Annotated in this window: 60 protein-coding genes (1 of these 60 only partly in view); 36 read left to right on the top strand and 24 right to left on the bottom strand. The window is 40.7% G+C overall.

Annotated features, from left to right (window positions below):
• Nucleotides 1-668: the 3' portion of an NADH:flavin oxidoreductase gene (locus tag A923_RS0115870; protein ID WP_017222672.1), read on the top strand. The gene continues 334 nt to the left of window position 1, outside the view; only the last 668 of its 1002 coding nucleotides appear in the window; the start codon falls outside the window, past its left edge; the stop codon is at nt 666-668.
• Nucleotides 669-771: 103 nt separating this feature from the next.
• Here A923_RS0115870 and A923_RS0115865 read toward each other — a convergent pair whose 3' ends face one another.
• From A923_RS0115865 to A923_RS0115855, 3 genes are all read right to left on the bottom strand, one after another.
• Nucleotides 772-1335, bottom strand: coding sequence for a YceI family protein (locus tag A923_RS0115865; protein WP_017222671.1), 564 nt, complete (start codon nt 1333-1335; stop codon nt 772-774).
• Nucleotides 1336-1420: 85 nt separating this feature from the next.
• The gene (locus A923_RS0115860; RefSeq protein ID WP_017222670.1) at nt 1421-2041 is read right to left on the bottom strand and encodes a peptide-methionine (S)-S-oxide reductase; all 621 of its coding nucleotides are present in this window, start codon (nt 2039-2041) and stop codon (nt 1421-1423) included.
• Between the two features lie 126 nt (nt 2042-2167).
• Complete coding sequence (locus tag A923_RS0115855; protein ID WP_017222669.1) at nt 2168-2989, bottom strand: 2OG-Fe(II) oxygenase; 822 nt, start codon at nt 2987-2989, stop codon at nt 2168-2170.
• Nucleotides 2990-3191: 202 nt separating this feature from the next.
• Here A923_RS0115855 and A923_RS0115850 point away from each other — a divergent pair, with 202 nt between their 5' ends.
• Both A923_RS0115850 and A923_RS0115845 read left to right on the top strand, forming a co-directional pair.
• Nucleotides 3192-4133, top strand: coding sequence for a LysR family transcriptional regulator (locus tag A923_RS0115850; RefSeq protein ID WP_017222668.1), 942 nt, complete (start codon nt 3192-3194; stop codon nt 4131-4133).
• Nucleotides 4134-4253: 120 nt separating this feature from the next.
• Entirely contained in the window at nt 4254-4862 is a 609-nt protein-coding gene (locus A923_RS0115845) for a LysE family translocator (protein WP_017222667.1), read from the top strand.
• A 165-nt stretch (nt 4863-5027) separates the two neighbouring features.
• Here the strand turns inward: A923_RS0115845 and A923_RS0115840 are convergent, their stop codons facing one another.
• Nucleotides 5028-6248: an MFS transporter gene (locus tag A923_RS0115840; RefSeq protein ID WP_017222666.1), complete on the bottom strand. Its 1221-nt coding sequence runs from the start codon at nt 6246-6248 to the stop codon at nt 5028-5030.
• Nucleotides 6249-6434: 186 nt separating this feature from the next.
• Here A923_RS0115840 and A923_RS0115835 point away from each other — a divergent pair, with 186 nt between their 5' ends.
• From A923_RS0115835 to A923_RS0115815, 5 genes are all read left to right on the top strand, one after another.
• Nucleotides 6435-7313, top strand: coding sequence for a LysR family transcriptional regulator (locus A923_RS0115835; protein ID WP_017222665.1), 879 nt, complete (start codon nt 6435-6437; stop codon nt 7311-7313).
• Nucleotides 7314-7396: 83 nt separating this feature from the next.
• Nucleotides 7397-8242, top strand: a complete 846-nt coding sequence (locus A923_RS0115830; protein WP_017222664.1) for an AraC family transcriptional regulator — start codon at nt 7397-7399, stop codon at nt 8240-8242.
• Between the two features lie 44 nt (nt 8243-8286).
• On the top strand, nt 8287-9015 hold the full coding sequence (locus tag A923_RS0115825) for an AzlC family ABC transporter permease (RefSeq protein WP_017222663.1): 729 nt from the start codon (nt 8287-8289) through the stop codon (nt 9013-9015).
• On the top strand, nt 9008-9328 hold the full coding sequence (locus tag A923_RS0115820) for an AzlD domain-containing protein (RefSeq protein WP_017222662.1): 321 nt from the start codon (nt 9008-9010) through the stop codon (nt 9326-9328). The genes A923_RS0115825 and A923_RS0115820 overlap by 8 nt, the downstream gene beginning before the upstream one ends.
• A gap of 323 nt (nt 9329-9651) precedes the next feature.
• The gene (locus A923_RS0115815; protein WP_017222661.1) at nt 9652-10167 is read left to right on the top strand and encodes a GNAT family N-acetyltransferase; all 516 of its coding nucleotides are present in this window, start codon (nt 9652-9654) and stop codon (nt 10165-10167) included.
• 28 nt (nt 10168-10195) lie between these two features.
• Here A923_RS0115815 and A923_RS22300 read toward each other — a convergent pair whose 3' ends face one another.
• From A923_RS22300 to A923_RS0115795, 4 genes are all read right to left on the bottom strand, one after another.
• On the bottom strand, nt 10196-11182 hold the full coding sequence (locus tag A923_RS22300; protein ID WP_017222660.1) for a VirK/YbjX family protein: 987 nt from the start codon (nt 11180-11182) through the stop codon (nt 10196-10198).
• 130 nt (nt 11183-11312) lie between these two features.
• On the bottom strand, nt 11313-11639 hold the full coding sequence (locus A923_RS0115805) for a hypothetical protein (RefSeq protein WP_017222659.1): 327 nt from the start codon (nt 11637-11639) through the stop codon (nt 11313-11315).
• Nucleotides 11636-11950 (bottom strand): hypothetical protein, encoded by a 315-nt coding sequence (locus A923_RS0115800; RefSeq protein ID WP_017222658.1) that lies wholly within the window; start codon nt 11948-11950, stop codon nt 11636-11638. The genes A923_RS0115805 and A923_RS0115800 overlap by 4 nt, the downstream gene beginning before the upstream one ends.
• A 10-nt stretch (nt 11951-11960) precedes the next feature.
• A complete protein-coding gene (locus A923_RS0115795) occupies nt 11961-12377 on the bottom strand; it encodes a hypothetical protein (RefSeq protein ID WP_017222657.1) in 417 nt (138 codons plus the stop codon).
• A gap of 305 nt (nt 12378-12682) precedes the next feature.
• On the opposite strand from A923_RS0115795, the gene A923_RS0115790 reads away from it, so the two are divergent.
• The 6 genes from A923_RS0115790 (at nt 12683) to A923_RS0115765 (ending at nt 17711) form a co-directional block, all read left to right on the top strand.
• Nucleotides 12683-13120 (top strand): PACE efflux transporter, encoded by a 438-nt coding sequence (locus tag A923_RS0115790; protein WP_026006275.1) that lies wholly within the window; start codon nt 12683-12685, stop codon nt 13118-13120.
• 182 nt (nt 13121-13302) lie between these two features.
• Complete coding sequence (gene metB, locus A923_RS0115785; RefSeq protein WP_017222655.1) at nt 13303-14469, top strand: cystathionine gamma-synthase; 1167 nt, start codon at nt 13303-13305, stop codon at nt 14467-14469.
• Nucleotides 14470-14650: 181 nt separating this feature from the next.
• Nucleotides 14651-14974, top strand: coding sequence for a N(4)-acetylcytidine aminohydrolase (gene yqfB / locus A923_RS0115780; RefSeq protein WP_017222654.1), 324 nt, complete (start codon nt 14651-14653; stop codon nt 14972-14974).
• The gene (locus tag A923_RS0115775) at nt 14975-15685 is read left to right on the top strand and encodes a pseudouridine synthase (RefSeq protein WP_017222653.1); all 711 of its coding nucleotides are present in this window, start codon (nt 14975-14977) and stop codon (nt 15683-15685) included. It abuts the gene before it with no gap.
• Nucleotides 15682-16554: a LysR family transcriptional regulator gene (locus tag A923_RS0115770; RefSeq protein ID WP_017222652.1), complete on the top strand. Its 873-nt coding sequence runs from the start codon at nt 15682-15684 to the stop codon at nt 16552-16554. The genes A923_RS0115775 and A923_RS0115770 overlap by 4 nt, the downstream gene beginning before the upstream one ends.
• A 122-nt stretch (nt 16555-16676) precedes the next feature.
• A complete protein-coding gene (locus tag A923_RS0115765; RefSeq protein WP_017222651.1) occupies nt 16677-17711 on the top strand; it encodes a ChaN family lipoprotein in 1035 nt (344 codons plus the stop codon).
• A gap of 41 nt (nt 17712-17752) precedes the next feature.
• Here A923_RS0115765 and A923_RS0115760 read toward each other — a convergent pair whose 3' ends face one another.
• The gene (locus A923_RS0115760; protein WP_017222650.1) at nt 17753-18694 is read right to left on the bottom strand and encodes a membrane protein; all 942 of its coding nucleotides are present in this window, start codon (nt 18692-18694) and stop codon (nt 17753-17755) included.
• A 131-nt stretch (nt 18695-18825) separates the two neighbouring features.
• Here A923_RS0115760 and A923_RS0115755 point away from each other — a divergent pair, with 131 nt between their 5' ends.
• Nucleotides 18826-19290, top strand: coding sequence for an Lrp/AsnC family transcriptional regulator (locus A923_RS0115755; protein ID WP_017222649.1), 465 nt, complete (start codon nt 18826-18828; stop codon nt 19288-19290).
• A 4-nt stretch (nt 19291-19294) separates the two neighbouring features.
• Here the strand turns inward: A923_RS0115755 and A923_RS0115750 are convergent, their stop codons facing one another.
• Nucleotides 19295-19951 (bottom strand): alpha/beta family hydrolase, encoded by a 657-nt coding sequence (locus tag A923_RS0115750; protein ID WP_017222648.1) that lies wholly within the window; start codon nt 19949-19951, stop codon nt 19295-19297.
• A gap of 200 nt (nt 19952-20151) precedes the next feature.
• On the opposite strand from A923_RS0115750, the gene A923_RS0115745 reads away from it, so the two are divergent.
• Both A923_RS0115745 and A923_RS0115740 read left to right on the top strand, forming a co-directional pair.
• Entirely contained in the window at nt 20152-20529 is a 378-nt protein-coding gene (locus A923_RS0115745) for a DUF2237 family protein (RefSeq protein WP_017222647.1), read from the top strand.
• 101 nt (nt 20530-20630) lie between these two features.
• Nucleotides 20631-20948 carry an ArsR/SmtB family transcription factor gene (locus A923_RS0115740; protein ID WP_017222646.1) on the top strand — a complete coding sequence of 106 codons (318 nt, stop codon included), beginning with the start codon at nt 20631-20633 and terminating at the stop codon, nt 20946-20948.
• A gap of 93 nt (nt 20949-21041) precedes the next feature.
• Here the strand turns inward: A923_RS0115740 and A923_RS0115735 are convergent, their stop codons facing one another.
• Both A923_RS0115735 and A923_RS0115730 read right to left on the bottom strand, forming a co-directional pair.
• Nucleotides 21042-21560, bottom strand: coding sequence for a cytochrome b (locus A923_RS0115735; protein WP_017222645.1), 519 nt, complete (start codon nt 21558-21560; stop codon nt 21042-21044).
• Between the two features lie 112 nt (nt 21561-21672).
• Nucleotides 21673-23094, bottom strand: coding sequence for a lytic polysaccharide monooxygenase (locus A923_RS0115730; RefSeq protein ID WP_017222644.1), 1422 nt, complete (start codon nt 23092-23094; stop codon nt 21673-21675).
• A 345-nt stretch (nt 23095-23439) separates the two neighbouring features.
• Here A923_RS0115730 and A923_RS0115725 point away from each other — a divergent pair, with 345 nt between their 5' ends.
• The 6 genes from A923_RS0115725 (at nt 23440) to A923_RS0115700 (ending at nt 29021) form a co-directional block, all read left to right on the top strand.
• Nucleotides 23440-24390 carry a helix-turn-helix domain-containing protein gene (locus A923_RS0115725; RefSeq protein ID WP_017222643.1) on the top strand — a complete coding sequence of 317 codons (951 nt, stop codon included), beginning with the start codon at nt 23440-23442 and terminating at the stop codon, nt 24388-24390.
• 10 nt (nt 24391-24400) lie between these two features.
• Nucleotides 24401-25603 carry an EAL domain-containing response regulator gene (locus A923_RS0115720; RefSeq protein WP_017222642.1) on the top strand — a complete coding sequence of 401 codons (1203 nt, stop codon included), beginning with the start codon at nt 24401-24403 and terminating at the stop codon, nt 25601-25603.
• Nucleotides 25593-25886 carry a hypothetical protein gene (locus A923_RS0115715; protein ID WP_017222641.1) on the top strand — a complete coding sequence of 98 codons (294 nt, stop codon included), beginning with the start codon at nt 25593-25595 and terminating at the stop codon, nt 25884-25886. Before A923_RS0115720 ends, A923_RS0115715 begins: the two co-directional genes overlap by 11 nt.
• On the top strand, nt 25876-27867 hold the full coding sequence (locus A923_RS0115710; protein WP_017222640.1) for an ATP-binding response regulator: 1992 nt from the start codon (nt 25876-25878) through the stop codon (nt 27865-27867). The genes A923_RS0115715 and A923_RS0115710 overlap by 11 nt, the downstream gene beginning before the upstream one ends.
• An 80-nt stretch (nt 27868-27947) precedes the next feature.
• Nucleotides 27948-28343: a DUF3859 domain-containing protein gene (locus A923_RS0115705; protein WP_017222639.1), complete on the top strand. Its 396-nt coding sequence runs from the start codon at nt 27948-27950 to the stop codon at nt 28341-28343.
• 39 nt (nt 28344-28382) lie between these two features.
• Nucleotides 28383-29021, top strand: coding sequence for a hypothetical protein (locus tag A923_RS0115700; RefSeq protein ID WP_026006273.1), 639 nt, complete (start codon nt 28383-28385; stop codon nt 29019-29021).
• 119 nt (nt 29022-29140) lie between these two features.
• Here A923_RS0115700 and A923_RS0115695 read toward each other — a convergent pair whose 3' ends face one another.
• A complete protein-coding gene (locus A923_RS0115695) occupies nt 29141-29896 on the bottom strand; it encodes an ureidoglycolate lyase (protein ID WP_033197637.1) in 756 nt (251 codons plus the stop codon).
• A gap of 238 nt (nt 29897-30134) precedes the next feature.
• On the opposite strand from A923_RS0115695, the gene A923_RS0115690 reads away from it, so the two are divergent.
• The 4 genes from A923_RS0115690 to A923_RS0115675 all read left to right on the top strand — a co-directional run bounded on the left by A923_RS0115690 (nt 30135) and on the right by A923_RS0115675 (nt 34960).
• On the top strand, nt 30135-32021 hold the full coding sequence (locus A923_RS0115690; RefSeq protein ID WP_017222635.1) for a methyl-accepting chemotaxis protein: 1887 nt from the start codon (nt 30135-30137) through the stop codon (nt 32019-32021).
• Nucleotides 32022-32169: 148 nt separating this feature from the next.
• Complete coding sequence (locus tag A923_RS0115685; protein ID WP_017222634.1) at nt 32170-33180, top strand: putative 2-aminoethylphosphonate ABC transporter substrate-binding protein; 1011 nt, start codon at nt 32170-32172, stop codon at nt 33178-33180.
• 98 nt (nt 33181-33278) lie between these two features.
• Nucleotides 33279-34385 (top strand): TauD/TfdA family dioxygenase, encoded by a 1107-nt coding sequence (locus A923_RS0115680; RefSeq protein WP_017222633.1) that lies wholly within the window; start codon nt 33279-33281, stop codon nt 34383-34385.
• A complete protein-coding gene (locus A923_RS0115675) occupies nt 34385-34960 on the top strand; it encodes an HD domain-containing protein (RefSeq protein WP_017222632.1) in 576 nt (191 codons plus the stop codon). Before A923_RS0115680 ends, A923_RS0115675 begins: the two co-directional genes overlap by 1 nt.
• 29 nt (nt 34961-34989) lie before the next feature.
• Here A923_RS0115675 and A923_RS0115670 read toward each other — a convergent pair whose 3' ends face one another.
• The 3 genes from A923_RS0115670 to A923_RS0115660 form a co-directional block, all read right to left on the bottom strand.
• The gene (locus A923_RS0115670) at nt 34990-36099 is read right to left on the bottom strand and encodes an aminotransferase class V-fold PLP-dependent enzyme (RefSeq protein WP_017222631.1); all 1110 of its coding nucleotides are present in this window, start codon (nt 36097-36099) and stop codon (nt 34990-34992) included.
• Between the two features lie 87 nt (nt 36100-36186).
• Nucleotides 36187-37365 carry a PrnB family protein gene (locus tag A923_RS0115665; protein WP_017222630.1) on the bottom strand — a complete coding sequence of 393 codons (1179 nt, stop codon included), beginning with the start codon at nt 37363-37365 and terminating at the stop codon, nt 36187-36189.
• A 100-nt stretch (nt 37366-37465) separates the two neighbouring features.
• Nucleotides 37466-38368: a LysR family transcriptional regulator gene (locus tag A923_RS0115660; RefSeq protein WP_017222629.1), complete on the bottom strand. Its 903-nt coding sequence runs from the start codon at nt 38366-38368 to the stop codon at nt 37466-37468.
• A 197-nt stretch (nt 38369-38565) separates the two neighbouring features.
• On the opposite strand from A923_RS0115660, the gene A923_RS0115655 reads away from it, so the two are divergent.
• The 3 genes from A923_RS0115655 to A923_RS0115645 all read left to right on the top strand — a co-directional run bounded on the left by A923_RS0115655 (nt 38566) and on the right by A923_RS0115645 (nt 44177).
• Nucleotides 38566-39642 carry a linear amide C-N hydrolase gene (locus tag A923_RS0115655; RefSeq protein ID WP_017222628.1) on the top strand — a complete coding sequence of 359 codons (1077 nt, stop codon included), beginning with the start codon at nt 38566-38568 and terminating at the stop codon, nt 39640-39642.
• Between the two features lie 303 nt (nt 39643-39945).
• Nucleotides 39946-41010, top strand: a complete 1065-nt coding sequence (locus A923_RS0115650; RefSeq protein WP_017222627.1) for an efflux RND transporter periplasmic adaptor subunit — start codon at nt 39946-39948, stop codon at nt 41008-41010.
• A complete protein-coding gene (locus A923_RS0115645) occupies nt 41010-44177 on the top strand; it encodes a multidrug efflux RND transporter permease subunit (protein WP_017222626.1) in 3168 nt (1055 codons plus the stop codon). Before A923_RS0115650 ends, A923_RS0115645 begins: the two co-directional genes overlap by 1 nt.
• 78 nt (nt 44178-44255) lie before the next feature.
• Here the strand turns inward: A923_RS0115645 and A923_RS0115640 are convergent, their stop codons facing one another.
• Complete coding sequence (locus A923_RS0115640; protein WP_017222625.1) at nt 44256-44912, bottom strand: glutathione S-transferase; 657 nt, start codon at nt 44910-44912, stop codon at nt 44256-44258.
• Between the two features lie 346 nt (nt 44913-45258).
• On the opposite strand from A923_RS0115640, the gene A923_RS23130 reads away from it, so the two are divergent.
• Both A923_RS23130 and A923_RS23125 read left to right on the top strand, forming a co-directional pair.
• Nucleotides 45259-45408, top strand: a complete 150-nt coding sequence (locus A923_RS23130; protein WP_017222624.1) for a hypothetical protein — start codon at nt 45259-45261, stop codon at nt 45406-45408.
• A 269-nt stretch (nt 45409-45677) separates the two neighbouring features.
• A complete protein-coding gene (locus tag A923_RS23125) occupies nt 45678-45827 on the top strand; it encodes a hypothetical protein (protein WP_017222623.1) in 150 nt (49 codons plus the stop codon).
• A gap of 65 nt (nt 45828-45892) precedes the next feature.
• On the opposite strand, the gene A923_RS0115625 is transcribed toward A923_RS23125, so the two are convergent.
• A complete protein-coding gene (locus A923_RS0115625) occupies nt 45893-46156 on the bottom strand; it encodes an HP1242/YdcH family protein (protein ID WP_017222622.1) in 264 nt (87 codons plus the stop codon).
• A 483-nt stretch (nt 46157-46639) separates the two neighbouring features.
• Here A923_RS0115625 and A923_RS0115620 point away from each other — a divergent pair, with 483 nt between their 5' ends.
• The 3 genes from A923_RS0115620 to A923_RS0115605 all read left to right on the top strand — a co-directional run bounded on the left by A923_RS0115620 (nt 46640) and on the right by A923_RS0115605 (nt 50078).
• Entirely contained in the window at nt 46640-47761 is a 1122-nt protein-coding gene (locus tag A923_RS0115620; protein WP_017222621.1) for an HD domain-containing phosphohydrolase, read from the top strand.
• 121 nt (nt 47762-47882) lie between these two features.
• Nucleotides 47883-48830, top strand: coding sequence for a YeiH family protein (locus tag A923_RS0115615; protein WP_017222620.1), 948 nt, complete (start codon nt 47883-47885; stop codon nt 48828-48830).
• A gap of 414 nt (nt 48831-49244) precedes the next feature.
• Nucleotides 49245-50078 (top strand): ferredoxin--NADP reductase, encoded by an 834-nt coding sequence (locus A923_RS0115605; protein ID WP_017222618.1) that lies wholly within the window; start codon nt 49245-49247, stop codon nt 50076-50078.
• Nucleotides 50079-50093: 15 nt separating this feature from the next.
• On the opposite strand, the gene A923_RS0115600 is transcribed toward A923_RS0115605, so the two are convergent.
• Nucleotides 50094-51038, bottom strand: coding sequence for a LysR family transcriptional regulator (locus A923_RS0115600; protein WP_017222617.1), 945 nt, complete (start codon nt 51036-51038; stop codon nt 50094-50096).
• Between the two features lie 124 nt (nt 51039-51162).
• Here A923_RS0115600 and A923_RS0115595 point away from each other — a divergent pair, with 124 nt between their 5' ends.
• Nucleotides 51163-52431, top strand: a complete 1269-nt coding sequence (locus A923_RS0115595) for a D-amino acid dehydrogenase (protein WP_017222616.1) — start codon at nt 51163-51165, stop codon at nt 52429-52431.
• Nucleotides 52432-52461: 30 nt separating this feature from the next.
• On the opposite strand, the gene A923_RS0115590 is transcribed toward A923_RS0115595, so the two are convergent.
• From A923_RS0115590 to A923_RS0115570, 5 genes are all read right to left on the bottom strand, one after another.
• Nucleotides 52462-53385: a patatin-like phospholipase family protein gene (locus A923_RS0115590; protein ID WP_017222615.1), complete on the bottom strand. Its 924-nt coding sequence runs from the start codon at nt 53383-53385 to the stop codon at nt 52462-52464.
• A 130-nt stretch (nt 53386-53515) separates the two neighbouring features.
• Entirely contained in the window at nt 53516-54370 is an 855-nt protein-coding gene (locus A923_RS0115585; RefSeq protein ID WP_017222614.1) for a sigma-70 family RNA polymerase sigma factor, read from the bottom strand.
• Nucleotides 54371-54740: 370 nt separating this feature from the next.
• Entirely contained in the window at nt 54741-55031 is a 291-nt protein-coding gene (locus A923_RS0115580) for a YkgJ family cysteine cluster protein (protein WP_017222613.1), read from the bottom strand.
• 2 nt (nt 55032-55033) lie between these two features.
• Entirely contained in the window at nt 55034-55702 is a 669-nt protein-coding gene (locus tag A923_RS0115575; RefSeq protein WP_017222612.1) for a DNA-methyltransferase, read from the bottom strand.
• A gap of 114 nt (nt 55703-55816) precedes the next feature.
• Complete coding sequence (locus A923_RS0115570) at nt 55817-56494, bottom strand: DUF3313 domain-containing protein (protein WP_017222611.1); 678 nt, start codon at nt 56492-56494, stop codon at nt 55817-55819.
• Nucleotides 56495-56643 lie beyond the last annotated feature (149 nt).

The following is a 56643-nucleotide window of genomic DNA, read 5'->3' as shown; positions in this document are numbered from 1 at the left end:
GTGTTGATTTAATGGGGCCTGCCGGTATTACCGTGCCAGCTTATGACCGAGAGTTACCCTTACCACGGGCAATGACGATGGACGATATTGCGGATTGGCAACAAGATTTTGTGCATGCCGCGCTTAGGGCTGAACAGGCTGGGTTTGATTTTGTCGAGTTACATTGTGCGCATGGTTATGGGTTAAACCAATTCTTATCCCCGATCACCAATCAAAGAACAGATAAACATGGCGGCACGTTAATCAATCAAGCGCGCTTGATCACCGACATCATCACTGACATCAGTCAGCAGGCGCCGAAATTAAAATTGATGGTGCGGATCCCCGGACAAGATCTCTATCCCGGTGGTCTGAGTCAAACTGATATGGTAGACGCTGCACAACTTATGGTTACAGCTGGCGTGGATATATTAAACATTTCATCTGGTATTGGCGGTTGGACGCGACCTAAAAATAGGCGTGGGCAAGGGTATTTAATTAATGAATCCCAATATATGAAACAGGCTAATTTAGGCGTGCCTATTATCGGTGTTGGTGGTATTGAAGAAGGCGATTATATTGATACTGCGATTGAAAACGACTGGTTAGATCTCGCCGCAGTGGGTAGATCTATACTTAAAAATCCTGCTGATTTTTATGCCTGTCAAATGATTAAAATAAACGGATAAACGGATAAACGGATAAACGGATAAACAGAGGTTAACCCGTTTGCATTGTCGACTCGATAAACAAACGGGCAATATGAACAGTCGTGGTTTATATTTTCGCCATTTATTTTTTAAATACCAGATTGATATTAACTGGCACTGCGTCTGAAAGCGCAAGACCACCTACGGTTGCTGCTAGCTTGGTCAAGTTAGCCGCTGGAATAGAAAAGTCACTGGCTTTAACGATCACGGGTGTATACGAACTGACGATAATAGCATTGTCTGTTTTAGTGATGATAACCGGAAAGTTAAATATCTTTTTATTGCCATAGAAAGACACTTCTGCAGGCACGATCATTTTTGAAATTGGCTGGGTTAACGACGCTAAATCAAACTGTCCGCTAATCATGATGACTGGGTTTTCAGACGCATCAAAAAACAATGAGTTAAGGCGCTCATTACGGATGGAAACACCTGTGTCTACGTTTTCTACTGGTACGATAACCGCAAATCTACCCTGCTCATCTAGACTGCCAGTTAACCCCGTGATCGTTGCTGGTTCGACGACATATTGTTTTTTTATGGTAGCAAAACTGAGTGATGACAAATCTGTTTCTACATTAAACTTGTCTGTAGCAAATGATTGAAATGACAATAATGCCAGTGATAAAAGCAGTGTTTTTTTCATGTTTATTTTCCTTAATTAACGTTATTTAAAACTTAAAGTCGTATTCATCATAGCGTGATAAATAGTTTGATTCATCACGCTTTTATCACGTTGTTATTAACGCGTCATGGTCACTTGCTATTAGCGTTGCTGGCAGCTTGGCTTTATTGATTAAATGAGCATGGCTACTGAGTAGTTTTTTTAATTTTGGGGTGATGATATTTTCACAAAATGGCCGTTGTGGATCGCTGTAGTAATAATTTTGCATGGACTCATCTGACAATTTGAATTGGTTAAGTGTATAGGCACGGGTAATGAGCGGTTGTTCAAACTCATCTTGCAATAAAGCTAAGTTGTGTTTTATTTCGGTGATTTGATAAGGCTCCATCGCATAGACGGCGCTGCGATATTTATCCCGCATTGAATGGATTTTTGTGCTGCTGTGGGTATGCAAATGAATAGCGATGAGATTTTTTAAACTGATCACGTCGGGCATGTAAGAAACAATAATACCTTCTGAAAACCAATCATCGTCAGCAAATGAAGATATCCAGCCTTGTTCTACTTTCGTCACGCCACGTAGTGACAAAAAGATCGCTTCTGTACACCAATAACAGGTGCCACTGAGGCCGATTTTTTTGCCTATGGTGTTTGTATCACTATCTATAGAACTGCTTGTTGTAGAGTCTATTACACTATTCATTGCATTATTTATTGTACTAGCCATTATACTTCCTTGTATGCGCCTATCTTTTATTACGGTTATCCGTCTGCCTTGCCAATTAATGCGAGATAAGACGTTAAGCTAGTTAATTATGGACTATAAAAAAGCTTCATAGCTAGGCCTATGTGATTATTTTTTATAAATTTGCTTGGTTTTTACAACTCCAAGCGGAAATAATTTTCGCACGCCTTGGCGCAACGCATTATCAGCTTGTAAAGCCACATCTCTAACACCCTGATCGGGTCGGCCGCGAAATGAGGTGACATGGAATTTATCTGTGGGTTTAAGCGCATTATCTGAAAAGTAATAATTTGATACACAGGTTCTATTTTTATCAGCGGTGATAGGGCTAACAGAGTGCCATGATCCGTCATGTGTCGCCATGACGATTAGTCGATTGAATACACTCTCTATGGTAAGTTGTTTATTCTCGATACCGTCGGGCCAGAGTTCTAAATTACCGCCGTTAGCCTGCTGCCAATCTGGCGTGACATAATATAATAGATTGAGAACGCGCCATTGTTTACGGTCTTTTTCGTGTGAATTGTCTAAATGAGGATTCAAGAACTGACCTTGGTGCATTAATGAAATACCCCCTGCATAGAGATTTTCATCGGCGTAGAGACTCTCAATACCACAAATGTTTTTAACGAGGCTAAGAATACGCGGGTCTTGAAATGCAAAAATAGCTTCTTCTAACAAGGGGTCATGGTTATTCATTTGCGCCGTGACGTATTTATATTCTCTCAGGTTATATTTACCACCCACTAACATCATGTCGTTATAGTGAGGAAATACAGAGTATATTTTTGTGGCTAAATCAACGGGCAAAAAGTTATCAATATAGAAGTGACCAATACGGCTGACTGAGTCATCATACATTGCTTTGATCGTATCAGCTTGTTCAGTTAGCTTATCAATAATTAAGTCTGCAATATCGAGTCTGTTCATCGTACACCTACCATTTAACCACGTTTGATACACATTTTAGCACATCATAAAAAACCCATAAGCGACATTTCCGTTCGATAAATTACACCGTCACTATTTAATGAATATTTAATTAATAAGTTCAGAGAGTTAAGTTTTAAAATCACGACAAAGAAAAATTACGTTATGATGGTGACTGATTACTTTGTATGGCGAGTGCCCTTTGAATAACTACAAATTATTACCGGCGTTAATTTCAATATTACAAACGCGTAATTTGACCGCGTCGGCACGACAACTCAATGTTACCCAATCGGCGATAAGTAAAACCCTCACGCAGATCCGCGCGGCATTTCATGACAAGATCGTGATTCGAGAAGGTAATCAATTTGTACTAACGCGTAAGGGGGAAGAATTAAAAGCGCAGTTACCGCTATTGATGCAGACCTTGGATAATTTGTATTTACCGAGTGTGGTGGATCCGAGTCAGTGCTCACGCCAATTTACTCTTGCCTCGAGTGATTATGTAGCGCAAGCGATCTTGCCGTCGATATGTTGTGAACTCGCTGTCAATGCGGCTTGTGCCAGCGTGGAATATCAGCTTTGGCATAAAGACAAGCTGACCGAGTTAGCTGACATGCCGTTAGATCTAGTCAGTACCATTACCGATAATGTGCCTGAAAACTTGCATGGTAAAACGATTGGTGAAGATCAGCTGGTGGTCGTGTGCCGTCCTCAGCATCCCTTGTGTCAGACTAATGATCTATCGGTGACCGAGTACATTAATGCCAAGCATGTTTTGATCAGTGGCGGTGGCGATAAAGACAGTCCGGTCGATTTGGCATTATTAGCGCTGGGTGAGCAGCGTCAGGTGTTTGCTTCGGTACCTTTTTTCCAAGCGGCGATTGAGCTGTTATTAAAAACCGATACCTTGCTGACGACACCATTACATATCGCGGCAGACTTTGCGCAAACATACGATCTTCGGATCATGACACTGCCGATCGATCTGAAACCACAGCAGTATTATTTGTTGTGGCATGCCAAACACCATCAAGATCCAGAGCATACTTGGTTTAGAGAACTGTGTTATCCCTTCTTAAAAAATCATCTTGAACGCACAAAGGCACAAGGTATGAAATTACTTCATGGTGATAAGTATTAAATGCAACTTTTGTTCATGATTTAACTTCGTTAAGATGTGGGCAACTGAAAGCAATTAATAAGGCTTTCTAACAACGACTATAACAATATAATCATTAATAAATAACAGTAGAGGTTGAGTATGGAATTAACTGCATGGATGTCTTTAGCGCTGATTTGCATGATGGGCGCAATGACACCGGGTCCAAGTCTCGCTGTGGTATTAAAGCACACGATCTCTGGAGGTCGTGTTAATGGTGTCGCGACTAGTATTGCGCATGGTGTTGGTGTGGGAGTGTATGCGACGTTAACTGTGGTGGGTCTAGCAATCGTGATCCAACAAACGCCGTGGTTATTTAATGTCATTAAATATGCCGGTGTGGCGATGTTATTACGCTTGGCTTATAAAGCATTAACGTCAAAACCTGCGTTAGAAAATGCGGAGCAAGCAAAGGAAATCGTGACCTTAAAAGACAGCGTAGTACAAGGTTTTATGATTGCGTTTTTGAACCCGAAATTAGCCATTTTCTTTTTGGCATTATTTGGGCAATTTGTCGAAGCAGACGCGGGTTGGTTGCAAAACCTGATTATGGTCGGCACGGTATTTACGTTTGATACCTTATGGTATTGCATGATTGCCATTGTCTTGTCGCAGTCGTCATTGTTGGATAAATTAAGAAATAACGTGCATAAGATTGATAAGGTGACTGGCGTCGTATTACTGGCTGTTGCAGCGCGAGTGGCGATGTAGAGGCGTCGTTGTAATGTTGTGGTTTTGTTGTGATGTTGTAATTCATGCTTTTTAATCACCATTGCTTTTTAAGCAAAGGTGAGGATCGGTTGTAGATCGTGGTGATCTTCGAAGGTGCGTGGTCATTGTTGCGGTAATAGCAAGACGCTGGGGCACGCTGGCTCATCATCGCTGGCAAGGAACCTGCGTACTATCGGGTTCACTGAGTGAACGTCGAGATACCAATTTCAGTGCAAAGACTAACGCCACCATGAGGGTATGAATAATACTTGTTGCAGCTAATACCGTCCACCATCCACCGACTTGCCAGCAATAGATAAGTATAAAGCCACCGACACTACCGCCTGAATAATACATCACCAGATAGAGTGCGGTTGCTGTCGATCTACCTTGTGTCGCACTGCGGCCAATGTGGCTGTAAGCCAAAGCATGAATAAAGAATGCCCCTGCGCTTAATACCAATAATCCGATAATGATGGTGAGCATGGTTTGCAGTGAAAGGATCATCAGCCCAACGACGCTAATCGCGACGCCGAGTAATAACCCGCTGAATAAGGAATGGTGATGTAGCCAACGGCCACTTAATTTTGCTGAAACAGTGCCGCTGAGGTAACACAAGAACACCAATGATAATAAGCTGGCGGATAGTGAGATAGGTGCGGCTGATAATTTAAATCCCATCACTGAAAATATATTAATGAACACGGAAAAATTAAGTCCGCCAATTAACATGGCAAAAAACAGCGTGGGTGTTTTAATATGTTTAATAATCTGTCTACCATGATGGGATAGTCGCCCTTGTTGCGCGATAAAATGACGTTGTTTTAATATCAACGGAAATATGATCAGTAGCGCGATACCACTGAGTATCGACATCGCTAAAATAGTCCATTGTAGTCCTATCGCATCTGTCATCACTCCACCATATATCCGCCCAATAATGCCTCCGAGTGTGTTTGCGCTAATATAACCACCTACCGCGATCACCAGTGCTGCTGGTGCAAACTCTTCGGCCATATAGGCGACCGCGACAGCAATAAATCCAGCGAGGGCAATACCAAGTAACGCGCGCAATAAAATTAGCGTATTTAAATCAGGGCTGATAAACATTAAAAAATTAATACAGGGAATAAGCACTAAGCTGCAGCGCATAATGGGGCGACGGCCAATCACTTCAGATAAGATTGCCCAAGGCAGCAGGGATAAAGCAACCGCTAAGGTGGTGCTGGAAAACAACCAGTTAACTTGTAATTCAGTGGCGTTAAACTTAACCATGAAATACGGCAGTAGCGGCTGAAAATAATATAAATTGCAAAATACCAGAAATGAACCAAGTCCAAGCCCCAATGTTACTTTTTTATAATCTTGAGAATGCAGTGCAATCATTAATCCGTCCTGCTGATGCTAAGTTGATAGCTAGGGTAATAGCTAGGGTAATCACTAAGGTAATAACTAAGGTGATAGCATGATCACCTTTATTAAGCTAATACGGTACTAACAATGCTTATAGAGTAGTGGAGTAATGCTAATATTAAAAATATATAAATATGATGGAAGGCATCTATTTTAGTTATGCTAAATTCAAAAACATTACATTATTTTGCCACCATTGTTGCGCAGGGCAGTTATACCAAAGCGGCCGAGCACCTTGGTATCGCCCAGTCGGCGCTGAGTATTGCCATGCGTAAATTTGAACAACAAATTGGTATGCCATTATTGATCCGCAGCAGTAAAGGTGTGGTGGTGACCAAAGAAGGCGAGGTATTGCTTGTCCACAGTAAAGATATTCTTGCCCGTATTAGCGATGCTGAAACCGCGCTAAATGATTTACGTGGATTAGAACAAGGTGAGGTCAGTATTGGTATTCCGGGCATGATGGGCTCGTATTTCTTTCCCGAAATATTAATGGCATTTAAGTTTAAGTACCCGAATTTAAAATTAAGTATCATGGAAGGTGGTACCCAAACGATTAAAGAAAAGTTACTCTCGGGTGAATTAGATTTAGGCGTGATCGTCGATGATCATGTGCCTGACACGTTGCAAGTTCAGCGTTTTGTGCGCCCGCAGATGGTGGCCGCTGTCGGTAAAAACCATGCATTAGCCAGTGCGAAATCGGTGACTTACGCCGACTTTTTCACCCATGAATTAGTGATGTTTAAGGCCGGTTATTTTCATCGCGAAGTGATTGATGGTTTGTGTCGAGCCAATAACATGACTGCAAATTATTCTTTTGAAACAAACCTGATCACTATGATCCTGAATATCGTCAAGAATGAATTTGCTATTACTGCACTGTTAGAGTTAGTCACAGATCAAGAAACGGATGTCATGGGGATCCCGTTTGATCCACCTATCTATTTGGATCTGGCTCTTGCATGGCGTAAAGATGGTTATTTGTCGTTGGCGAACAGGCGTTTTGTTGAGTTTACCTTGGCGCAAGTGAATAAATAGTAAATGGCTTTGAGCTGATATTTCTTCAAATAAATGAGCAATATTGTACTATTAAATAATGCTCCAATACGATAAGAAGCAAGATGCCTAAAATAAGCAAAGAGAAAGCTGAATTTAAAATTGTAGATGCTTTTAACGGATTGGAAATTGTCGATGCTGATTATCAAGAACAGACATTTTCAAAACATGTCCATGAAGGTTATACAATAGGTGTGATTGATAAAGGGGCACAACGTTTTTATCGCAGTGGCAATACACATATAGCGGATGAAGACTCGATGATTTTAGTGAATGCTGATGATGTTCATACTGGCGAGTCTGCGACACTGGGAGGTTGGCGTTATCGCGCTATGTATCCGCATCCCTCACATTTTGAGAGCATTACTCATGATCTCTATGATGGTAAATTACATGCGCCTTATTTTAGTAATGCGGTGATCAAAGATCCTCAATTATCAGAACAACTAAGATTACTCTTTGCTCAAATCGATAGTCATGCTTCGAAATTACTCATTGAGACAATTTTGTATAGCATCATGATGAATATGACCCTGCGTCATTCCTCAACAAGAGATACACCTTGTGATCTTTCTGGCAGTAAGCAGCGGCTGCTATTAGTTAAAGAGTATCTTGATGCATATCCTCAAGAAGATGTATCACTGGTAACGCTGGCGACGATGGCTGGATTAAGTCAATTTCATTTTATCCGTCAATTTAAAAAACAGTTCCATATGGCTCCCCATAGTTACCAGATCCAAGTTCGACTAAAGAAAGCTAAATCATTGTTAATGCTAGGTATTAAGCCCGTTGAAGTTGCTGTTGATTGTGGTTTTCACGATCAGAGTCATTTCAATCGCCATTTTAAAAGATCGATGGGAACATCCCCGAGTAAATTTCAAAAACAAGCAGTTTTGTACAAGATGACTTAGTTTTTTCATTCTAAGCTGCTTCTAAATTTTGAAGGGGTTTATGTATGTTAAATGAAACTGATGTTGTTGCTAGCTCAAGAACAAACGATGTGAGCGTAATGAGCGGTGCGGTAATCGATATTATGCCGTTAGCATTGGCGACGGTACCGTGGGGGATTTTGTGCGGTTCATTAGCAATTAAAATTGGACTCACCGCTATTCAGGCTCAACTGATGTCGCTATTGGTTTTTGCTGGCGCTGCACAACTTGCTAGCATAACGATAATGGGCGCAACTGGCGCCATTTCATCTATTTTTTCATCTACGTTTGTGATCAGTTCTCGGCATCTTTTATATTCAGCGGTGTTTAGAGAACATGTTCGGCAGCTATCTTTTTTATCTCGAATTTGTATTGCATTTTTTCTAACGGATGAAATGTTTGCTGTCACTTGCGCTTACATTGAGAAGCACAGAGTTTTCTCTGCGTTATATGCTTTAAGCGCTGGCATTACGTTTTATGTGGTTTGGAATTTGTCGACTTTCGCAGGTATTGTTGCGGGTCAATACATACCAAATCTAGAGAGTATGGGGTTAGAATTTGCGATAGCGGCGACTTTTATTGCCATCGTTATTCCCACCATTAAAGATGTTTCAATATTGATTTCTGCCGTCGTGAGTGGTTTTAGCGTCTTATTATTCTCAATTTACATACCTGACTATGCGTTGATAGTGGCTACTTTTTGTGGGATGTTAGCGGGCTATTTAAATCCGATGAAGGAGTATGATAATGGATAATTTTTGGTTGGTTTTAGCTGTGATGACATGTATTACTTTTTCATGTCGCTATTTGTTTTTATCGCGAACTATTTCATTTGAATTAAATCCGAGAATTAAGCGTGTTTTAAGTTTTACTGCTCCGGCGGTATTAACAGCAATGTGGATGCCGATTGTATTCCTGGGGCATACCGCTAGTGATGTCGCATTTTTCAATAGCCCTTTCTTGTATGCAGGTTTATTTACCGTGTTATTAAGTTTGAAAATGAAAAATACTTTAGCTGTGGTATTTCTGGGAATGTCTGCTTTTGTGATTTTTAGGATTATCTTATAGATATACCCAAGCTACTTCAAGATGCACAATCAGCAAACCGAAAGGAGAGAATATTCAAGGCATGAAGTCGAGAATTTAGTTATTCTAAATTAAGACTTCATAACGCCGAAGATTCCTTCATTCGGTTTGCCCCAAGGGAGGCTAGCAGGAATAACAGCACAGCGTTGCAATATTTGAAAATGGAATAACCATTCTCTACATATTGCGCCTTGTTCTGATATCCCTGCTAGTCTCTGATATCGCATCTTGAAGTAACTTGGGTATATATAGCCTGAAATGTTTTATATATTATAGGATTAAAAATTTGTTGTAGAGGTAGGGATATGTTAATAACCACAGAGCGTTTAACGATGCGCCAAATCACCGAGTCTGATTGGCCGCTATTTCTACGTTTAAATACAGAACCTCGTGTGATCGAAAAATGCTTTGATCAACCTTGTGTTGATGATGTTCGCGCTAGATTTGATTCACGTTTACCACGCTGGTCGGTGACGTCTGGTGCTTGGCTGTGTTTGGTTATCATTGATAGTGAGACTAATCAGGCTGTTGGGATCACTGGTTTTGATTATGATGGTCGATCTGCAGAAGTAGGTTATCTGTTATTACCGGAATATTTTGGCCTGGGTTATGCGACAGAATCTTTACAGAGCGTGATTGCCTGGGCAATGCGCGTGCATTTGATCACGGCATTTCAAGGTATTGTCACTGAAGGTAATTGTGCTTCAGAAGCCGTGCTGGCGAAGTGTGGTTTTCAGCTGAAGGAGGTTATACCACTGGCGTATGACATCGGCGGTATCTTGTATGCGGATCGTCTCTATAAGCTGAATACCTGTTCATGAGTGGGTGGTATTCAGCTATTCACTGTGTTTAAGCGGCTTGTGAGCTATCGTTTAAGTTATCGGCTGAATCCGCTATAGCGCTATTCGTTGGGTTAATGGCTGGTGGATTCATTAACCATGGAGTTAAATTGTTTGCCATGGCAACTTCACTATCATCTAACCATTGGTAGCGTTTAGTGTACATTTTACGTTTGGTTTTCTTCAATGTGAGTGGATCTTTTCGGGGCGTAAACACCGGTAAGCTATAAAAATAAGCATCTTCTTTGGTGGCTTCAAATTCGTCCCACAGACCGTCATAATCGAACGTAACAGAGTTACGTTTCGAGCCGATATAACGTAATGCTTGGTAAATATGACCTTTGTTTGAAATTGCTTTTACTTCTCTCACGCCTAAAACCCGCGCCAGCATTAATGCCATTTCAACCAATAATGATTTGGGACGTAATCCGTGTAATGATTTAGTTAGTTCTTTAATTAGTGCGTGACGGTTTTCTAATTCATGGCTAGCACCTTGTAATGCCCCAATGTGCATTGTTTTAGTATGGGTACCGGAAATATTACATGTTAATGCATAAATGTTTTGACATTTTTCGTTAACTAAACGAATACCAAGGCCACCTTCACGGCTAGATCCTTGATATAGCAATACACGACATTTCAGCCCACTTAAACTTTCAAAACTTAAGATGTTAACACCTTTATTTGAAATAATAGTACTTGCGAGAAAGCCAAAAGTATCATCAATAAACTGATAATGCTCGGTTAAATATTTAATTCGTTCTGTACCTGACCAATTAGCGCATATATAGGGTTTTAGCGGTTTTTCCATGATACTAGGGTTGTTTGCTAAGATTGCTTTTAAATTATTTCGGGAAAAAAGAGTGGCCATAGTATTGACTGATTTACTGTTTGTTAAAGCCCAAAAACAGAACCTGCCTTTTTTTTGTATTTTTTTAATCCCTTTTACATTCGGATAAATCTGATCCGCTAATTTAAAGATGTTAATTTTAGACATCAATTTTTGATTCCTATTAAAGCCAGCAAGTATTGGATGGTTTATATTTTAAGTATTTTAAGTATTTGTAAGTCATTTATAGGGAAGGATGCTAATAGTGTGCAGGGGTATTATGCTGATAACTGCAATGCTATTCGATGCAAACACCCTTCATTAATATTTTGTTATACCAACTTAAAAAACTATGGTTGGTAGAATATTGGGTGCTTACTGCCGTCAATTCACCATCACACTGCGCTATAAGTGATTGACGGGCTTCATCAACATAGTTGGTATTCGCAGCAAAGCCTAAAATCACATGTTGTTTAGTGCTTGCTTCGACATATTTATAATCAACGTCTGCAGGGATTACTTGATCAAAACCATCTGTATTGACCATGTGGATACTACTGGTGCAACCATTTAATAACAGTACCGCTGACAGTAATACTAGGGTGCTAAATGTATTTTTTATCACATTCTATCCTTAGGTAGGCTGCAATACCCACTGACGATGACTTCGCGTTTAAATACGAGAAAATAACTAGTGGTTTGGTGTTTGGTAAAGACACCACTGATTTTACCGCCAACACACAGGTCTTTTAAATTATCTACAGCTCTGTCGGCAAAGTCATTTTGTGTGGTGAAATTGAGGAATACCCAGTCATGTGCATTAGCTTCTACAAGTTGGCCTTTGTCTTTTGGGATTTGCGTCATTGATACTGTGTTTAAACCAACACAGCCACTGAGTGTTAGGGCAATAAATAGTAAACAAAATTTACGAATCATGATTAATTCCTTAGAGTATACAATCGGCATCGATACGCACAATTTCACCACTAGCAATGGCGTAATCATTGGCTTCTCGGACGCTGCGAATAGCGGTTATTTTGCCTGATTGGCATTGAGCATGAAGTTGGTTTAGTACATTTTGAGCATAGGCATCATTAAATACCGGATTACCTGTTCTCGGTCCCATATTCATAAGCGCCCAGATAGTTCTGAGAGCTTCTATTTCATCACTGCCTGAGCCATTGCTTAATACGGCATCAGTAAGCGCTAAAGTCGTGTCTACATTAACGGTATTTTCAGACACCTTGACTGAAATAGGCTTTAGCTTTCCCTGGCTCTGGTCTATATCTCCGACCTGGATGTGATCCATGCGAGCGCAAGCTGTGAGTAATAATATTGGGGTAAGCAACAAATATTTTCTCATTGTAAATGTCCCATTGATTTAAGCGAGTGAGTGGCTGACGTTACCTTATTTAGTACTCGTCGGACTCATAGTCAGTTGTTTGTATAGGACATTGTAAACAGGCTGACTGCATTTGTAGGTAAGCTTGTGTATGCATCTGTCAACAAATCTAACTGTACAGTCATGCCATCCGATAAGCGGATGGAAACTAACTTTTAGTTATAATAAATTGCGATAGAATGGCTGTCATAATAAAGCTTAACAATAATGTGCTCGGTAATTACGATGATTGCGGCATACAGCATAACGATGTGGAGAACGATAAAATGAGAACAAGATTAGACCGAATTAGGCACGCTATTTTATTTGAGATTATTGGCTTAGTGATCATCATGGGTGTGTTAAGCCAACTCGGTTTTGAACTCGCGCATGTTGGTGTGATGGGGGTATTATTCTCGGTTGTCGCGACGGGTTGGAACTATGTTTATAACATCGGTTTTGATAAATACATGCTGAAAAAAATAGGCTCAGTGACGAAAACAACTCTGATCCGTATTGTGCATAGCCTTGGCTTTGAAGGCGGTTTGCTGTTTTTGACTATTCCGTTTATGGCGTGGTTCTTAAACCTAAGTTTATGGGATGCATTCGTGCTTGATATTGGCATGGTCGTGTTTTATTTGTTTTATTTGTTTTATTTGTTTTATGCTTATGGCTATAACTTAGCATATGACAAGATATTTCCAGTGCCGACTACTACGGTATAATGGAACTAAAATACATTTAAAACCTGATTAGAATGATGTTTATTTCACTTATGTTAAAAACATCTTGACCAAAATATGTAGAACGCTTAGTGTTGTGGCTGTCTGGAAGTCCAGCGGTTCGGCCATCCATGGTGGTTGTTGAATATAATTATGACCACGGTTGTCGAATACAAGGAAAAAGTATGTCAAATGCCAAGATAAAAAGTATCACTACAGCAGCAGTGAGAGCAGGAATAAATACCGATGAACATCATGGTGCTGTCGTTGCTCCTATTCATTTATCAAGTACTTATTCATTAAAAGGCTTTAATGATAAACGTCAGTTTGACTATTCTCGTACGGGAAATCCAACGAGAGCAACGTTTGCACAAGCCGTTGCTGATTTAGAGCAAGGCTGCGTAGGTATTGTTACCAGTACCGGTATGTCAGCAGTGCATCTTCTTTGTCAGTTATTGTCGACAGATGACTTAGTGGTTATTCCTCATGATTGTTATGGTGGTAGTTTCCGTTTATTTACTCATTTAGCTAAACGTGGTCAATTTAAACTGATTGTTGTTGATCAAAATGATCAAGTCGCATTAGCGAAAGCGTTGGTTAAAAAACCGAAGTTGGTGCTAATTGAAAGTCCAAGCAATCCATTGCTACGCTTAGTCGATATTGAGACTGTTACTAAAGCGTGTCACGAAGTCGGAGCCTTGGTTGCGGTAGATAACACCTTCCTTTCCCCTGCGTTACAGCAACCGTTAGGGCTAGGCGCTGATATTGTTTTTCACTCTACGACGAAATACATTAATGGCCATAGTGATGTGGTTGGTGGTGTTTTAGTGACTAAAGAACAAGCCCTTGGTGAAAAGCTAGCTTGGTGGGCAAACTGTATTGGGATTACAGGGAGTGCTTTTGATAGTTTTTTGGCGTTACGAGGCCTAAAAACGTTACCTATTCGGATGAAACAACACCAAGAAAATGCGTTGCAAGTGGCGAGCTTTTTAAAATCTCATCAGGCTATTGATACCGTGTATTTTCCAGGTTTTGAAGATCACCCTGGCCATGATATTGCTAAAAAGCAGCAGGCTGGTTTTGGCGCGATGCTCAGCTTTAATGTTAAAGGGGGCGAAGCGGCAGTGAAAAAATTATTTGCTAACCTAGAGTTGTTTACGTTAGCGCAATCATTAGGTGGCGTAGAAAGTCTTATTTCTCATCCCGCCACCATGACGCATGCTGGCATGGAAGAAAGTGATCGCCTTGCTGCTGGTATTACAAATTCACTCGTCAGAATTTCTGTCGGTATTGAAGATATCGATGATATTTTAGCTGACTTAGCAAATGGTTTAGCTGAGAGTCAACGATAGTAGATAGTAGATAGTAGATAGTAGATAGTAGATAGCAGATAGTAGATAGTAGATAGTAGATAGCAGATAGTAGATAGTAGATAGTAATAGGGTGATAACAATCACCCTATTTTATTGTGGGTCGTCAGGGATAGAAAATAGGATATAATACCGACCTCTTATCTTTATAATAGAACCCCGCATGACACAGCCAACCACTATGACCTTCTTTGAACGCTTTGAAACTGATATTCTTAGCGGTAAAAAAACCATTACCATTCGTGATGAATCTGAAAAGTATTATGTCCCGGGTTCGACTGTGACAGTCTCAACGCTTGAGAGTGGCCGTGAATTTTGTCAGTTAGCTATTCTTAGTGTAGAGCCTATTTTATTTACCGAGTTATCGGGCTTTCACGCTGAGCAAGAAAATATGACTTTAACAGTGCTTAAACAGGTGATCCAAGATATTTACCCCGGTATTGAACAGTTATACGTGGTGTCTTATCAGCTGGTAGGTCAGTTATAAATGCGATTGGACAAGTTTGTTTGTAAAAGTACGGCGTTAACTCGAATCCAAGCAACGGCGATGATCACTGATGGTTGTGTTGTGGTGAATAGCGACGTTGTTTGTGATGTCGCCACGCAGGTACATGAAGATAATCACATCAGCTTAAATGGCGAGACGCTAACCGCAAGAGCATCCCGTTATATCCTCCTACATAAACCCGCAGACACTATTTGTTCTAATATTGATGAAGCTTACCCGTCATTATTTAATTATATCGATGTCGAAAATGCAGCTGAACTGCATGTTGCAGGGCGTTTAGATGCCGATACAACAGGGCTGGTATTAGTGACAGATGATGGTCGTTGGTCATTTAATATTATTACCCCCACTAAACATTGCCAGAAAGTCTATCGGGTTGGCTTATCACGTCCTATTAGTGATGATGTCGCGGCTAAATTTGCCCATGGCGTGCAATTACAAGGCGAACAACAATTAACGCGACCGGCAATACTAGAGACAGTGACACCAAAAGAAGTATTATTGACGATTACCGAAGGTAAGTTCCATCAAGTGAAACGCATGTTTGCGGCTGTCGGTAATCGTGTGGTGAGTTTGCACCGTGAGCAGATTGGCGCGATACAACTGGATGTTGAAGTTGGATTATGGCGTTATTTAACGGATAGTGAAGTGAACTCGTTTATAAATATAGCGGAGTCTAAAACATCATGATTAATCCTATATTACTTCGCAGCTTTTGTACGCTGGTGGAAGTTGGCCATTTTACCCGTAGTGCTGAGCGTCTGAATATGACGCAATCAGGTATTAGTCAGCATATCCGCAAACTAGAAGAGCAGCTTGGTCAAGATTTGCTTATTCGAGAAGGAAAGCAGTTTACTTTAACGGATGCGGGACAGCGGTTATATACCGAGGGTAAACAGATAATCAACTCACTATCAGAACTCGAACAGCGGGTGACGACAGATCCTGCTTTTGAAGGCCTGGTCAGAGTGATGTCTCCGGGGAGTATTGGCTTGAAACTGTATCGTTATTTACTGACGTTACAAACACAGCATCCCAAATTGGTGATTGATTATCGCTTTGCACCCAATGCAACGATAGAAAAAGCCATTGCCGAGCATACGGTCGATATTGGTTTTATGACCAGTTCATCGACACTAGCGGAAGTGAGTTTGAAACCGATAGCGGAAGAAGCGCTGTTGTTAGTTACTCCTGCCGATATTGAAGAACCAAGTTGGCAAGCATTAATGCAATTAGGTTTTATCGACCACCCTGACGGTGCGTTCCACTCAAGTTTGTTACTTGGGGCTAATTACCCAGAATTTAAACATTATAATCAGTTTAAAAAGGCCGGTTTTTCCAATCAAATAAGCCTGATTTTAGAGCCTGTCAGTTTAGGGCTTGGTTTTACAGTATTGCCTGCTTATGCGGTAGCAGACTTCCCTCATCCAGATAAAGTGAAGATCCACCACCTTAAAATCCCTGTTGCGGAAACACTATATCTTGGTGTTCACCTGAATAAATTTATGCCGAGTCGTGTTAACAGCGTAATCGTAGCGGCGAAGCACTGTTTAAAATAAAGGTTTAAAATAAAGTTTTACAGTCAGGTTTACAGTAAGCGTTTGTAATAGGTATTAGAGTAAATATTGTTATTGCAAATGAGATGTATTACTATTTATGGTCGTTATTATTAGGGTGTTATATGTTTATTTTTCCGCAACTATCTTCTTCATCTTTACTCGTACTAAAAAATTATAAATGCAGTGTCATCAGTATTTTAATGGCCTCAGCACTGGCTGGTTGTAGTACCTATCCATCTTCAGGAAAGCCTGTAATAGAAAAGGTTAAATCGGAAGTAACTACTTACTTTGATTATAATTTACAGTCTCCATCTGGTCAGGATATTAATGTAACTGATTTTGTTGAGCAGATTAAAGATGCTGATGTCGTGCTGGTGGGTGAGTGGCATACGCATACCGGTATCCATCGTTTTCAAACCGCCTTATTACAAGCTATGCTGGCAGATAATGACAATGTCACATTATCAATGGAGCAATTCACTCGTGATAATCAGGCTATTGTGAATACTTACTTAGCTGGCGAGATAGGTGAGGGCACATTAATAAAGCAGGGTAACGCATGGCCAAATTACACCAGTGATTACCGCCCATTAGTGGAACTGGCAAAGGCTAACAACATTGATATTATTGCTGCCAATGCACCTAAAAAAATTATCCGCTGTATCGCCAAAGAAGGGATTAGCTATATTGATAAATTACCGGCAGATGAACGCGCTTGGCTAGCTGAAAATATTAATACGCAAGATTCACCTTATAAAACCCATTTTATGGCCTCGATGCATCATGGTGATGAAAGCCAAAATGAAAGTAAATTTGCTTCGCAAGTGACGTGGGATGAAACCATGGCTGAGAGTATCGTTAATTATTTATCAGACGATTTAAATGCAGGTAAACAAGTGTTACACATCGCTGGTAAATTCCATACTGAAAATGGCTTGGGAACAGCAGCGAGTATTCTGGCTCGCGCACCGGAATTAAAAGTCGTCATCGTCACGCCTGTTGATGTAAATAGCGAACTTGTTGATACTAAAGACAAGGCAAGCGATTATCGATTACAAGTGATTACGCCACCGAAGCAATTCGTGAAAAAAGCAAACATGATGGCGTCATTTAAAGACTTATCTAAGCGTAATGATAAGTTAACGTGTATTGAATAAAGCGCTGTTAGATGCTTTTATTTAACTGGTTTTAACTGGTTTTAACTGGTTTTAGCTGTCGAGCAGGATGAAGAGTCCTGTTTGATACAACGTGCTAAAATAGCAATAACAACAAAACCAAACAGCAAGCGTCCCCATAAAAGAGACATTAGATCAGCACCTAATAATAAAATCAAAATGGTATCCTCGATGATGCTGTGAGTGAGTCCTAAAAAGCAGACAGCGAGGAAAATATCACGCTTACTTATTTTACCGGTACGTGCTTCATCAATTAATAATCCAGCACCAAAACTTAAGCCCAACACTAAGCCAATCACACAAACGTTAGTGGTTTCTTTGCCTATGGTTAACGCTTTTAAAAATGGCGATAGCAGGTTTTGAATCAGTTTTTCGATTCCACACCATTTTAATAAGCGCAGCAATAACATTAATGCGGCAATAATAAAAAAGATAGACGCTAACATGGTCAATTGTGCGATCCCCCAGTCAAACAGACTCGATGATGCGGGGGTCGGTTGCCAAACGATCTGGGCTGGTTGTTGCTGCCAGTTCCCGAGTTGATAAACTTGATTAACGATCATACCCAGTATAAAGCCGCCACCGATGCGTAAGGGCAGAGTGACGCGCCAAGAGACACCGGATAATTTTGCCACGGCGCCTTCAATCGGTAATGCATGTGCCAGTAGCATCATGATGCCAAGGACTGATACTTGGGCGACGGTCAGTGGACTATCACCGGCTAAATCAAAAAAAACAGCCATACCAGTATAGATATTGGTGAGCATGGCGGTTGCCCAAACCAACCCCATTGCCTCGGGTAAGCCAACCAGACTCATCAATGGCGCTAGCAATTTACCTAACCACACAGTGCCGCCAAGCATATCTAATGCTTTAACGATAATAAGTGCGGGCACCATGACTTTCAGCAGCGTGAGATAAACGCGCCAGACATCGAATAATAAGGATTTTAAATTTGTAAGCATGTGACGGTTTCCATGTCTGCGAGATGAATAAGGATTTATGTTGTTTATTATATTCAATACGCTAGAAATGATTTCAATAATCACGTACAAATGTTGTTATATATTTCTTATTTACTAGGCGTTAGTTAATTATGTTTCTCGATCGACTTGATAAAGCCATTTTACGCCAGTTACAACAAGATGCGTCCGTGAGTAATTTACAACTCGCATCCCTGATTGGCTTGTCGCCACCGGCTTGTTTTAAGCGGGTAAAAAAGTTAAAAAGCGAAGGTATTATTGCCAGCCAAGTGGTACTGCTTAACCAAGACAAACTCGGTGCGTGTTTGCACATGATTGTGAACGTAGAAATGGAACGAGATAGATTAGATCTGAATGATAATTTTATTAAACATATCCGCACAGCACCCGAAGTCAGGGAGTGTTATCAAGTCACGGGGGAAGTGGATTTTGTATTATTGGTGACGGTAGAAAATATGCTGCAGTATGATGATTTTTGTCAGCGTCATTTGTATAGCGAACCGAATATGAAGAATTTTAAAACCCAGATATCGATGAATCGAGTCAAATACGATACCTGCGCTATGATTGCCGATTAACCGTTTAAAGCTGCGAAGGCGTTGGGGTTAATACTTGTTTAATAAACGCCGCCATCCCATCAATGGTTGTCTGTAGGTGCGCTTGATGAGTAAAACCACTTTTTACTCTGGGTTTTAAATCATGGTCACCGTCTGTTAACCACAAAAATTCAATATCCTTTGGCAAACCATAACTGTTTACTTCTTCTCTGGTTCCTAACTTATCACGATCGCCTTGGGCAATAAAAACGGGTTGCTGGATCAATGGAAAGTGTTCAGTACGCAGCGATTCCGGCTTATTGGCTGGGTGAAAAGGAAAACCTAAACAAGCGATGCCTTTTATTTTCGCGTTAACGGTGAGTTCATCAGTACTTGGATCGGATGCCACTAAGCTGGCCATACGTCCACCCATAGATTTACCGCCAATCACCATAGGTTGGTCGATACTGGCAATTAATTGCTGAAACTGAGCTATTAACTTGGGTGCGCGCTCTGGCGGTCGGCGAGTACCATTATCTACACGTTGTTGCATGTAAGGAAAATTGAAACGTGCTACGCGTATACCTTGCTGGGCGAGCCCTTTGGCAATCGTTTCCATCACGTCTGAGGTCGCGGGCGCACCAGCGCCGTGCGCAAATACAAATAATGGGCCATCAAGTGGGCCGTTATAAATGAGTTCCATGATCTTCCTATGCAATGAATAGACTCTATGCGGGATAACGCATTAAAAGACCATTGTACGCGATTGCTCGACTATTTATACACGGCTAATAGCCACGTAATGACATCATCAGGTTAGCTTCATAGACGGTGAAAATAATAAGTGCTAGTGTGAACTAACTTGAGCTTGATCTGTTACAACGTAACGTGGAGATATAACACATGGAAATGTATGATTCAGTCAATGTATTTGGCGAACAGTTGGAATTATGTGGCGAGGATCCTGTCACTGGCTTTTATCGCGACGGTGCCTGTAATACCTGCAGTCAAGATGCCGGATCGCATACTGTGTGTATTGCAGTGTCGGCTGAATTCTTAGAATACTCGCGTTTTAAAGGCAATGACTTATCAACCCCGGTACCTGAATTTGGATTTGAAGGTTTGCGAGCGGGTGATCGTTGGTGTTTGTGTGCTGCGCGTTGGTTGCAAGCGTTGGAAGATAATATGGCGCCGAGAGTCTATTTGCAAAGAACACACATCAAAGCATTAGAAATAGTGCCGATGGAATTACTGAAACGCTATACAATGGATTTGAGTTAGCGTATTAACGATGCCCTTTGTCGGTCTCGATTGGCTAACAACATATATTTCTGCTAGTATCGAAATATATGTTGTTAGCGGTTAACTTGGAGAACTGAAAAATGGATATTGATGTAATTGCGAAAGCACTGAAAGAATTGGGGCACCCAACCCGATTAACTATTTTCAAAAGTGTGATCCGCGCCGGTTATCAAGGTGTTGCGGTGGGTGGCTTGCAAGAACAATTAGCCATTCCTGGTTCTACATTATCGCACCATATTTCTAGTTTAGCGTCCGCAGGTTTACTGTCTCAACGTCGTGAAGGTCGTACTTTGTACTGCGTGGCTGAATACGATAAATTACAATCAGTGATTGGTTTTTTACAAGATGAATGCTGTATTGATGAAGTGATAAGCAATGCCGCTGAGTCTGTTAAATAGTTATCTATCTATTATTGATATACGTTCCGTGACTCAACGCGAGTACGGAACGACATGGCATTACATAAAATAAAATTAAATAGCCTTCTGACTTTACATCATCCTCTTCAAAATACGCTTTCCCATCATTTCATGCTTAATGAGTGCGGCTAAATGACAAAGCACTAATGCTGCTAATAACCGGCAGGCGTACAGGTGCAGGGTTTCAAAAAAGTGAATACTATGTTGCTGTTGTAGTAGCTGTGGGATAGTCAATAATCCAAACACATTGACGTCATGACCCATCATTAATACCCCACTAACGAGTACCAGCGAAACGAGTATATAAAGTAAGGTATGTCCGATGTGCGCGAGCTTGGTTTCCAATATCGACATTGCGGGGTGTGGTGCCGGTACTCCGTATTTTAATCTGTGGTAAATACGCCAGCAAAACAGCGGAATAAATACCGTTGTTAGCGATACATTGAAACGTAAAATATGACTTTTAATATTCGAGTCCAGTTCAAAAAAGGCGATGTATAACCCCGAAATACTTGCCCATAAGATCACGAGTGCGGAGATCCAATGCAGGTATTTTGCGGTGCTATTAAATTGATGAGTGAGTTGATGCATATGTGTTCCTACTTTCGCGCAGATAAAAAAACAGCGTAAATATGATTTACGCTGTTTGACTTACATTGAGTTATTTTGAGCGGCTTATTAACAAGCGGCGATTAACTATGTGCTACGAGCAAGGGCCAACTAATACCCAACCTGTATATAACGTATCTGGAGTGCGGCCTACATCGGTCCAGCGCTCTGCACGATAAACATTATCTTGGTAAGAAACTTCTTGGCCTGGTTTGTATTGCTTGCTGATATCAATTGCTTGAATATCTTGGCAGTCGCCCGGTACTTCAGTATCTACAACATTAAAGTTATTTGACTCTTGTAGCGATAAGTTACTGTCATCGTTTGAGTTAGCGATGGAGACTAATTTAAAAGCGCCTGCCGTTACATTTTCAAGTGATAAGGTAAAACTTTTAACAGTATCGTTCACATTGTCAGATATTGATGCAATCGCTTTATTATTTACATCAAAGATAGTATTGGTGACGTTTAAGTTACCCACAGCTTCAATGCTAAAGGTTACCTCAACCGTATTGTTGTCGATCACATATTCATCTTCTAGACCTAAAACAGTGATGCTATCGTCAACTGGAATATCAGCTTTAATAATATCCACTTCAACAGAAGTCAGGTTCGAATCTGCTTTTAGGTAAACAGGGTTGTTACCGTAAACAGGGGTGAATACATCTTCGTCACTCTTTGATCCCGCTTGAGCATTGGCTTGCTCGGCATTGATTGCTTTCGCGAGGTTGTAAGACCACGTGTTCTTTTGACCGTTGGCGGCAGAGTTAATTTCAATGATGGTTTCGGTGGTAAACGAACCCACAGATGAATCAAAGAAGCGTGCTTTGACTTTATCGCCAGCGACTAAATCTTCTTTAGGTGCGATGGTGGTACTTTGCTGCCAAACATCTGCTGGTGGCGGTGGTGTGCCATCATCAGCAAATTCCACATCGATTACATTGTAAAATGCATTGGCGGTATCATCGATTGTCCACACCGAGAGGATCACTTGATAACCACTACGTGCTGGGACTGTACATGTGTGTGCATCACCCAGATTGAGAGGGGGCTGATTACCATCCATATCAATCACACAGAAAGGATTGGCTAAATCAAACGACGCGCGAGTTAACGGTGCGTTTTGATCCCAATCTGGTTTTGTAATGTAATAAACATAATCAGTGGTTTTATGGTTAGCTGTACTAAACCACTGGAAATTATTCAGACCCGCTTGGATCTTGGTTTTGTACCACTTGTTTGATGATTGCTGATCAAGCACATCAAATGAGCCGCCTTTCTGTGCTGATGCGATCTTGCCGTCGGCAGGTCCTGCAGCAGGAAATCCTTTTAGTGCTTCTAAACTTTGTCTATCGTATGACGCACTCGCACAATCATTTTTAGACCCGTTACTTGAGTGACATAAAGTAACACGAGAAGGGAACTCGCCTGCGACATAACCGTGTGCGAAAGCTAAAGTCGGTGCGAGTGCCGCGACTGTTAAAGCGCCGAATGATGCTAAAACTATTTTTTTCATATAATAAACTCCATGTTATTTAAATGTTAATTTTTTCGTAAGTGTATTTTTTACTGCTTTATTTTTGAACAAATATGATAACGAGGTGTCATTTCTACCACTAGAGTAATAATTATTTCTATTTGTAAAAATGTGCCTAGTGCCTTGTTGTTAAATATATTTATGGTGTAGGCATTTATTTTATTAAAATTAAAATTATTACTGTGGAATCAAAGTATGGATAAACATATATTCAAAAATATATTGCTCGGGGATGTTTTTATTTTAAACTTAGTGTTTAATGTCGCTGAATAATGACGATGAGTGGGTTTGCTATTTCGGTATTAAGTATGAGTGGAAGTGAAAATGGGATATAAAAAATATGCGTATCCAAAAACAGTAATTATGAAGGTATTTTCAGAATTTTTAAGAAAAATACGCTCAGAGCATCATCTTTCCCAAGAAGGTCTACGGGCTTTACTGAACGAAAAAAGTCATTCTTTTGATAGCTTAGATACAATCTCTATTAGTCGTTGGGAGCGTGGTATCAATACCCCTTCTTTAACGAAGCAGTCTGAAATAGCGGAAGTATTTGGTGTCGATCTGTTTAATATCTACAGTTCAGATGCTGATTTTGTCGAAGAAAGTTTATACGCAATACAATTTTCTGCGGGCGAAAAAAATGATAAAGTAACGCACCCTTATTATAATAATGAGCAATACCAAATCGAGTTCATTCACTCTGAACACGTTAAGTTTGAGCAATTTCTCAAACTTTGTTTAGTGTATGAGGGTAACCCTCGTTTGTTGCCTACACATCAAGAAAAAATATCTGCAGCGTTGTTAACATCACTTACCTTAGTCTCTGCTCTTTGTAATTTTAGCCAATTGGTTGGTCACTGCCTATTTTGTAAGGTCAATACCAAAGCATTGTTTGAGTTTATGAATAACAGTATTGGTATCCTTGATTTATTGGCCAGTACGCAACAACACCAAGCGAATGTATTGGTGGTTTTTTCGTCATTTGGGGTATCACCACAAATTGATAATCATATGATGTCTGTTTATTTAAACCAATTAGCAACGGATAAAACGATTGAGTATTTGAGTTTTAGTACTTGTGATAGCAAATTGAAGCAAAAGTTAATGCAGATGAAGATCCCAATGTTTAAAGTCAAACCGATCGAGCAAAACGCTAAAATAATTCAGAACTATTCGTTTATTATGAGTCGCTCTGAAGTCATGGCCAATCGAAATATGCTGATGTTGTCTGTTATACCGACACGAGACATGCAACCTACAACTACCGGTATATAGTGGAGTCATTATGAATATTTTAATTGTTGATGATCAACAGTTTGTCCGAGAAGCGATTAAAGCCGATCTTGCAGAGAACACTTTACATAACAAGGTTAAAACGTTCGAGGCTGAGAATGCCCAGCAAGGTATCGAAGCCATCGTTGCGATGAAAGGTAATATCGATTTACTTATCTTAGATTTAAAAATGGATAACAGTGATGGCATGGAAGTCATCAACTTTTTATCTGTACAGAGTCGCTATGCCACGATACCACTGGCTGTGATCAGTTCGTCAGATAAACGTACGCTTGAGTTGGTCAACAGTATTGCTTGTGGGCTGAAATTGAATGTCGTGGGTGTGTTTGAAAAACCGATTGATATGGATACTATATTAACTGAAACTCGGCGTTTACAAAGTGTTAGTCAGAATCCGCTAGAGGTTATGGCGACGACGGCTGTGTCTGATTATGATATAACCCAGTTACTCGCAGATGAGCAAGTCTTGCTTTGCTTTCAACCTCAAGTTGATATGAAAAGTAAAGCGATTACTGGCTTTGAAGTGTTAGCGAGGATGTATGATGAAAATGGTTATATTTATCCTGATACCTTTATCCCTTTGATTTATGAAATTGGATTAAACGCTCAATTTACCAAGATTATTATTGCTAAAGCATTCAAACTTTGGATACATGAAGCTAATCTGAGCGGATACACTTTATCGATTAACATCACCGCACAAGATTTGATTAATAATGATTTGATTAATTTTATTATCCGTCAAAAGCAAGCGCATTCGCATATAAAGCTAATCTTAGAGTTGACCGAATCACAAGAAATAATGAACCAAGCGAGTGTATTAAACTCAATCGCGCGATTGATTATCAATGGTATTCGCATCTCGTTGGATGATTTTGGTAAGAGCTATTCAACTTATGAACGCTTGGATACTATTCCCTTTAATGAAATTAAAATAGATCGTTCTTTTGTGTGTGATATTGATACCAATGAACAGCATCGCCTTATTGTTGAGTCGACGATTGCCTTAGCTAAAAAAATGTCGGTGAATGTCGTCGCTGAAGGCATTGAAACAGAGAGCGTGCTTAATATTTTAGATGATCTTGGTTGCGATATTGCACAAGGGTATTTATATAGCCCGCCTATGGAAGGTCGTTATTTAAACGCGTGGATCAATCGCTACGAGCACAGAGAAGTGAGTGGCAATGACAAGTAATATCAAAGATAGCTTAAAAGGCTTCTTTTGGCGTTATAGTGACGCGCGACGTTTACCACTATATCAAGCGTTAGTGAGCGAATTAACCAATATTCGCTCACAAGCTGGGTTAGTAGAGAACGCCGAAAAGTTGAATTCACTTAAGCATCAATTTAAAGGTATTTGCCGCTACCTGCACCTCGAACTTGATATGCAGATTGATGCCATGACGACGCCCGAACAATTACTTTACGCGGTCGATAATATGCACAAAGAAGTTGCCGCGATTGAACATGAATTATAAATTTAGTCTAGGCAGTTATGTTTGTATTTGTCTGTTTGTCACCGTGATGATTATGGGGGTATTTACCCGTTATGGTTTGAATGAATTTAAACATAATCATGATAAAAAAATATCGACGCTGATGGCGCTGAATGAAGAAAACTATTTGCAGCACAAGTTAATTATTAATGCGATGCGATCTTTTTTTAAATCATCAGATAGGGTAAAAGAAGCCGATTTTGAGATCTTTACTCGAGAGCTGTTAGATGACCGAACTGCGCTGTTCTTTACGATGACACCTGAATTGACGTTAGGTTATATTTCTGATGACGGTTTTGTTGCTGACTTAGATAAGTTAGAAATAAGTTTAAATAAAGAGGGGATGTTAAGCGGTGATTTACCTCATTATCAATTGGTTTCAATCGCGATTGATGAGCCGAGCATGCCGTATTTGTTTTATGCCATACCTCTTGATAATTTATTGTTTAACATTAATAAATTAAAAGGTACTTGTTTAAAATACACCACCGTACAGTTATCGATAAAGAATCAAGATTGTGCGCGACGAACTACGAATAAAATATTAGCATTTTTCCGTTATAGTACAGACTTAGATATCAGCGTCCCAGAGTATAATTTTTATTATATCTTGGGTATCGAGTCTCAAGTATCGTCTTCAAAGCTGTTTGAATTTAGCTGCATATTGTTATCGATACTCATTGCTTGTGTGCTGATTTCGATATTGTTGTATTTTAAATTGATAAATAAATATTTATTTATCAATATTGAACGTGAGAATAAATTTAATGTCGCGATGGTATCGAGTATTAATCATGAGATAAGGACGCCGATTAATGCGCTATTAGGCTACAGCCAAATACTGAAAGATATGCCTAAAATCAGTGACGAGCACAGCGCTGTGATTGATAAAATGTTGTGGTCAGCTAATTTGTTGTATTCAGTGGCAGAAAATACCCTTAACTACAGTAAGTCTACTGCGGGTGGTTTAATGCTTAATAGCACGCCGATTAATACCTTGCAGTACATGGATAGTATTAAAGATTATTACAATCGTTTGAGTATTCCTGCGGATAAAATCCTCGATTTTAATGTGAGCGATAAGTTACCTGCGGTGATTAGTGTCGATAGCACTAAATTATTTCAAATCATAACCAATATGATTAACAACGCATTGAAGTACAGCACGGGTAAGACGGTACGTTGTCATATTGATATCTGTCAACGTTTAGCCTTTCACGAAAACGTGGCATCAGGACAGCAACAGAGTCCGTCATCGGCAGCATCATCATTAGCTGCATCACAAAACAGCCGCGGTTATTACTTACGTATTCTGATCCAAGATTCTGGTCTGGGTATGTCACAATCAACCAAGAAGTTACTCACCAATCCATTTACTGTGGATGCGGAATCGCAACTAAAGCAAGTCTCTAGCATTGGTTTAGGACTGTATACCTGTAATCAATTACTGACTCAAGTCGGTGGCAAATTAAGACTGCACAGTGTGAAGAATGAAGGTACTAAAATCATGTTGCATTTTCCCTGTCAGTTTGATCAAGCGGTACCATCACAGCTGTTAAACCCACTGCTGCTTCGCTCGACTGATTATGCCAGTATGCGTGTTTTGATTGTTGACGATAACAGCTTTAATCTCGAAGTATGTAATGCCATGTTAGAAGATAAACAGTTTAATACGGTTTGCGCGAATAGCTCGAAAGATGGATTAGTCAAATTTGTTAAAGTAGAACCCAACGTGGTGATTGTTGATTACCAGTTAGATGTGTTTAATGGACTTGAGTTAATTACTAAAATGAAATTTATGCAAAGTAATGCGCAGATTCAATATTTCATTTTATCAGCTAATGATAAAAATGAGATTGTCGATAGTGAGCACTATCCGGATGTTTATTTCATGCAAAAACCGTTTAATACCGCGATATTTTTAAGTTGCTTAGTAAGTGGAGTCGCTTCCCAGAAAGCGTAGTGGGCGGTATGATAGAACACATCTAATATGCTTGATTATTGCTGTGTCGTTTGATACAGCGGACTACCTAAGGTGAACCTATGGCTAAGTATAACCCCGTCACTAAAATGCAAACCTATGGCATTCACTCGCAGTGGCAAAGCAAATCAAAAGATTTACCGAGCATTCAAAAATTCACGACAGATATCCCCGCAGAAATTGATATTGAATTTGGTTTTATCGTTAATATTAAAAAAGCCCGTGGCGCTAAATTGCAATTTTGTATTGCTCATCCTGGTATTTTAGACGTCGATGGTAATGTACGCGCACCGTTTACCGGCGACGTGCATGTGACAAACAGTGATTGGAATTTTTACTTGGGCGACACAGTATGGCAACCGATTGCCGATAAATGTGGTGACTGGCGTATGACCGTATCACTCGATGGAAAAATATTAGCGGATAAAACCTTCAATATATCGCTGGAACACTGTTAAAATCCAGCCCCTATTATATAACCAACAAAGGCTGCAACTGTGGATGCTTTTATTTCCCAAAAAATTGATAACTCAGCGTTAAGATCTCACCCATGGACGAGCATGGTATCGGATGAGTCGAGTGTATATATGGACTTTAAACAACAGCCTGAGTTGATCCGCAGTGCGTTAGAAGATTTGTTACCGTTTCAACAGTGGGAATTTGTTGAACAGTTTTATCGTTTAATCGAATGGGTGAATGGTGCAAGCTCGTTATTAGAAAGTAATGACAGTGTGTTTAATGCCGCAGAAGATAATAGCGACCAGCAATATCCGTATGCGAAAAAATGCAGTGCACGATTAATGATTTTATTCCGAGATATTCCTGAAAATTGTCAGGACAAAAGTCTTGATTGGTTAATGAATAATATCCAGTCAATGGCCTCGTCGATGAAACCAGGCTTTAAAGCCGGTGCTATTGGGCTATCAAAATCACCGACCTGTTATTTAGCATTAGGTGATAAACCGGATTCCGGCGGAATGGGTTACCAAGTCACGTTAAACTTCTTTGCCTATGGAGAAGATGAGCAAGCGTGTTATGCGAACCTGAACGATGTATTGGCAATCACTCAAAAAGCATTACTGCGTGTAAATATGCGCATTAAAAATGGTGAAATAGATGCGCTTTACGCGATCTAAATACCAAGTAGCTATAATATTAGTAATTATGCCAAGTACCGATGCTAAGAACTGATGCGTTGAATATAGCATTGAACGCATCAGTAGCTTAGTTGGATTATCGTAATAATTGAGTTGGATTATAACGGTAACGTCGTTAAATCAACCCGCAATAAACAGTTAAATTCTTTACCAAAATCTACCGATACGCGGGCGTGTACTGCGCCTTGTTTATCGGCAAACTCTTGTTCACCGGCAATCGCAAATACGCCTTCGTGCCAAACGTTGGCATGAATATAGGCACCGCGCTCACCACTGAAATAAAAACATACAAAGTCTTGTGGTTTGACATCGTCCCCCGGCAAGGCTAATGGCAGTAAAAATGGTTGATTAGCCTTAGGATAAAACATCTGCCCACCATCGGGGTGATAGTTTGCATGCCATAAGAGCAGTTGTGTTGGTTTGTTACTGTGGTTGTCGACAGCGATTTCTGGTCGTTGGTTATAACCGATAATATAATGGCCATCGACGGCTTTATTACGGCCAAACAGATAGTCTCCTTTCCAGGTACTAATAAACGTCCCTTCTGTCACTCCACCTTCATCACCAGTATCTTCATCGACTTTACGCCAACCTTGTGCTGGCCAGCGGGTGATCTCAATATCAAAAGTCTCAGGATCGTCAACAAAGAAACCATAACCTTTTAGACTTTCGGGTGTTGCTTCAATAATGGGAATATCTAACAGCGCGAGATCAGACGCGATATCAGGGTTTAAATAGTCAGGCACAGTATTCGATATGGTATTCGGTGCATTATTTGAATCTGTATTTAAAACTGTATTTGGATTGGCGATTGTAGTTGTAGATGAAGTTGTAGCTAACGTTATAGATGTCATGTTGGTGCTCTATTTGGCTGAATTAAGCATAAATTAGCATTTTATTGTTTAATTTTAATGACAGTGCTACCGCAATTGCGTAAATCATTATATCCATACAAGGCTTTATAAATTTATATAGCGTGACACACATCACGTTTGGTGGGTTATGTTGTCTTGCATTAAAATGATAAATAATGCTATGCGTGCGAATTTATTAAGATAGAATACGCGGCTAATTTACAGTTCTGAGCATATTATGACGTTAAAATATAGAATATTGGTTTTTTTCGCTTCGTTGGTGATCACTATTTGTGGTGCGATTACTTTTTTTGGTTATAGCGCCTTCGATAATTTTAGTCACACTAATTATGAAGATAAAATGGATAGCCAATCGCGGTTAATCGCGAAAGCATTAGATGAAAAATTAATGCGTTATTTTGATGCTTTGAACGCCGTTTCTTTTGAGTTCGGTGATAATGGTGAGCCACTATCGGTCGAACGCGCTGTACAGAAAACCCGTCACTTTATTAACAAAATTGATGGTGTTGAAAATATATTTATTGGCTTAAAAGATGGCCGTGCGATTGAAGGCGGCGGTTATGTTGCTAACTTTAATGCTAAAGCACTTAACCGTGAATGGTACAGCCGTATTTTCTATGATAATGAAAAAATAATTGTTACTAAAGCTTACCGAAATGCGTTAACCAAACAAAATATCATTTCTTTGGTTGTGCCTATTTACCATCATAATCAAACGGTGGCAGCACTGTCGATTGATATCGATTTAGATAATATTACTGGCTTTATTACCTCGCTGACCAGTGACAACCAAATTTTTGTTTATCGCAATGACGGTTATGTCATGTCGAGTAAAGATACTCAACTGTTAGGCAAGAACATGTTTCAAGTTCGCCCACAGTATGAGCAGGTAAACCAAGGCATTAGCCGCTTCACATATGAAGTTAATGGCGAAATGGTCTCTGTCGTCACCAACAAGCTATCAGTACGTAACTGGATCGTGGCGAGTTATGAATATGGCAAGGATATTAATGCGGCGAGTAATGCCAACCTAGTCGGTTCATTACTGTTTTTATGTATCGCGATTATTGTGGCTATTATCATTTTTTACTTTTTCATTGTTAAATATATTTATGCACCAATCGGTGGTGAGCCTGAAGATATTTCCAACTTGATGGACAAAATGGCGCGTGGTGATCTGACTGCGGTTAGCGACACGAATCAAGCGACCACAGGTATTTATGCCAGTATGTTGATCTTGTTACGTGAATTACAAAATATCGTACAGCAAACCCATGCTATTTCTGACAATGTGTCATCAGCATCGGTAGAACTTGCTGCCGTAATGGCGGAAGCAGCAACGAATTCACAGCATGAAATCGCGCAGATAGAGCAAGTGGCAACGGCTATTAATGAGTTATCTTGTACTGCGGCTGAAGTCAGTCTAAATGCCAACAATGCAGAGAATGCAGCCAATAACGCGATTGAAAGCGTTAGTCGTGGTAATACGGCGTTGCAGGAATCAGATGTGATCACTAAACGTATTGAAGATTCAGTGCGTGAGTCAACGTTAATGGTTAATCAGTTAAGAGCCTACTCGGTTGATATCGGTAGCGTTGTCGATGTGATTAATACCATTTCGCAACAAACTAATTTATTAGCATTGAATGCCGCTATTGAAGCTGCGCGAGCGGGTGAGCAGGGTCGTGGTTTTGCTGTCGTGGCAGATGAAGTGCGTGCTTTAGCTGCGAAAACGCAGGAATCAACGGTTAATATTCAAGAAATAATCACTAAACTGCAAGATCAGTCTGAAAAAGCGGACAGCTACATGAGCAGTAATGTTGAGCTGTTTCAAGATTCACGCGTAATAGCGCAAACGGTGAGTCATTGCTTTACGGATATTTCACATCTGGTATCGCAAATTTCGGATATGAATACGTTAGTATCAACGGCATCGCAAGAGCAATCGACAGTAACCCAAGATGTCGCTGCTAATGTCATGCAAGCGTCAGATATGGTGACTCAAAACGTGGCGGGTATCGATCAAAGCAATCAAGCCAGTGAAGAGCTTGCGCGTTTATCGGAAGAGCAAAAAATGATATTAAACTTCTTTAAATTACGTTAATGATCTTGTGCCTTGAATGGAACAATTTAATCTTAGCGACATAATAACAACATAAAACTGTCATATATCCAACCTATGATGTGCATCATAAATACTTATCTATCCCTTAGGTAACTATCGATTAATTTATCAATAAAGGATGTTATTGATGCACATTTTTAAACAGTCATTACTTGCCACTGCCGTTATTTTCGGTGCTTCTGCTAACGCGTTCGCGAAACAGGAGTTGGTCGTTTACACTTCTTTTGAAACCGATCTGTTAGCCTTATTTAAAAATACCTTTGAAGAAAGCCACCCTGATATCGAGATTAAATGGGTGCGTGATTCTACCGGTGTGATGACGGCTAAGTTATTGGCTGAAGGTAAAAATGCCAAAGCAGATGTGGTGTGGGGATTGGCTGGTTCATCATTAGCATTACTCAAAGATAGCGGTATTGTTAAACCTTATACGCCAACTAATTTAGCGGGTTTAAAAGCCTCTATGGTTGATCCTGAAGACGACAAAGCCTGGTTTGGTAATGACGCGTTTTTTAATACCGTTTGTTTTAATACCATCGTTGCAAAACAACTGGGTTTACCAAAACCGAAAACCTGGGAAGACTTGCTCGATCCAGTTTATAAGGGCCACATCGTGATGCCTAATCCGGGTTCATCGGGTACGGGGTATATCCAAGTGACAGCATGGTTACAAGGTATGGGTGAGCAACAAGGCTGGCAGTATATGGAGCAACTGGATAAAAATATTGCTCATTATACCCATTCAGGCTCTAAACCTTGCGTGCAGTCTGCGATGGGTGAAACCGTCATTGGTATTTCTGTGGCGATCCGCGGTTCTAAATTGAAGTCTCAAGGCGCACCGATTGATCTTATCTTACCAAAAGGTATTGGTTGGGATACGGAGTCTGTTGGCCTAGTGAATAACGAATCTGATGCGGCTAAAAAGCTGGTTGAATGGTCGTTATCACTGGATGCCAACAAAATGTATAACACCATTTATCCTGTTGTTGGGCATAAAGACGTGAGTGGCGCGGTTGCAAACTACCCGAATGTGGAAGACGCGATTGTAGACATGGACTTTGGTAAAATGGCCAATGATCGTCGAGCTGTATTAACTAAATGGTCTGATAAATTTAATAGTAAGTCAGAATCTAAAGGTTAATTTAACTCTCTCTTTGAGTTAATCCGGTGCAGCAGGGGATTATGATGACCTTGCTGCATCGTTTTTTAATAATTGTCTTTGAATATTAGGACCTCGCTATGCTGACACTACACGCTTCCCACCTTGTTTATAATAATCAGCCATTGCATTATTTTTGGCTAAAAGATAATTGCCGTTGCAGCGCATGTTTACATTCGTCTGGACAACGCTTACAAGAGATCCTCGATTTAGATTTAACGATCCAGCCAGAAGTGGTGACGATTGAATACGGGGACTTAGTCATTACTTGGCAAGATGGCCATCAAAGCCGCTACAGTCAGACTTTTTTAGAAAGTATGCAAGCTTTTGAGCAAGACGCTAATGATACGACTGCGCTCGATGAGCAAGTATTGTGGGATGGACAACTCGATGCGCCAGCAATCACTTTTCGTTACCCTGACGTACTCAGTCGTCAGGATATTAAGCGTGATTGGTTAGGGGCGGTGAAACAATTTGGGCTGGCATTCTTAACCGATGTACCGAATGTGGATAAACAGTTATTTAAGGTCGTCGAGCAATTTGGCTTTGTGCGTGATACCAACTACGGCAGTCATTTCGAAGTGGTGTCGCAAGAAAATCCGGTTAATTTAGCATTCACCCCCAAGCCATTAAGCCTACATACGGACAATGCTTACCGCCATCCAGTGCCGACTTTACAGCTTTTGCATTGCTTAGTCAGTGCTGAAAAAGGGGGGGTAACAGCGTTAACGGACGGCTTCTACGCCGCGCAATTATTGCAACAACGTTTTCCACAACAATATAAGTTATTAACCTCGACGCCAGTGACGTACCGTTTTAAAAATGCAGATACTCATCTTGAACATACGGGTTATATCATCGAGTTAAATAATAGCGGCGGTCTTGAGCGTATCCGTTTAAATAACCGTTCTATTCAAGCGATTCAATTACCGTTTGCAGAGATGGCGGCATTTTATCAAGCGTATCAAAATTTCAGCCGTATCTTGCATAGCGCTGAGTGCAAATTCTTGTGTACCTTGCAACCGGGCGAGCTGATGATATTTAATAATGAACGGATTTTACATGGCCGAGAAGTGGCTGCTGAAGGCGCTCGACATCTGCAAGGTTGTTATGCCGATATTGATTCATTAAAGAGCGCGCTAGCAGTATTAGAGACGGCATTAGAATGTCAAATGGAGACTAAATAATGGATATAATTGCGTTTATTAAACAGCAATTCGAAGACAATGGTCACGTTGCTTATGGTGAGAATATCTCTATGGGTGAGCATATGCTGCAGTCGGCTTATTACGCCGAGCAAAAAAATAGCAGTGACGCGATCATTACCGCGGCCTTATTGCATGACTTTGGCCATTTAATTTTAGAGCTGCCAGAAGATATCGCCGAGCACGGTATTGATGGTTATCATGAAGATGTGGGGGCTAAATTTTTAGCGCCGTACTTCCCGAAGCAGATCATTGATGGTATTGCGTTACATGTGCAAGCCAAGCGTTATTTGTGCGCGGTGAAGCCTAAATATCACAGCCAACTTAGCCAAGCATCACAAGATAGTCTCGTTGTGCAAGGTGGGGCAATGAATGCGCAAGATATTAGCGAGTTTGAACAACTGCCATTTTATAAAGACGCCTTACAAGTACGCTTGTTTGATGATTTAGGTAAAGACTTAGCACTGGAACACCCCGATTTGGCACACTACTTACGTATTGCCCAGCAGTTTGTGATGAATAAGCCTCCTGTCTTGTTATCGACAGAGGCTTTTTAGTACCGCTTAATTAACGGATGTGAGCAAGTCTATACCGACTTAATCACATCGATAAGCTGCTGTATTTCTGTTTCATCATTATAGATGTGTGGTGATATGCGCATGCCATGCAATCGATTGTCGACACTGATTTTATGCGCCGATAATGCCGAAAGAACTTCCGCTTGTTGTGCACCAAAGTGTAAAATGGCGGTGCCATTACGCTGAGGTATTTGCTGTGGTGACACCAGTTGTCCTGGAAAAGCATTGGCCAACATATCCAATAACGTTTGGTTATGTTGGCGTAATGTTTCTGTCCCTAACCTGGCAAAGTATTCGATACTATTGGCAGAGATAACATACGGCATGATCGATGGCGTGCCTCCCCAAAATTTCAATGCGCTGTTGCGTTCACGAAAATCATGGATATCAAACTCAAACGGCTGTTGATGAGAAAACCAACCGACATCTTGTGGATGACAAGACGTTATTTGCGTTGGATTAACCCATAAATAACTGCTGCCGGGCCCACCGCATAACCATTTCACACAAGATCCAATCATAAAGTCTGGTCTCGTGACGCTCAGATCGAGTGGCATGATCCCGGCTGATTGCGCGACATCGATGATAGATAATACCTGATGCTGACGGGCAATCGATAAAATGTCATTCAGTGGTGCTTGTTGACCGGTGTTGGAGTACGCATGGCTGATAAAAACCAGGTCAATCGTCTCATTAAGGTATTCAGCCCACACATTTGGATCGGTAACATCCAGCTGACTTGGAATGTAGGTGATGCTTGCTGTTGATGCTAATGCTCGCTGCATGACAAAGCCCATACTGGGGAAGTCAGCTTCAGACATGAGTATTTTGGTGTGTGGTTGTTGTAACCTATCGACGGACATGACTAATTTAGTGAGCGCACTCGATAGATTCACTTGTGGGCAAAAATTAGCGCCATCATTATTAAACAATGTGCCTAACGCTGAATTGTAGCGGTCAATGGCCGTCATCCATTGCGGCCATGGTTCGCTGCTCGTATGCTGCCAGTGGTCCATGAAATGGCGTTTAAATTGCTGCTCGGTATTTTTAAGTGGGCGACCAACAGAATGGTTGAGTAAATAAATATTGTCGTTAAGTAAAAAATCTTTTTTATACATGACTGTTCAATTCCTTCATATGTACATGTCGGTGTTAAATGTTGTTAACAAGGTGGTTGAAGCGTGTTGTCGTCGCTGCACTGGCGGTTAATTGAGTGATGAATGCAGTGTCAGCATGTCGTGATAACGTGTTGCGATGTCCTCTCTCGGATTCGCAGCACGAAGATCTCGGAGCTTTTCGAGTGAACGCAGTAATATGTGTAATGGTGGACCACTGGCTGTTAACTTATCCATATGCTGTGATTGCACCTGACTTGCTGGTTGCGCTATGTATTTATTCACCAGTTGGTCATGGTGTTGGATTGCAGTAGCGCCGTGTAATTTACAGACGTCTAAAAAAACAGTTAAATTACGTTGATACCAAGCTTGGTTTTTATATTGCTGTTGGCTAAGAAAATCATCCATTAAATTGGCACGTTGCATACAGTCACGCAGTAACTGCTGGTCTTCAGGCATCATGTAAGTGAATTTATCAACCAGCATTTGTGAGTAAAATGGTTCATTGGCGCGGCATAATCCAAGTAACATATCGACAATATTGATACCGGCAAAATCACCGGCATTGGCACCACGATAAATCTGAGTGCCGACACGATAAGGTTTGTAATAAGGGCGGACGCAATGGAAGAAACGATCGGTATCGAGTTCACTGAATAAGATGGTGTTTGAGTCAATAACCTCACTCAGCCCCTGCTTGGCTGCGAGCAATAAGTCATAACAAAGCGGGTGAGAGATACCCATGACATGTATTTTGGATAGCGCTTCTGCGGCACGTTTAAAGGCCAATATACTGCGGGTATTGTAATCAACAAATAGGCTCTCGTCATGTAAGGTGGTGAAGCGTTTGTAGATGCCATTCTCGGCGATATTATGCGTGGTTAAGTGCGCGGTAGAAAAACGTGGTGCCATACCTATCGTTGGACCTAAGTGCATGGCGAGAGCGGATGCTGCGATAAGTGGTGAACGGGTTTCGCGTGACGGTTCTGTTAATTCATGACGGCGGCAAGCGGCCATGTATAACCCGACACTGCCGAGTAAATTAAACGCGTTATCAAAATTTTGGCTGGTATTACCCTCTGCTAGAAGTACTTTTATTAGCGCATTGCCTTCAGACTCGAGTTGTTGTTTCAATGCGTCACCAACGCCGTCGACATTATCCCTATCTTCTTGTTGCCAATAGAGGCTCTCTAGCTCGGTATTGATATCAACAAATGAAGATCTAATCCATAGATCAAATATCTGGGTCGCGTTACTACTGTTTTTCATTTAATTACCTTTTGAGTGTGAATATTCGGCTGGAATATTAACGCATTAGGTAATTTATAAAACTACTCCATCGAGTAAGAAGGTGGTACACAAAAGTAGCTTATCGAGTGATATCTTTAAACGCCGCTTTAAATTGTTCGATGGCGTAACTTTTTACTTTACCGGTACTTTGATGGGAACGGGTAAGTAAAACTAAACTCCAGCGGCCGTCATTGGTCATAAAATTAATGTTGAGTTTACAGATCTCATGCGCATATGAAGACGAACTAACCACGTGGTTGGGTAACAATGCCCAGCCACCCTGCTTGAGTAATGACAGAATAATATCCATATTGCTGATGGTGGCCACACGCGCCGATATTTTAGTTTTTTTACCAAGATCTACTTCCATGAAATTCTCTGCAGTGTATTGCTGCTGCTTTTCTAAATCTTCCAAACTACAACTTACTTGTTGCGCTAAAGCGGTGTCTGTATGGGCAAAGAAAGAAAATGGCAGAAACCCGAGATTGGTAAAAGTAAGCCCTTTGCTTGGTAGTACACCAGAACCTTTGCTTAAAATAATTGAGATATCAGCATGCTGCTCTGCAAGTGCGTTAATAGACTCTTCACGTCCTCGGTGTAGCCAATGCAATTGTGTTTGTGGGTATTGCTGATGGACAGCTCGTTGTACTTGTTCTATGACTGAAATTGGCAAGGAAACATCGTGATAAATCGTCAAGCTTGCTTCTAATCCTTCAGCTAAACTGTCACCGCTATTTTGCAGTACTTGTGCATGGTAAAGAATATGCTGGACTTGGGTGAGTAAACTGCGGCCTTCAAAGGTTATTTTAGGAAACTTACCGCGGCGATCAAATAAAGTAATACCCAAATCAATTTCTAAATTACCTACGTGTTGATGCAAGGTCGAACGATCTTTCCCTAATGATTGTGCCGCTTTACTAAACGAGCCTTGTTCAGCGACAGCCACGAATGACGCCAATTGTTCGAAACTAAATCTAAGCATGATTGCTTCCACTCCCTCATCTTGTACTAACATGACGAATGTTATGGATCATATTACTCATATCATTCGTTGTTGGGATATTCCCAACGTAACTGAGATTACCTGTGAGATTAAACCGTTATTATTGAGGCATGTAAACAAGCGTGATGCAGAAACATTCCATTGCTGAGATAACATTTTATAAGGTAGATTAAAGTATGACTTTATTAACAAAAAAATCATTGGTTAAGGTTGCCGTTGGCGCGGCATTATTCACTTCCGCTATCTCTGTGGTACAAGCCTGTTCACGGTTAATTTGGGATACTGAAGAGCATGGGGTATTTGTGTCTCGAACAATGGACTGGATGGTTGAAACACACCCGACAATTGATGTGCGTGCAAAGGGTATTAGTTACCGAGGTGCGGAGTCTGGTGACCAAGTTATGACATGGACATCCAAGTACGCTTCAATCTTAACGACGTTTTACGGTAAAGCGGGCATTGATGGTTTTAATGAAGCGGGGTTAGCCGCAAATGCTTTGTATCTAGGGGAAGAAAGCAGTGGGGAATACAATGCCGAGAAGGTGCAATTAGAAAACTCGCGTGTTATTCCGTATTTCTTAGATAACTTCAGCAGCGTTAAAGAGGCGCTGGTGGGTATTGAAGATATTCAAATTCAGCAGTTTGCTGGCGCTGATGGTGCTAAGTTAAAAGGCCATTATTCATTGCAAGACAGCAGTGGTGATTCAGCTATTTTAGAGTTTATTGATGGACACTGGAAGATTTACCACGGCGCGCAGTATGACGTATTAACCAATAGTCCTGAATTTAATAAGCACTTAGCTAATTGGGATGCGAAAAAACCAACACAACAGTCACAATATTCAAGTGAATTCCCATTAGCGGGTAACGTCGGACCTGCAGAGCGCTTTGTGTGGAATAAATACATGCTGGCGCAACTGCAAGAGCCAAGCAGTATTATTAACGGCTTAGCGAAAATTGATAGCTCAACGTATAAAGTGCCGCTAGACGCCGCTAACCGTATCGTCAACGGTAAGATGACGGGTTATGCAACGCAGTATACTCTGACCTATAACCTAGAACAGAGAGAACTGAATATGCGTTATCAGTATGGTGATGTGTACACCCAGTTCAAAGTTGATTTTAATAAACTCAATGATGGTAAAAACTATACGCTAAAAGCGGATGAGCAAAGTAATGTTGGTGACATGACTAGCCAATTTAAACAACAAAATGGTGTGATGGCGCAATACCGAATAAATAGTACCGAATAAACAGTACCGGATAGTAGCCCGGATAAATAACACCAAATTCATACTTAATCTCAGACTAAAAATGAAAATGAAGCTAGTCGGTATTGATCGTATAGATTGAGACTGGCTAGTGTTTTTTTATCGCAAATATAATAGTTTTTATAATCCCCCCTCGATCCTGACAAACTTTACACTAGTTGACCCTAATCTCCACATTTTCTCCATATTTCCCTGCCCCTTTTACGGTATTATAGCGTATCAAAATTTTAGACTCGCTATTCATGGATGAAAGCAAGACACGCTCATTTTTATAGAAGAGACATAATGTATAAACGTACTTCCCTGGCGATCATTAGCGCACTGATGTTTAGTTTTTCGAGTTACACCATTCCAGTTCAGGCCAAAGGCGGCAATGCTGGGAAAGGCGCTGAGCGTGTGGTTTCTGTCTATACCGAGACGGTGCAGTACCATGAAGTTTCACAATCTATCTCATTGATCGGTAAATTACAGTCAACGCAATTTGTTAGCGTGGCCCCGGAAGTCGCAGGGAAGGTTGATAGTATCAAGATCACCGCCAATCAAACGGTGAAAGCAGGGCAGTTATTAGTGCAACTCGATGACAGTAAAGCACAAGCGGCATTGCTAGAAGCGAAGGCTTATTATACCGACGAGAAACGTAAGCTAAATGAATATTCAACGCTCGTAAAAAGTAATGCCATCACCCAAACCGAAGTCTATGCACAATCAGCAATCGTCGCGATTGCACAGGCGCGTTTAGCTGCAGCACAAGCAAATATGGATGATCATTATTTAACAGCGCCATTTGCGGGCACGGTTGGTTTACTCGATTTTAGTCGCGGTAAAATGGTATCTGTTGGTACAGAGCTGTTAACCCTTGATGACTTATCGACAATGCAGCTTGATCTTGCCGTACCAGAACGTTATTTGTCGCAATTATCCACGGGTATGGCAGTGACATCAACCAGCCGAGCTTGGGATGGTCAATCTTTTAAAGGCGAGGTTGTGGCGATTGATTCGCGCATTAACGCTGAAACGTTAAACTTACGTGTACGAGTTAATTTTGAAAATAAAGATAACCACCTTAAACCGGGCATGATGATGTCATCAAGTGTGGTTTTCCCTGCGATTAATGAACCTATTATTCCAGTGCAAGCGCTAGAATATTCAGGCACCAAACGCTTTGTTTATGTGGTGGGTGACGATGAACGTGTAACCCGAACACAAGTATCACTTGGCGCACGTATTGTTGACCAAGTATTAATTGAAAATGGCTTAGAAATTGGCGACCGTATTGTCGTTCAAGGCCTAGTGAACATGCGTAATGGATTGCAAGTGAAAGATTTAACTGGCCAGCAGGAGACTAACTAATGTGGTTGTCTGATACCTCAGTCAAACGACCGGTTGTCGCTATTGTACTCAGCTTATTGCTGTGTGTGTTTGGTGCCGTGTCGTTTAGTAAACTTGCAGTACGAGAAATGCCGGATGTTGAAAGTCCAGTTGTAACCGTGATGACGCGCTATGACGGTGCTGCTGCCACGATCATGGAAAGCCAAATAACGTCGATCATTGAAGATCAAATTACTGGTATCAGTGGTATCGATGAAGTTAAATCGGTCACCCGTAATGGTATGTCACGTATCACCGTGACGTTTGATTTGGGCTGGGATTTAACCGAAGGTGTCAGTGATATTCGTGACGCGGTTGCCAAAGCGCAGCGTAGTTTACCCGATGAAGCCGACGATCCTATCGTATCGAAAGATAACGGCAGTGGTGAACCCTCGGTTTATATTAATTTAAACTCGACTGAAATGGATCGTACGCAGCTGACCGATTATGCCCAACGGGTATTAGAAGATCGCTTTAGTCTGATCTCGGGTGTGAGTTCGGTTGATTTATCCGGCGGTTTATATCAGGTGATGTACGTTAAGTTGTTCCCTGACTTAATGGCCGGTCGCGCGGTCACGACAAGTGATATCGTCGATGCGTTAAAAACGGAAAATGTCGAGAATCCCGGTGGTGAAGTACGTAACGATACGACGGTGATGTCAGTACGTACTGCGCGTTTATATGCCCAGCCACAAGACTTTGAATACCTGGTAGTGAGAACCACTAGCGATGGTGCGCCGGTGTATTTACGCGACGTCGCACAAGTTTATGTTGGCGCTGAAAATGAAAGCTCGTCATATAAAAGTAATGGCATCGTTAACCTGAGTTTAGGTGTGGTGACGCAATCGGATGCCAATCCGTTGGATGTGGCGTCAGCGGTGCATGCAGAAGTCGATAAGATGCAAGCGTTCTTGCCTGCAGGCATGAGCTTAGCGGTTGATTACGATTCCACTGTGTTTATTGATCAATCTATTTCGGAAGTATACAGCACGCTCTTTATTACCGGTGGTCTGGTGGTATTAGTCTTGTATATCTTTATTGGTCAAGCGCGCGCGACGTTGATCCCCGCTGTTACTGTGCCGGTATCGTTGATTTCGTCATTCATTGCCGCTTATTATTTTGGTTTCTCGATTAACTTAATTACCTTAATGGCGCTGATCTTATCGATTGGTCTGGTGGTTGATGATGCGATTGTGGTGGTCGAAAATATTTTCCATCATATCGAACAAGGTGAAAAACCGTTATTAGCGGCCTATAAAGGTACACGTGAAGTGGGCTTTGCTGTTGTTGCGACCACCATGGTATTGGTGATGGTGTTCCTGCCTATTTCCTTTATGGATGGTATGGTCGGGTTGTTGTTTACTGAGTTCTCTGTGTTGTTGTCCATGTCGGTGATCTTCTCGTCAGTGATAGCCCTGACATTGACCCCAGTACTTGCTAGTAAAATGTTAAAAAAAGAGCAAAAAAGCAGTCGCTTTAGTGTGTGGATGGAAGGTTTATTCCAACGCTTAGAAAACGGTTATCGCGGTATTGTTGCTAAAGCTGTGCAGTTTAGATGGGTTGCACCTGTGGTTATTATCGCTTGTGTTGTGGGTAGTTTCTTGTTGATGAAACAAGTGCCATCACAGTTATCACCACAAGAAGATCGCGGGGTATTGTTTGCCTTTGTCAAAGGCGCGGAAGGCACCAGTTTTAACCGTATGACGGCGAACATGGATATCGTTGAAGCACGTTTATTACCGCTTGTTGGTCAAGGCGTTATTAAATCGTTTAATACCCAAGCGCCAGCATTTGGTGGCCGCGCCGGAGATCAAACTGGCTTTGTGATCATCATTCTTGAAGACTGGGCAGACCGTAGTGTGAGTGCGACTGAAGCGTTAGGCATGGTGGCAAAAGCATTGAAAGATATTCCAGATGTGATGGTGCGCCCATTAATGCCAGGCTTCGGTGGTGGTTCGAGTGATCCGGTACAATTTGTATTAGGAGGCTCTGATTATTCTGAACTAGAACAATGGGCAGAATTACTGAAAACCAAAGCCGAAGACGCGGGTGTATTAGTCGGTGGCGATCTGGATTATTCAGAGAAAACCCCTGAGCTAGTCGTGAGCATTGATAAAGAACGTGCCGGTGAATTGGGTATCAGTGTTGATGAAGTATCGACGACGCTTGAGATCATGCTGGGCGGCCGCAGTGAAACCAGTTATATCGAACGTGGTGAAGAGTATGATGTGTACTTACGTGGTGATGAAGATAGCTTTAATAACGTCAACGATTTAAGTCAGATTTATATTCGTAGTGCCAAGGGAGACCTGATCACGCTCGATACGCTGACGACAATCGAAGAAGTCGCATCGGCAAGTCGCTTGTCGCACAATAATAAGCAAAAATCTATTACCTTAAGTGGCAGCATAGGGGAAGGTTATACGTTGGGCGAAGTGTTAGATTTCTTAGATGCACAATCGGTAGAGTCATTACCAAGTGATATATCTATTGCTTACTCTGGCGAGTCAAAAGACTTTAAAGAAAACCAAAGCAGTATTTTAGTGGTCTTTGGTCTAGCCCTGCTGGTGGCGTATTTAGTATTAGCGGCGCAGTTTGAAAGCTTTATTAACCCGATGGTGGTGATGTTTACCGTACCTATGGGGGTATTTGGTGGCTTCTTAGGCTTGTACGTTATGGGTGGTGGTCTGAATATTTATAGCCAGATTGGTATGATCATGTTGATTGGTATGGTGACCAAAAATGGTATCTTAATTGTCGAGTTTGCCAACCAGTTACGTGACCGTGGTATCGCTATTGAACAAGCGATTATTGATGCGTCAGCGCGACGTCTACGTCCTATTTTGATGACTGCATTTACTACGTTAGCGGGTTCTATACCGTTAATTTTATCAACGGGTGCAGGTTCAGAAAGTCGTATTGCCGTGGGTACTGTGGTGTTCTTTGGTATGGCGTTTGCTACTTTAGTTACCTTGCTGGTTATTCCGGCAATGTACCGTTTGATTTCGGGTTCAACGCATTCACCAGGTTATGTTGAAGCGATGTTAGAAACGGAATTAGCAGAGCAGGCTGCAAAAATAGCGGCAGCTGAAACCGATAAAGCGAGTGAGCAGGTAAATGGCGTACATGTAGTGAAGGACGTGGCTTAGTTTTCGTGGCTAGCTATCAACATAGAGACTGACGATAAGGGTAAGTATGATTAACTTCATGCTTACCCTTTTTTGTTTTTAATCGGCATGACCAAATAAAAATTCTTCATCGGTTTCTAACCACTGTGGGTATTTCGCCATTGCCTTCGCAAAGCGTTGATCTTGTAAGTGTTTATTCAGCCAATTACGTAAGTGTGGGAAGGGCGCTTGCAAATACCAGTGACGATCAATACGGGCAAACTGACGGATAAGCGGCAAAATGGCGTAATCAGCTAAACTGACTTGTTCACCAACTAAATAAGTATGTTGGCTTAAATGTGATTCGAGCATAGTTGCATAAACCGCACATTGGGTGCGTAGCTCAATTTCATCATCGGTATGGTAACGCACTGCGTATTTATATTTACTTAATGCAGAAGTAAACACCGTATCGTGAATATCAATCAGGGCGAGCATGGCGGGATAGGCCTCCGGCTCATGTCTGTGCAGTAAATCTAATGGGTCACTTTGATGCAGCGCCCAAATCATAATATCTAAGCTTTCGTCAATGACAGTACCATCATCAAACACTAATACCGGCACTGTGGCTTTTGGCGATACCGCTAGCATTGCTGCTGGTTTATTTTTCATGACCACTGCACGTAGCATTACCGCTTGCTGTGCAAGTAATAAGCCCAGTCGCGCGCGCATCGCATAAGGACAGTTTTGTAATGAGTATAAAATTGGCAGTGGCATTTAGCCTTCCTTTTTATTGTCAGCGTTATGGCATGTTTTTTCTGCCTTGATAGTAACGCACTTACGGTTATTTATGGCTAATTACGATTAATTTTGTTGGAATAAGCAGGGATAGTTGTTTTAGGCTGTGTGATATCGGGGTTATATGCGTGTTTATAAAGCGTAGTGATATAAAAGTAATACCTAAAAATGCATATTTAATTAAAAATTATTTCATATTCAAATTTTTAATCGAAAACGCAATATTATATAAAAAATAAAGCCGTATTATGAGCCCATATCAAATTATAAACATATTAATTTATAGAGTGATTTATAAATTAGAAACTTAGTTATCGAGGCTATTATGAACAAAGAACAAGTACAATACGTTATTCAATTATTACGCGAAGGCCATTCACTAACTGAAATTACTAAGTTAGCAAAAATTAACGTGATGTATGTTAGTGTTATCCGTAAGCTGATGGTGATGGATTTACTCAACATTGAAGCATAGTTCATAATACCGATGACAACGCGCTACAGTCTCTAGCGCTTTGTCGTTTTATCTCGCATTTTTATAGTCCCTTCTAGCACATCAAAACTCTTTCTAAAACGCTTCTTACTGGCATAATAAAGTAACCCGCGACTCTCTAAAGCAAGATTTATAGCACTCGCTATAGCACTGGTAAATTTACGTGTTTGCGGCTGGCTTTATGATAATTTATTGTATTTAGTTGCTCTTGACGTATGGTGCTAAATTTGAATATGGTTGTCGAGGTTATAATGGATAAAAAGCAAGTTCTGTATGTGGTTAAATTATTACGTGAAGGGCACTCACTGACTAAAATAACTCAGTTAGCAAAAATTAATGTTATGTACGTGAGTGTGATTCGTAAGCTAATGGTGATGGAGTTATTAAATATTGAAGCGTAATTGATCGTATAAATGATAAAGCGCTACAGTCTCTAGCGCTTTATAGTTTTTACCGCTTTATGATATTAAGATGCGGCGATAACTTCATTGTGATGTTGTTTTAATTGCTGATATAAAACATCTTTTAAATTGGCTCGTTGTAATTTGAGCTGGGTCATATGCTCATCATCAGTCGGACTGCCAGCGATTTCTAATTGGCGAATGTCATAATCAAGTATATGGTACTGTTTTGATTTTTCTCTGAACGACTCATTTTTATAGTTTAAATATACGATATCTTGTTTTAATTCTGGAAAGTCAAAAATAAGTGCATGATTCTCATTTAGCATGGGTTTTCCTCAAGAGTGAAAGTAAACGTCTATAACGCGATTACTACCTTACTATTATCTTATTACTACCTTACTACTATAGCACTCCACTATTTACGAAAGTTGACCTAATCGTGGTTACAGCTAATTTCATACTAAAAAATGAGGTTGTTATATTAAGGGTTAATTACGGTTTTAACATTGATTTTATTATATATTATTGTTTTTATTTTTATTTTCACAGGGTTAAATAAGGTTGATATTTCTTATTTAAAAGATAATAACGTGAATTACAACGTTGATAAGAAATTATGTTAATCATAGTTTGACGGGAGTAACAAAACCGCACTTAATTAAAGTCATTATACCTATAATTGTATATTCTTATTTATTTAACGACCTATTTCTTTAGGCGTACAAATTCATTAAGCCACAACAGTAGCGACGTGTTTTCGCTATGAGTTTATGACGTTCAAAGTATCCACTTTGAAATAGGAATGGTAAATGCTTAATTATAGTGAAATAAATAAAATGTTTAATCAAGATGAAGATACGTCAGTTCATCTTGATGCCCTCTACAATGTGGCGATTAACAACTACCAAGGGTTATCGCGATTGTCGATTATTTTGATTAAAGATGATCACGCGTCTAATTATTTTGTTCGAGACCGACTTACCGCAGATTGCAATGATGAACTTTTTATCAAGAAAGTAAATCAAGAAGGCGGCCTCCCTAAAATTATCAAGTCAAAATCAGAACGTATAATCGATGACTTAGCAGGCTTAGCGTCAAATCCAAGAGCACTTTTTTTATTGAATCATGGCCATCGTAGTAGCTTTTCTTATCCACTGATGTTTAAAGGGGAGGCGATTGCGATGGTATTTTTCAATGCCTCCGAACTTGGTTTTTTTGCTAAACGTTCGATACAGAAAGATATGCTTTTTTTATCAACTGTCATTCATTCTTTGATGGTACGTCAGTTTGAAAAAAAGCAGTTTATCGATATTTCACTGGCGATCGCCTTGAATATGGGCCATGCCAAGGATCCTGAAACAAAAGGGCACCTGAATCGAATGGAACGTTATAGTGCTAAGCTGGCGTATTTATTGAGTGATAATAAAGAGATAACCCATGAATTCATCCGCCGGATTGAGTCCTTTGCGGCCTTTCATGATATTGGTAAGTATAAGATCCCCGATGACATTTTATTTAGTCGTGCGATCTTTACCACTGAAGAACGCCAGATAATGAATCAACATTGTGCGCATGGCGTTGATATTATCAATGATGTACTGGGATATTTCCCGGTGAATATGCGCTATGTTGAAGAGTATCGTTTTCTTAAAAATATTATTCTACATCATCATGAACATTTCGATGGTAATGGTTACCCGATGGGATTAAAAGCAGGTGCGATCCCGCTGGAAGCTCGAATCGTAATGGTTGCAGATGTGTTTGATGCGTTATTAAGTAAACGTTTATATAAACCAGCTTGGTGTATTGATGATGTGATTGCTTATATGATCGCGCATTCAGGCACTATGTTTGATCCAGATTGTGTCCAGGCTTTAATTAATAACCTTGATGATTTTATTGGAATCTATGAAGCGTATGCAGATGAATAAAAGGCTTAACGCCAGTTGTATGAGAGGGTTCAATTATATTGAACCTTGTGTTAATTTCATTCTAATATTATTAACCAGAATGACAGGTTATACTTATCTCTCTTATAAATAGAGATTCCCTATGTTTAAATCATTCACAAATTATTCATTCCAAAAAACTGATTTGTTATTTATCGTTATTGGTTTTTTATGTTTAACCCCCCTTATTTCATCTCCTGTTGCCTTAGTGCTTGGCTTTACGCTAGCTACATTAGGTTTTGTACCTAAAAGTATTAATTTAAGTACGATCACCAAAAAAACACTGGCGTATTCTATTGTTGGTTTAGGTTTTGGTATCAATTTAGACGAAGCGATTGTCGCAACTAAAGACGGGTTTGGTATTATTGTAACGTCAATATTCTGTACGCTAATACTTGGTTGGTTCTTGACGAAAGCGTTTAAAATTGACAAAAAAACGGGGTATTTAATTTCTGCCGGTACGGCTATTTGTGGGGGCAGTGCGATTGCCGCTATTTCACCTGCTATCAATGCTAAAAATGATCAAACATCATTGGCATTGGCTGTGGTATTCATTCTTAACTCCGTTGCTTTGTTTGTCTTCCCTGTGATTGGACACCTCTTAGAAATGAGTCAGCACGCCTTTGGTGTGTGGAGTGCGATAGCTATTCACGATACTTCATCTGTTGTAGGTGCAGCGTCTGCTTACGGTGATGAAGCGCTATTAACGGCAACGACATTAAAATTAGCACGGGCATTATGGATTATTCCAGTGGCATTTATTAGTGCATTGCTGTTTAAAGGCGATAGCAAAAAGATAACGGTACCGTTCTTTATTTTGTTTTATTGTTTCGCTATTTTTATTGCTTATGCACTACCTGATTATCAGGTTTTATATCAAGGTATCTTTAATGTGTCGAAACAAGTATTAGTCATGTGTTTGTTCTTGATTGGTGCTGGTATCACGGTACAAAAAGTGAAAGACGCGGGTGTCAGACCATTAGTGCTCGGTGTACTGCTGTGGATAGTAATCAGTGTCAGTTCATTGGTGTACATTCTATATTTTATGTAAACATTGATTGTTAGTCATAAATTGGCATCGGCATAAATGGCCCTATAAATAGAAATAAAAAAGGAGGTTTAGCAACCTCCTTTTTTTATGTCCGCAGATTGCTTTTTTTAACGCTGAATAAATAACTAATTAGTAATGTAAATGCGACAAGATCTAGCGCTGATGATGTTAGCCCTTGGGTAAATACCGACAGTAATATACATAAAAACACCAGTGTAATTATTAACTTATTGGTCATAACATTAGCTCCTTTTATTAATGCTTAGACATATTATTGGAGCAAAGAGGGTTAAATAGGAAATACCGTAAATGAATAACTCATAACTAATTGTAAATCCTTGGGTACTCAACACATTGTTTTCATGTTTCTTACGCTATTCTTGTTAGGCGAAATTTGAATTTGTGAGGTTGGTAATGAAGGACACACCACATGGTCTAATTAAGGGCGAAGTGACAGGGCGAGTTAACTGGACGGATAGTGAATTCAGTTTGCAGGTCACTGCCGATATCGCTTGTTATACGGCAGGTCAATTTACTAAATTGGCACTATACGATGATAGTAAAAACGATTGCGGAAACGAGAGTAGAAATGATAGTGAAGATGAGAGTGGGGATGATAAGGGTGAATGGATCCGCAGGGCTTATTCATTTGTTAATTCCCCAAATCATGCGCTAGGTCAGCAAGTGATGGAGTTTTTGATTATCGCTGTACCAGAGGGACAATTGTCATCACGATTAGAGAGGTTACAAGTGGGTGATGATGTGTATGTCGGTAAAAGTCCTGCTGGTTTTATGACCCTAGATGAAATACCGCGTTATACAAAAGATTTATGGCTATTGTCTACTGGCACCGCGATTGGCCCTTTTTTATCCTTGATTGACGAAGTCGAGACCCAACAGCGTTTTGATAATGTGGTATTAGTACACGCGGTAAGAACGCCTGCTGAGTTAGTCTACCAAGATAAAATACAGCATCTTGAAGAAAGGTATCAGGGCAAGTTTCATTATGTGCCGATTGTGTCTCGTGAAAATAGAAAAGATACATTACGCGGCCGTATTCCCGGACTATTAAAATCGGGTGACTTGGTTGATGCTGCCGGTATTGCACTGACGACTGAGCGTAGTTTTTTCTATTTGTGTGGTAATCCCAGTATGGTGAAAGACACGAGTGCGGTGTTAAATGAGCTTGGATATCAAAAACATTCACGTCGTAGTGCTGGGCATTTCAACTCAGAAAATTATTGGTAGTGAGGCTGGTAGTCTTTAATTATATTGTAAAGAAGCTTGTTGTTTTAACCAGGTCTTGAAGCATTCAATAGCAGGTGAGTGATGATGCTGAATCAAGTAATATCCAGCCTGGGCACCGATAGGGCTGAAAGGGGAAGCTAACCCTTCTTTCGCTAAATCGGCAGCGGTAAAACCGTTATTAAATAGCGCACAGCGGGCTAATGCAACCCCTAATCCTGCGGCAGCAGCGGCCATTGCCATATCGGTACGGTTAAAATAATGCCCGTGTTTACTCAGTGTATTTTTTGTTGGCGTGGTAAGAGACATCTGTTGTAACCAAAATTGCCACTCCGCGTCTTTATCGGCGTGCTGCCAGGGCATCGCATCATGTAGCAGTGTAATGTTTTGAGAATCAAGCGCCTGTTCCCAATCAAACCGTGCCATGTATTGCGGGCTCATCACCGGTAATAATTGTTCTGCTAATAACAATTCCGCGTTAATCTTTTTATCATTCGCTTGATAGGGACTTTGGCCATAATCGATAGCAAGATCATAATTAGTATCAGTATGATCGACTAATGCACCTTCGGCAAAGGTGTGGATCTTTATATCAGGATATTGCTGATAGAAATGCTGTAAGCGCGGCACTAACCATTTATATGCAAAAGAGGGAGTGAGCTTAAGGTGTACATCACCAGTATTACGGTTCACTTGTTGCAACTGACTGATCACGTTGCCTATCTCTGTGATGCTTTGTTCTACGACTTGATGTAATTGCTGTCCTGCGGGGGTTAAACGAATACCGCGAGAGTGGCGCTCAAACAGACTTAACTGTAGATTCTGTTCCAACTGTTTTATTTGTTGGCTAATGGCGCCTGTGGTGATATGCAATCTTGCGGCTGCTTGGGTAAAACTATGGCAGCTAGCCGTCGCCGCAAATGTAGCTAAACCGGATAACAGATTATCGTTCACTTTTAACATCAAGGACCTCTGTGTATACACAGTGTTTAGTTTTACTAAAGGCTGATATTAATACTTATGGATTGTTAAGTAAATGTAACGATCTTATGCTGACGAATTATTTATGAGCGATAGATGGTATAAAATGGAAGTCATAGTATTAGGTTGTGGGGTTATTGGGTTAACGTCAGCGTGGTATCTCGCGCAAGCTGGACATGATGTGACTGTCGTTGATCGCCAGCCGAGAGGGGCTGAAGAAACCAGTTTTGCCAATGCGGGGCAGATCTCTTATGGTTATTCCTCCCCTTGGGCTGCCCCTGGTATACCGGTAAAAGCCATTAAATGGTTAGCGCAAAAACATGCACCTTTAAAGATTAAACCAGGGTTGTCGCCAGATTTGTACCTGTGGGCGGCAAAAATGTTGGCCAACTGTAATCAGCACAGTTATGAAATAAATAAAGCGCGGATGTTACGCATTGCCAATTATAGTCGCGATTGCTTGATTGATTTGCGTCAGCAGCAAGATCTTGTGTACGAAGGTCGTCAACAAGGTACGCTGCAGGTATTCCGTCATGAATCACAACTGGCTGGTATAGCTAAAGACATTAAAATATTGGCGGATAGTGGCACGTTATATGAAAGATTGGATGTTGCGGGGTGTCTCGCTGTGGAGCCTGGATTAGCCAGTGTTAAAGATAAAATTGTCGGTGGATTACGGTTACCTAATGATGAAACCGGTGACTGTTATTTGTTTTGCCAACAGCTAACAGCATTAGCACAAGCGGCGGGGGTTAAATTTAAATTTGATGTAACGGTGAATAAACTGAATCATCAAGATAACAACATCAGCTCGGTGGATACCAGTATTGGGGAGTTAACGGCAGATGCTTATGTGGTCGCGATGGGGTGTTATTCATCAGCGTTACTCGACCCGATTTTGTCGCCACTCGGATTGGCTATGCCGATTTATCCGGTAAAAGGCTATTCGCTCACGGTGCCGATTGTTGACAGTAGCCAAGCGCCGGTTTCAACTGTGATGGATGAAACTTACAAAGTGGCGATGACGCGTTTTGATCAACGAATACGTGTTGCAGGCACGGCAGAGTTGACGGGGTATAATTTAGATTTAACGGAATCTCGAAAAGACACGATAGCGATGGTGATAAATGACTTATTTCCCAACGCGGGTGATATGAGCAAAGCGGAGTTTTGGACGGGTTTACGACCTATGACCCCCGATGGCACGCCAATTATTGGTAAAACGCCGGTGGCTAACTTATTCACCAACTGTGGACATGGTACATTAGGTTGGACCATGGCGTGTGGCTCGGCGCGTTATCTTGCTGATGTGGTCAGCGGCGTTACACCTGATATTGATAGCAGTGATTTGGATGTTTATCGCTATGGTTGTTAATGTTCTCTAAATAATACTATCTAAACACTATTATTTAAACAATGCGGCATGCTGACTGGCTAAAAACTGTGTGCCCATTTCATAACCCATCTTGTAATCGGCCGCTAAGGCTTCATCACTGCTACCAAGAATACGACTTGCTAATGGCTGTGGCGGGGCAATTTCAATTATCTGGGCATCCTCTGGCGGTGTCTGAATAAAGTCTATTGCCTCACTGTAAGCATTCTCGTGGCCGGTGATAATCTCTAATACTTTGGGGCAGCGCTGTGAACTGCATACCCAAGATTTGAGTTTATGTGCCCACGGCGAGCGTACATTTTGATGTGCCGGCACGGTACGCAATACGATTATTTTTTTAGCGCCACGATGATAAGCTTCTTGAATTGGAATCGGTAATGCCACGCCACCATCAACGTAACGACCGTCACCAATCGTAACCCCTTTCTTATATAAATACGGCAGCGCGCTGGATGCTTTCAGCATGGTAAGCCAATTATCTGCTGTCGGTTCAAGAAATGCGGGACAGAAGCCGTTAATCGTTGTCGCTGAAAAAAGCAGTTGACGGTTTTTCAATTGTGCTTGTGCGCAGTTCATATTGAGTTGGTATTCAGGATCATTCACTCTATCAAAATACCAATCAAGATCGACAGTATTGCGCCCAGAAAGAGGCCGTTTCATATCAAAAAATTCAGGATGTTTGGATAGCTGCATGATCGAACGTTTGGCATGGCCAGATTGTCTGGTCATATAACTTGATAAATTCTGCGCACCAGCAGATGTGCCGATGAGTAATGAAAAAGGGTTAAAGTCGTTTGCTAACCAACTATCTAAGATACCAGCCGTAAAAATACCACGTTGTCCGCCGCCTTCTACTACCAGTGCGGCGTCTTTGATCGGCGTTGTTGCAGTACAACTGGCGATATTGATTAAGGTATTATTGGTTTGTTGGCTCATAGTTCCTCCGGTAGTAGCAAGGAAGTAATTTACCTGATTATAAGAGGAAGGTTAAGTCGATTGTTTATTTTAAATCGATAGCCATTAGCTATCGATTTATTTTTTTTGGGGGGGCAAGTTTAAAGTGAGTTTAGTTTAGATAGTCTTGTTGGCAGACGCTGTTAACTAATAATTCGGGTTTAATTTTTTGTAAACTGGCGGTAATAATTTGACGCACACGTTCTCGAGACATGAATAGGCGTTCACCAATGGCATTAAGGGTTTGTGGCTCTTCTCTGCCAAGGCCAAACCGGAGTTGAATGATCTCTTTGTCACGGTCGCATAAGTGATTTAATACTTCCGTTAAGTAGCTTGAGGTATCGGTATTTTCTATTTCATCATTCGGTGTACAAATCGAACTGTCTTCAATAAGGTCGACTAATGCAGTATTTGAATCGTTTTTGGTTGCAATCGTTTTGTCTAGGCTCGCTTCAGTGAAGTAGTGAGAAAGTACCTCAACTACATCATCAAATTCGAGTTCTAAGTTAGTCGCAATTGTTTGTAAGTCATTGTTACATTTTAAATCCAAGAGTTCTTCACGTGCATTCTTTAAGATACGTTTGTAGGTTTTACCGACATGAATCGGGACGCGAATAGTACGAGATTGATTCATGATAAAACGTTCGATATTGTTTTTAATCCACCATACTGCGTAAGTTGAAAATCGAAACCCTTTGGTTGCATCAAATTTTTCAACGGCGTGAATTAAACCGGTATTACCTTCTTGGATGATATCAACAAGTGCTAATGAAGTATGTTGATAGCGTTTAGCGATGTTGATTACTAAGCGCAAGTTAGATTGGATCATACGTTGACGTGCTTTTTGATCGCCTCCATGCGCAGCAATAGCCGTATCATACTCTTGTTCTTTGGTAAGTAAGACACTGGTTTTACTGACTTGTTGCATGTAAAGATCTAATGCGTTTGATTCGTTAAATAATTCCATTTTTTAACCCTCAACGTATTTTATTAGCGATACTCGCTCATCCCTGTAAAAATACGTAACTAGATGACAGATGAAGAAATTCATAATGTGACAACTCGTCTAATTATAATCCTCCTAAGGGAGAAATATAGATAGCGGTATAAACGAAAAAAGGCTGATGTTGTGAATAGGTTAAAAGAATTGAACAAATAGGAGTGATGTCTGACCAGTTTTTAGTAAATACTAACTAATTTTGAATAAGGGTTGATCCTTTATCGCCTTATTTGTTCTATATCAATGAATAGCGACGGCTCAATTCATCAAACGCATCATGAAAGCGTTATCAATGGGTGGTTGGTATGCCCATTGATAGTGTTAGCATGCTGATTGCTTACATATGTGCTTTACGTTCTTCTTCGCATTCATATGATGCCATTTCAAATATACGACATACCCAAGGTCTGTTTTCATAGATGCTGCACATTAATGTATCTCTATCGAGCGCAGCACACCAACCATCATGACCTTGCGCCATAACTTGGCCGCCCCAATCATCGGTGGTGATATAACGCTTAGGTACACCCGTTTCTGTCAGTAGCATGACTTCTAGGCGACAGCAACATGCTTCACAGTTAGCACAGGTGATTTCTGCAACGGGTAGGTTCGTTATTTCAATTGTCATTATTATGCCTTTTCTACCGGTTTAATGCGGTTGTTTACAAATTCATGTGCTGAGGGCGCTATATCTGCACCTTCAGATTGTCTACCTAGGTTGGCCGCTGCAACTAACGTCGCGCCGGAACCGAAGAAAGGGTCAATAATCAAGTCACCAACGCTTGAACTTTGGCTGATTAGTTTTTCAATCAGTGGCACTGGCTTCTCGGTTGGGTAACCGCGCCATACCCGTTTTTCTTGTAATACGTCAGGCATGCCTAAATCTTGTAATTTTCGCTTACCTTTTTCGAAAAACAAAATAAATTCATAACGTGCGCGATAATGATAACCCATACCAATTGCGCATTTATCCCATACGATGGGTTTCCAAAATTTAAACCCAAGGTCTTCAGCGATAGGTTTAATCACAAACATGGTTTCTTGATCGCAAAATAAATAAAAGTGACTGTTTTTTTTCAGTACGCGATAAATTTGTTCAACTAATGCAGGGAAATCACTATTTGGAAAGATACTAAACCATTGGTTACTCGAACCAGCGCTGTTTTTTAAGCGGGTTGTCGTGCCTATTTTTCGGTGTTTTTCTAAGGATTCATAAGGTGGATCTGTGATAACCAGATCCACACTTTCATTCGGGAGGGATTTTAACCAATCTACTGCATCAATCTTATGTAACTTCATTTATTTTTTCAACATGTTTGCAGTGGTCTGCATGGATTAGGGCGCCATGTTATCAGGTAACGACTGCAAACAGTAGTGTTGCATTAGCTTAGTAAAATATAACCACAATGGTCGTTATTGGCTGGCTGTTTTACCTTGCATGAAGGTTTCACCTAGGCGTTTGATCCACCAATCAATCACATCTTTGGTATCGTCTAAAGAATCAATCATGGTGCCGAAATCTTTATTGCCAGTCCGTCTATCAATTGCAGCGATAAGTGGTTTGTTATTTTCATCACTGACCATAAGTTCAATACTCGCGCTGCCGACATTTGTGTGTTCACCTGTGGTGATCTTGGAAATAACGGAAATTCCCAAGCTTACTGGCACGATACTACTTGTTACGGCCAAGATAGGATTTGGCGTTTCGACATTACTAATGGCAATACTCAAGTGCAGGGTTTTTTCTGTTGCAGTATCGACAATCTGCTTATGCGGCGATATGGTGTTAATTAAACTCTCGGTGAGGTAAGTTGTGATTGTTTCAATCTCTTCATCAGACAAGCTATCGTCTTCGACTAATACATAGACACGATCTAATATTACACTGTCGTATTGTGCTAATTTATTACGCACTCTATCAGCATTACGTAATCCTATTCTCGCCCATACCAGCGCAACCCCGTCTTCTGGGCCGGCTTTGAAATCATCATATGAGGTAAATTTTGTCGCTGATATTAAGTTGGTTTTCGCGCAGCCAGTTAACAATAAGCAGCAAAGTAGGGAGATGATAACGCGTGATTTTAGGGGCATAAGATAGTTGACTCATAGATGTAAAACAAGGGGTTATATTACGTGTACTATAGCATGTTTTACTATTAGCCTGAATGTTAAGCAGCGCTTAAACTTGTGTTGATAGATATCAGGTGTTGGTGTGTGGCGGAAATAGGAAATAGGAAATA

Origin of the sequence: Moritella dasanensis ArB 0140 (assembly GCF_000276805.1) — a bacterium.
Taxonomy (GTDB): Bacteria; Pseudomonadota; Gammaproteobacteria; order Enterobacterales; family Moritellaceae; genus Moritella; species Moritella dasanensis.
This window is presented reverse-complemented; position numbering and strand designations above follow the sequence as displayed.

What these genes read in the sequence shown, in the direction of transcription:
- A923_RS0115865 (WP_017222671.1), bottom strand. Translation starts at nt 1,335, where the DNA reads ATGAAAAAAACACTGCTTTTATCACTGGCATTATTGTCATTTCAATCA.
- A923_RS0115860 (WP_017222670.1), bottom strand. Translation starts at nt 2,041, where the DNA reads ATGGCTAGTACAATAAATAATGCAATGAATAGTGTAATAGACTCTACA.
- A923_RS0115855 (WP_017222669.1), bottom strand. Translation starts at nt 2,989, where the DNA reads ATGAACAGACTCGATATTGCAGACTTAATTATTGATAAGCTAACTGAA.
- A923_RS0115845 (WP_017222667.1), top strand. Translation starts at nt 4,254, where the DNA reads ATGGAATTAACTGCATGGATGTCTTTAGCGCTGATTTGCATGATGGGC.
- A923_RS0115840 (WP_017222666.1), bottom strand. Translation starts at nt 6,248, where the DNA reads ATGATTGCACTGCATTCTCAAGATTATAAAAAAGTAACATTGGGGCTT.
- A923_RS0115835 (WP_017222665.1), top strand. Translation starts at nt 6,435, where the DNA reads ATGCTAAATTCAAAAACATTACATTATTTTGCCACCATTGTTGCGCAG.
- A923_RS0115830 (WP_017222664.1), top strand. Translation starts at nt 7,397, where the DNA reads ATGCCTAAAATAAGCAAAGAGAAAGCTGAATTTAAAATTGTAGATGCT.
- A923_RS0115825 (WP_017222663.1), top strand. Translation starts at nt 8,287, where the DNA reads ATGTTAAATGAAACTGATGTTGTTGCTAGCTCAAGAACAAACGATGTG.
- A923_RS0115820 (WP_017222662.1), top strand. Translation starts at nt 9,008, where the DNA reads ATGGATAATTTTTGGTTGGTTTTAGCTGTGATGACATGTATTACTTTT.
- A923_RS0115815 (WP_017222661.1), top strand. Translation starts at nt 9,652, where the DNA reads ATGTTAATAACCACAGAGCGTTTAACGATGCGCCAAATCACCGAGTCT.
- A923_RS22300 (WP_017222660.1), bottom strand. Translation starts at nt 11,182, where the DNA reads ATGTCTAAAATTAACATCTTTAAATTAGCGGATCAGATTTATCCGAAT.
- A923_RS0115800 (WP_017222658.1), bottom strand. Translation starts at nt 11,950, where the DNA reads ATGATTCGTAAATTTTGTTTACTATTTATTGCCCTAACACTCAGTGGC.
- A923_RS0115795 (WP_017222657.1), bottom strand. Translation starts at nt 12,377, where the DNA reads ATGAGAAAATATTTGTTGCTTACCCCAATATTATTACTCACAGCTTGC.
- A923_RS0115790 (WP_026006275.1), top strand. Translation starts at nt 12,683, where the DNA reads ATGAGAACAAGATTAGACCGAATTAGGCACGCTATTTTATTTGAGATT.
- metB (WP_017222655.1), top strand. Translation starts at nt 13,303, where the DNA reads ATGTCAAATGCCAAGATAAAAAGTATCACTACAGCAGCAGTGAGAGCA.
- yqfB (WP_017222654.1), top strand. Translation starts at nt 14,651, where the DNA reads ATGACACAGCCAACCACTATGACCTTCTTTGAACGCTTTGAAACTGAT.
- A923_RS0115775 (WP_017222653.1), top strand. Translation starts at nt 14,975, where the DNA reads ATGCGATTGGACAAGTTTGTTTGTAAAAGTACGGCGTTAACTCGAATC.
- A923_RS0115770 (WP_017222652.1), top strand. Translation starts at nt 15,682, where the DNA reads ATGATTAATCCTATATTACTTCGCAGCTTTTGTACGCTGGTGGAAGTT.
- A923_RS0115765 (WP_017222651.1), top strand. Translation starts at nt 16,677, where the DNA reads ATGTTTATTTTTCCGCAACTATCTTCTTCATCTTTACTCGTACTAAAA.
- A923_RS0115760 (WP_017222650.1), bottom strand. Translation starts at nt 18,694, where the DNA reads ATGCTTACAAATTTAAAATCCTTATTATTCGATGTCTGGCGCGTTTAT.
- A923_RS0115755 (WP_017222649.1), top strand. Translation starts at nt 18,826, where the DNA reads ATGTTTCTCGATCGACTTGATAAAGCCATTTTACGCCAGTTACAACAA.
- A923_RS0115750 (WP_017222648.1), bottom strand. Translation starts at nt 19,951, where the DNA reads ATGGAACTCATTTATAACGGCCCACTTGATGGCCCATTATTTGTATTT.
- A923_RS0115745 (WP_017222647.1), top strand. Translation starts at nt 20,152, where the DNA reads ATGGAAATGTATGATTCAGTCAATGTATTTGGCGAACAGTTGGAATTA.
- A923_RS0115740 (WP_017222646.1), top strand. Translation starts at nt 20,631, where the DNA reads ATGGATATTGATGTAATTGCGAAAGCACTGAAAGAATTGGGGCACCCA.
- A923_RS0115735 (WP_017222645.1), bottom strand. Translation starts at nt 21,560, where the DNA reads ATGCATCAACTCACTCATCAATTTAATAGCACCGCAAAATACCTGCAT.
- A923_RS0115730 (WP_017222644.1), bottom strand. Translation starts at nt 23,094, where the DNA reads ATGAAAAAAATAGTTTTAGCATCATTCGGCGCTTTAACAGTCGCGGCA.
- A923_RS0115725 (WP_017222643.1), top strand. Translation starts at nt 23,440, where the DNA reads ATGGGATATAAAAAATATGCGTATCCAAAAACAGTAATTATGAAGGTA.
- A923_RS0115720 (WP_017222642.1), top strand. Translation starts at nt 24,401, where the DNA reads ATGAATATTTTAATTGTTGATGATCAACAGTTTGTCCGAGAAGCGATT.
- A923_RS0115715 (WP_017222641.1), top strand. Translation starts at nt 25,593, where the DNA reads ATGACAAGTAATATCAAAGATAGCTTAAAAGGCTTCTTTTGGCGTTAT.
- A923_RS0115710 (WP_017222640.1), top strand. Translation starts at nt 25,876, where the DNA reads ATGAATTATAAATTTAGTCTAGGCAGTTATGTTTGTATTTGTCTGTTT.
- A923_RS0115705 (WP_017222639.1), top strand. Translation starts at nt 27,948, where the DNA reads ATGGCTAAGTATAACCCCGTCACTAAAATGCAAACCTATGGCATTCAC.
- A923_RS0115695 (WP_033197637.1), bottom strand. Translation starts at nt 29,896, where the DNA reads ATGACATCTATAACGTTAGCTACAACTTCATCTACAACTACAATCGCC.
- A923_RS0115690 (WP_017222635.1), top strand. Translation starts at nt 30,135, where the DNA reads ATGACGTTAAAATATAGAATATTGGTTTTTTTCGCTTCGTTGGTGATC.
- A923_RS0115685 (WP_017222634.1), top strand. Translation starts at nt 32,170, where the DNA reads ATGCACATTTTTAAACAGTCATTACTTGCCACTGCCGTTATTTTCGGT.
- A923_RS0115680 (WP_017222633.1), top strand. Translation starts at nt 33,279, where the DNA reads ATGCTGACACTACACGCTTCCCACCTTGTTTATAATAATCAGCCATTG.
- A923_RS0115675 (WP_017222632.1), top strand. Translation starts at nt 34,385, where the DNA reads ATGGATATAATTGCGTTTATTAAACAGCAATTCGAAGACAATGGTCAC.
- A923_RS0115670 (WP_017222631.1), bottom strand. Translation starts at nt 36,099, where the DNA reads ATGTATAAAAAAGATTTTTTACTTAACGACAATATTTATTTACTCAAC.
- A923_RS0115665 (WP_017222630.1), bottom strand. Translation starts at nt 37,365, where the DNA reads ATGAAAAACAGTAGTAACGCGACCCAGATATTTGATCTATGGATTAGA.
- A923_RS0115660 (WP_017222629.1), bottom strand. Translation starts at nt 38,368, where the DNA reads ATGCTTAGATTTAGTTTCGAACAATTGGCGTCATTCGTGGCTGTCGCT.
- A923_RS0115655 (WP_017222628.1), top strand. Translation starts at nt 38,566, where the DNA reads ATGACTTTATTAACAAAAAAATCATTGGTTAAGGTTGCCGTTGGCGCG.
- A923_RS0115650 (WP_017222627.1), top strand. Translation starts at nt 39,946, where the DNA reads ATGTATAAACGTACTTCCCTGGCGATCATTAGCGCACTGATGTTTAGT.
- A923_RS0115645 (WP_017222626.1), top strand. Translation starts at nt 41,010, where the DNA reads ATGTGGTTGTCTGATACCTCAGTCAAACGACCGGTTGTCGCTATTGTA.
- A923_RS0115640 (WP_017222625.1), bottom strand. Translation starts at nt 44,912, where the DNA reads ATGCCACTGCCAATTTTATACTCATTACAAAACTGTCCTTATGCGATG.
- A923_RS23130 (WP_017222624.1), top strand. Translation starts at nt 45,259, where the DNA reads ATGAACAAAGAACAAGTACAATACGTTATTCAATTATTACGCGAAGGC.
- A923_RS23125 (WP_017222623.1), top strand. Translation starts at nt 45,678, where the DNA reads ATGGATAAAAAGCAAGTTCTGTATGTGGTTAAATTATTACGTGAAGGG.
- A923_RS0115625 (WP_017222622.1), bottom strand. Translation starts at nt 46,156, where the DNA reads ATGCTAAATGAGAATCATGCACTTATTTTTGACTTTCCAGAATTAAAA.
- A923_RS0115620 (WP_017222621.1), top strand. Translation starts at nt 46,640, where the DNA reads ATGCTTAATTATAGTGAAATAAATAAAATGTTTAATCAAGATGAAGAT.
- A923_RS0115615 (WP_017222620.1), top strand. Translation starts at nt 47,883, where the DNA reads ATGTTTAAATCATTCACAAATTATTCATTCCAAAAAACTGATTTGTTA.
- A923_RS0115605 (WP_017222618.1), top strand. Translation starts at nt 49,245, where the DNA reads ATGAAGGACACACCACATGGTCTAATTAAGGGCGAAGTGACAGGGCGA.
- A923_RS0115600 (WP_017222617.1), bottom strand. Translation starts at nt 51,038, where the DNA reads ATGTTAAAAGTGAACGATAATCTGTTATCCGGTTTAGCTACATTTGCG.
- A923_RS0115595 (WP_017222616.1), top strand. Translation starts at nt 51,163, where the DNA reads ATGGAAGTCATAGTATTAGGTTGTGGGGTTATTGGGTTAACGTCAGCG.
- A923_RS0115590 (WP_017222615.1), bottom strand. Translation starts at nt 53,385, where the DNA reads ATGAGCCAACAAACCAATAATACCTTAATCAATATCGCCAGTTGTACT.
- A923_RS0115585 (WP_017222614.1), bottom strand. Translation starts at nt 54,370, where the DNA reads ATGGAATTATTTAACGAATCAAACGCATTAGATCTTTACATGCAACAA.
- A923_RS0115580 (WP_017222613.1), bottom strand. Translation starts at nt 55,031, where the DNA reads ATGACAATTGAAATAACGAACCTACCCGTTGCAGAAATCACCTGTGCT.
- A923_RS0115575 (WP_017222612.1), bottom strand. Translation starts at nt 55,702, where the DNA reads ATGAAGTTACATAAGATTGATGCAGTAGATTGGTTAAAATCCCTCCCG.
- A923_RS0115570 (WP_017222611.1), bottom strand. Translation starts at nt 56,494, where the DNA reads ATGCCCCTAAAATCACGCGTTATCATCTCCCTACTTTGCTGCTTATTG.